Here is a 57,671-nt window from a genome sequence, read left to right on the forward strand (position 1 = left end):
CAACAACATACTATTGCCAGGAAAATCCATATTCCCAATCTCGTATACGGGCGTATTGGCCTAAAATTTATTATAATTGTAAGCGCTTTCTATAGCCAAATACCTTTATTAACAATTACAAAATTCTCCAATATGTTAACGGACAATTATTTCAAGACCTATCCTGACGAAAATGGTTTTTTTAAAGAATACGGTGGATCCTTTATTCCACCAGTTCTGGAAGAGGAAATGAAAAAAATTACTGAGGCTTATTATGCCATAAGTAAATCGCATAACTTTATTACTGAACTCCGGAGTATTCGCAAACACTATCAAGGCAGACCAACGCCAGTTTATTATTGCAACAGGCTATCCGAAAAATACGGAGGAAGAATATATCTGAAACGAGAAGATTTAAACCATACAGGTGCACACAAACTCAACCATTGTATGGGTGAGGCGCTTTTGGCAAAACATTTGGGCAAAAAGAAACTCATTGCCGAGACAGGGGCCGGACAACACGGGGTTGCCTTGGCAACTGCAGCCGCCTATTTTGGATTGGAATGTGAGATACATATGGGCGAAGTGGATATTGCCAAAGAGCATCCCAATGTAGTTCGGATGAAAATTCTTGGAGCAAAGGTAGTACCTGTTTCCCATGGTTTAAAAACCTTAAAAGAAGCTGTGGATTCTGCTTTTGAGGCATATTTAAAGGATCCTATATCCACCATATACTGTATAGGTTCGGTAGTTGGCCCACACCCCTTCCCCATGATGGTGCGGGATTTTCAGCGGGTGGTAGGCATAGAGGCCAAAGAGCAGTTTTTTGAAATGACAGGGGAATTACCTGATAAGGTGGTAGCCTGTGTTGGTGGGGGAAGCAATGCCATGGGGATATTCTCCTCATTTCTTGAAGAAACGGAATGTGCCTTATACGGTGTGGAACCAGGTGGGCGCTCCATGGAATACGGCGAACACGCCGCTACAATGACCTTGGGCAGTCCAGGAATCATCCATGGATTTAAATGTTATATGCTTAAGGACGATAAAGGTGAACCAGGCGCGGTACATTCCGTTGCCAGTGGTTTGGATTACCCAGGAGTTGGTCCCGAACACAGCATGCTAAAGGATCTTAAAAAAGTAACCTATGATGTTGTTTCGGATCAGGAAACCATAGAGGCCTTTTATGAATTGAGTCGCTTGGAAGGTATCATCCCTGCGTTGGAAAGTGCCCATGCCGTGGCATATGCCATAAAATTGGCACAACAAAATCCACGATCCTCCATTTTAGTCAATTTAAGTGGTAGGGGCGATAAGGACTTGGACTATGTGGTAGATACCTACGGGCTACCTGAAGATGCAAAATAATTTTTTAAATATACAGGAAAGGGCGCCCAAAGGCTAAATACAAAGGCTATTTGGACGCCTTTTTAAATGACTTCCCATCCCTTGATAAACCTCCAATAGGTAATCAATATATAAGCTTTTGATTACAAACCACTATTTGGCCGGCTAGGTGCCAATTACTCCAAAGAGATGGCTACAACAAAGGTTTACAAACCAAATAGAGGGCTATTTATTGGGAAAAGGAAAATTGCCCAGATAAGATTGATAAAATTAAAGATTCACTTTTTTTTGTGTAACTTTAAAAAAAGTTGCCGTAGGTTATGCTAAAAATAAAAAAGGAATCGGGCACATCATACACCTTTAGTCTGCAGTCTGAAAGTGGACAGACTCTTCTGAACAGTATTCCCTTTAGCTCCAGGGATGAGATGGACAAGACCATTGCCAATCTTAAGGTCTTGATTGGGCAATCTTCGGTTTTTGAACGCAAAACCGACTATAATGGTAAATTTCTTTTCACCCTTAAGAATAGTGAAGGCAAAATTTTGGGCAACTCCATGCTTTATAGTTCCGAAGCGGGAATGGAAAACGGCATAAAGAATCTTAAAACCAGCATTTCCTTATTACCCGATACCATTGATCTATAATTTTGCAAGAACATCCATAAAAGCCTCGTGCATTTCATCGGTATAATCCAAATGGGTAACGATACGCAGTTTATTTTGGCCCATCCCGATGATGTGGATATCCCTTTTGTTCAGTTTGTCCAAAAAAACATTAGGTGACATATGCCTTTCATCAATTTCGAAAATGACAATATTGGTTTCCGTGGACTCTACCTTTTTAATATAGGGCAATCCGTTTAGCAACACACTTATTTCCTTGGCCTTCCTATGGTCTTCCGCCAATCTTTCCCTATTGTTTTCCAAGGCGTAAATTCCGGCTGCCGCAAGGTAACCTGCCTGCCGCATCCCACCTCCGAGCACCTTTCTTACCCTTAGGGCTTTATCGATATGCTCCTTATTTCCCAACAAAACGGAACCCACAGGACATCCCAATCCCTTGCTTAAACATACACTTATGGTATGGAACAATGCCCCATACTCCAAAGTCGATTGATTTTTGGCAATCAGTGCATTCCACAGTCGCGCTCCATCCAAATGATATTTCAGATGATGCTCGTCACAAACCTTTCTTATGGACTTCAATTCTTCAAGATCCCAACAAGCCCCTCCTCCCTTATTGGTTGTGTTTTCTATACAAACCAAAGAAGTTAATGGGCTATGATAAAAATCTGGTGGGTTTATAACTTCCTTTACTTGGGCTGCGGTCATCATTCCCCTATGACCGTCCACTAACCTACAGGATACACCACTATTGAAACTTACCCCTCCCCCTTCATAATTATAAACATGTGCGTATTTATCACAAATTAATTGTTCCCCCGGCTGGGTATGTAATTTAATGGCGGTTTGATTTGCCATGGTGCCACTTGGAAAAAATAAGGCCGCTTCCATTCCAAACAACTCTGCCATTATTTCTTCCAACTTGTTAACAGTGGGATCATTTTTAAAAACATCATCGCCAACCTTGGCCTGCATCATCGCATCCAACATTCCCGAAGTAGGTTTTGTGACGGTATCGCTAATAAGGTTTATCTGCATGTAGAAATATAATTACATTAAAATATAGACGGTACTATTTAACCCAGTTGTCAAATTTATACAAATGGATAACAACATTCCCAAGTAGAAAAATTTTCACTCGGAATAAATAATTTTCAATAATATTTCCCTTTAATTTTTCAACTATAGATAATTCTCTTGGCAATTTAAATTTAATATTTCAAAAGTTTCATAAATACGTTATCTTCAAAGAAAATAGGCGTATGAACTCGGACGTAAAAACTATATTTTCATCCTACCACAACAATGCCCAACTTTTTGATGAAGTTTTTGATTCCAATGGGGTTGCCAAAAATGTATATCAAAAATTATTGGATTTGTACGGCAATCATTCCATTCAGGAATATGTGCAATTGAACAATAAGGCAAAGGCCTCATTTTTTAACCAAGGAATAACTTTTCAGGTCTATGACAATAAAGTGACCCAGGAAAAGATATTTCCATTTGATCTTTTTCCTAGAATTATAGACGAAGATGAATGGGAAATCATTGAAAAGGGGGCCATACAGCGCAGTAAGGCCTTGAACCTATTTCTATGGGACATATATCACGACAAAAAGATTATCAAGGATGGGATAGTCCCATTAGACCTTATAAGTTCCTCTGCCAACTACTTGCATCAAATGATTGGAGTAGATCCACCAGGAGGCATATACAACCATATTTCAGGCACAGATATCATCAAACACTCGGACGGCCATTATTATGTGCTTGAAGACAATATTAGATGCCCCTCCGGTGTAAGCTATGTTATTTGCAATCGCACAGCATTAAAGAGAGCCCTTTTCGGAGTTTTTAACCACTATAAAACCCATTCGGTAACCAATTACGCCGAAAACCTCTTAGAGATTCTGGAAAGTGTAAAACCGAAAGGGGTGGATGTTCCAAATTGCGTGGTCCTTACCCCTGGGATGTACAACTCTGCCTTTTATGAACACTCCTATCTTGCCAAAGCCATGGGTGTGGAATTGGTTGAAGGCCGGGATCTGTTCGTTGAGAACGACTTTGTCTATATGAAGACGATTCGTGGCCCCATAAAAGTTGATGTCATTTATCGCCGTGTTGATGACCTATACATGGATCCCTTGGAGTTCAAACCTGAGTCGGCACTCGGGGTACCCGGGCTGTTCGCAGCCTATAGAAAGGGCAACGTTTGTTTGGCAAATGCACCAGGAACCGGTGTGGCAGATGATAAGGCCATATATACCTATATGCCGCAGATCATTAAATACTATTTGGACGAGACACCTATACTAAACAATGTCCACACCTATCACTGTAGTAGGCCCGATGAGCTTAAATATGTATTGGAACACATTCATGAACTAGTGATAAAACCCGTAGACGAAGCTGGCGGATATGGCATTTCCATTGGCAACCGACTCACTAAGGATGAAATTAAGGTAGTCCAGGAAGAGATAAAACAAAACCCAAGGAAATATATTGCACAACCCATCATGTCCTTGTCCGTGCATCCTACCTATATAGATGAGAGCGAATCCTTTGAACAGCGACACGTGGATTTAAGAACGTTTACACTATTGGGTCATGAAAAGGAATTTGTACTTAAGGGAGGACTCTCAAGAGTAGCCTTAAAAAGAGGCAACCTCATTGTAAATTCCTCACAGGGAGGAGGTTCCAAAGACACTTGGGTATTAAAAAAATAAAACAAGCTTATGTTAGCAAGAGTTGCCAATAACCTTTTTTGGATGGGGCGTTATATAGAGCGCGCCGAGCATGTTGCCAGATATCTGAACGTCAATTATTTTTCGTCTCTGGATGCGCCTAACGAACTTTCACAATCCAGGCAATTTGTACTGCGCTCCATGATGTTCTTTGTTGGGGAACCTATAGTGGACGAATCCGTAATTCTCAAGGAAGAGGATATTCTTTACAATATTGGCCTAAACCCGGCCCTACCCTATTCGGTGATCAACAATGTAAAATTTGCGCGTGAAAATGCCAATAGTGCCAGAGACCTTATATCTACGGAACTATACGAATCCATAAACAAATTCTATCATTTTGTAATCAATTATTCAGTTGAGGATTTCACTAAAAAGGGGTTGTATGATTTTACCGTAAACATCACTGAGATGACCGCCATTTTAAGAGGCAAGATCCGGGGCACCCTTTTGCACGATGAAGTGTATGCCATTATCATGCTCGGCATAAATTTGGAAAGGGCCACACAGGTAATTCGGATCATTAACGCCAAATACAATGATGCAGTAAGGGCCAAAGGCAGTTATGGCGACAAAATAGGCCATAGTTTTGAATGGATCACTTTACTTAAATGTGTAGAATCCTATGATATGATGCGCAGGTATTATAAAAAGACCCCTACGAGCATCTCTACCTTGGAATTTTTAATCTTAAACCCGGATTGTCCAAGATCGGTCATCAACAGCATCAACCAGGTCCATAAACATATTAGGGTATTGGATGAATCCAAATCTCCCAACAAAAACTCCACCGCCTTTTTAATAAGCAAAGTTAAAGGGGAGTATGAATTTAAGTATGCCGAGGAAATTGAAGAGGACATCCAAGGTTTTATTGAAAAAATTCTTGATAATCTAGTGCAGATTAGCCTTAAAATGGAAAACGAGTTTTTTAACTATTGATTTTAAACCATTGACCTACATTTGCATTAAGAACCACATGAAATGTCTTTGGAATATTCAATTACCTATAATGCCGAAAATGAATACGAAAATCCAGTAGAAAATGCCTCTTGGCAATTTCTAATCGTACCCGAAAATAATGACACGCAAGAATTATTGCATGTAGACATTAAGAATTCATTGGGTGCCAAAAATGAGTTTTCGGAAAATGGTTATGGTTTTCGGACTGTACGCATCAATACCTGGGAGAAATTCCAAAAATTAAATATTAGGGCTACTTTTAAACTAAAGAAAAAAAGCTTCAATCCTTTTGGACAAGTTCCTATCTTTGATATCGTAAGCAATTATGAACTTGTTCAAAGTTTGGATTTCAAGGTAGATTTTGAGCCTTTTTTAGGACAGACAAAATTTACAACCTTACCCCAAGGTTCAATAAATCTTTTTGTTTTTGATACTGCCTTAAGTATATTCGATAATCTTCTAACATTAAATACCTGGATCTATCAGTTCATTAAATTCAACACCGGTGTAACCCACGTAAATACACTCTTGGAAGAAGTACTTGAAAACCCAGAAGGTGTATGTCAGGATTTTGCACATTTATTTTGTGCCTTGGCCCGGGCCAATAAGATACCCACCCGCTATGTTTGCGGATATTTACATCAGGGAAATGGATACTTTGGGGACTCGCAGATGCACGCTTGGGTAGAGACCTACGTGCCTCAGGTGGGCTGGGTAGGCTTTGACCCTACCAACAATTTATTGGTAGACGACAACCACATTAAAGTAGCCCACGGTAAGGACTTTAATGATTGCTCTCCTTTAAAAGGGGTAGTTTACTCCTATGGAGCCAACAAAACCTCCCATAACGTAGAGATACAGGCGCAACAGTAAATAACATTCCCCGTTTGGTCCAAAATCAAAAAAAAGAATCCTATTTTTGGCTGAAAATAATTAGGATATGATAACCACGGACCATTATAAGAGTCTCATTGATCGCCTTGGTGCGTTAAGGAGGTATCTTTGACATAGATGCCAAGCTTATAGAAATAGAAAACGAGGAAGAGAAAACCTTGGCCCCAGACTTTTGGAACCACCCTCAGGAAGCACAGGAGCAAATGAAGTTAATCCAGTCCAAAAAGCAATGGGTAGATGACTTTAATGCCGCTAAAAGTTTAGTGGCAGATCTTGAGATTTTTTTGGAATTTCAGAAAGAGGGTGAAATGTCGGAAGCCGATGTTGAAGACCATTACGACAAGACCATAGAGGCCCTGGAAAAATTGGAATTCAAAAACATGCTCTCTGCAGAGGGGGATGAACTTACGGCCATACTCCAAATAACGGCAGGTGCCGGAGGTACCGAAAGCTGTGATTGGGCATCCATGCTCATGAGGATGTACATGATGTGGAGTGAAAAAAATGGATACAAGGTAAAAGAGCTCAATTATCAGGAAGGAGATGTTGCAGGTATAAAAACCGTAACCTTGGAAATTGAGGGCGATTATAGCTTTGGATGGCTAAAAGGAGAAAACGGAGTACACCGGTTGGTACGCATTTCCCCTTTTGACAGTAATGCCAAGCGCCATACCTCCTTTGCATCCGTTTACGTATACCCTTTGGTAGACGACAGTATAGAAATTGATATTAATCCGGCCGACGTGGAGATTACCACTGCCAGATCTAGTGGAGCTGGGGGACAGAATGTCAATAAAGTAGAAACCAAGGTGCAACTGACCCACAAACCTTCTGGAATCCAGATTTCCTGTTCGGATTCAAGATCACAGCATGACAATAGGGCTACTGCTTTAAAAATGTTGAAATCCCAATTGTACGAAATAGAATTGCGCAAGAAAATGGAAGCCAGACAGGAAATTGAGTCCTCCAAAATGAAAATTGAATGGGGCTCACAGATCAGGAATTATGTAATGCACCCCTACAAACTGGTAAAGGATGTGCGTACCGGGGAGGAAACGGGCAACGTAGAAGCGGTCATGGACGGTAGTATAGATCAGTTCTTAAAAGCCTATCTAATGATGATGGGGCAAAAGGAAGAAAGTTGATCATTGAATTCCTAACAGAAGCTGTTAAATTGATAAGGACCTAGGGCAAAAAGTTTTGGGTATCCAGTCTAAAGGTTTTCATCATGACCCATAAATATCCAACCACTTTTGGCGGCAAAACTTAAAACTAAATAAATTATGATCAAAATATATCACAACCCCAGATGTGGAAAGTCCAGGGAAGGATTGGCCATTCTTGAGAATTCGGAAAACGATTTTGAGATAATAAAATATCTTGAAAATGTGCCTAGCAAAAATGAACTTGCAGCTATTATAAAAATTTTAGGCATATCACCTATGCAATTGGTGCGAACCAATGAAGCCATTTGGAAAGAAAAATTCAAGGGAAAATCCATGACGGACGATGAAGTGATTGCGGCCATGGTAGCTTTTCCCAAACTCATAGAACGGCCCATTGTCATCAAGGACAAGAAAGGTGTGGTTGGACGGCCTCCTGAAAAAATAAAGGACCTTTTTAATTAGTATCCATGTTAAAATGCTTGGTAAGGGAAGCAATTATCATTACATTAATTACTTCACAGTAAATTAGACTACTAAGCGCCAAGGAACGGCACAGTTCTTGAAACACTCAATTTAACAAACATTTAACCATTGAGGGTTAAACCATCTATTAATTTTGGAATCCCATTAACCATTGAAGTTATGAAAACTGACAAGAAATTATTTTTTAGTGTTTTATTTATCGTATTATCCTTTCCCTTTTTAAATGCCCAATATGGCTACGGAAATGGTTATGGATATGGATACGGAGGATATGGAGGGTATGGCAGACAAAGAAACAGTATTCCGCAAGTACAGGAAACTCCGAAGGAGCCGGAAAAATTAACGGCAGATCAAATTGTAGATCAGGAAATGCCCGGAATAACCGAGAAATTAGGTTTAAATCCGTTTGAAGAAGCTGTTTTGAGTACCACCTTAAAAAAGTACCTGCAAGAAAGAATTGAATTGCAGATTCTGGACTTGCCTCCAGATAAAATGAGGGAGAGTTATGAAAAAATTACCCAAAAGCAAGACGAAGAACTTATGGCAGGACTACCTGCCGAGAAATATGAGGCCTTTGTAGAACTGCAGAAAAACGGTTTTAAAAAGGTTAAGGAAAAAAAGAAGAAAAAGAAGAAAAACAAATCCAAAACATAGCACATGAACAAAGTACTCCCAGTTACACTATTTCTACTTTCTTTAGTAGGTTACGCTCAAGGAGCCCAAGGCCCACAAGAACCAATAAAAATAACTGGGACCGTTTTGGACCAAGAAACAAATCAACCCTTGGAATATGCCACTTTGGTACTCCAAAGTGTTAGAAATCCTGAAAAAATAACGGGTGGCATCACCGATGCCTCCGGAAAATTTGAAGTTGAAACAGCTCCGGGCAACTACAATGTTAGTGTAGAGTACATCTCCTATAAATCCTATAAATTAAATAATCAAAGTTTAAGATCTTCCACGGATCTTGGTTTAATTCGCCTTTCCTTGGACGTTGCCCAATTGGCAGAAGTAGAAGTGGTCGGTGAGCGCACAACAGTGGAATTGCGACTGGATAAAAAGGTATATAACGTTGGTTCGGATCTAACCGTTAAAGGTGGTTCGGTAACCGATGTACTAAGCAACGTACCCTCGGTCTCCGTGGATGTGGAAGGCAATATTAGCCTTAGGGGAAACGAAAGTGTCAGAATCCTTATTAACGGCAAACCATCGGCCTTGTCAGGCCTGAGTCCGGAGGCCCTGCAACAGTTGCCCGCGGATGCCATAGAAAAGGTAGAGGTAATTACCAACCCTTCCGCCAGGTATGATGCCGAAGGTACAGCAGGTATTTTGAATATTATATTAAAGCAGAGCAAGACGGCAGGAGTAAATGGATCCGTCAATGTTTATACAGGGCATCCAGAAACTTATGGAGGTTCCTTAAGTCTAAATTTAAGACGCGATAACTTCAATATCTTCACCAATACTACCTACCGTTATCGTAGCGGCCCGGGGAATGCGTTGTTCAACCAAGAGAACTTTGATAGTAATGGCAATACCTTAAGTTATCAAAATGAAATAAGGGATTACCAAAGAAAGGACAAAAGCTTCAATACCAATGTTGGTTTTGAACTGTTTTTTGATGAGAGTAGCAGCATTACCAATTCTTTTGTGTTTAGCAAATCCAATGGGGACAACAGTGTTGATGTGGATTTTTCCAATTTTGATGCCAATAGAACCCCAACCATCCAAAGAAACCGATTTACCATGGAGGATGAATTTGAGGAGGAGGTTCAATACTCTTTGAATTACCAGAAGAAATTTGAAAGGGAAGGACATACCCTTACGTTCGACTACCAGTACTCAAAGGGAATCGACAATGAAAATTCTATCATCGAAGAAGTTATATTAGGGGATAATATTGCTTTGGATACCGAAAGGACCATAGACGACCAAACACAGGTATCCCAATTGGTGCAAATGGATTATGTACTTCCCTTTGGAAAGGATAACCAGTCCCAATTTGAACTTGGGTATCGCGGTACCTTCAATAATAACAATACCGATTTTGATTTTGGCATACAGCAGCCTAATGGGGATTTCAATAGTGATACCAACTTCAGCAATGAATTAAACTACAAGGAATACGTTAATGCGGCCTATGCGCAGTTGGGATCCAAATTTAACAAATTCAGTATTCTGGGTGGGTTAAGAATGGAAGCTTCGGATATCGGGATAGAGCTGGTGAATTCCAACGAACTTACCAATAAGGATTATGTAAATTGGTTTCCATCTATATTCTTGGGTTATGAGTTCTCCGAGAAGGAACAAATTACCTTGAGCTACAGTAAAAGACTTAGAAGACCCCGGTCTAGATTTATCAACCCATTCCCTTCCAGATCCAGTAACACCAATCTATTTCAAGGAAATGCGGATTTAGACCCTACTTTTACCGATTCATACGACTTGGGATATTTGAAAAGATGGGATAAGTTTACTTTTACTACCTCTGGATACTTTAACAGATCTACCGGAGTATTTCAATTTGTTTCAAGGGAAACTGGCGACTTTGTAACCATTGAAAATCCAGACGACCCACAAAATCCCATTGTAGTACCCGTACAGGTGCGAAGCCCTATAAATCTTGCTACCGAAGAGCGTTTAGGTATGGAGTTCACTACTACCTATACCCCAAAAAGAAATTGGAGATTGACATGGAACCTCAATGCTTTCTACAGGGATTTACAAGGGGACTACACCTACACCAACAGTCAGGATGAAGTAATTGTTCAAAATTTTGATGCCGACAACTTCTCCTGGTTTACCCGCTTTAGTGCTAAAATACCTTTGCCGGGGAAAATCGATTTTCAGACCAACTTCTTTTATATGGGCCCTTCCGAAGATGCACAAAACACCAATAAGGGCATGTTGAGTTCAGATCTTGGCTTAAGCAAGGATATTTTAAAGGACAAAGGTTCCCTGACTTTAAACGTAGGGGACATATTCAATTCCAGAAAACGTAGAAGCGATACCAGAACCGAGAATGTTGCCACCTATAGCGAATTTCAATTTAGGCAAAGGCAAATTACCCTGTCCTTTCAATACAGGTTCAACCAACCTCAAAACAAGAATGATAGAAACAGGCAAGGCAGAAGTGGCGGCGGGGAAGATATGGACTTTGAAGGGTAATAGAATTAGACTCTTAAACACAAAAAGGGAGCCGATGGGCTCCCTTTTTTATTTACTATATATTATCGACGTATCCCTATTGGTTACGTTTGGCTTTTTTAGCTTCGCGCTTTTCTTTCAATATTTCCAAGATAGAACCTCCTATCCAGTAGGGAATAACAAAAGTCAACAAAAAAATCATCAACCAAAACCCGATGGTTAAGATGGTCAAAAATGCTAAAAACCCTAAATATTGGTCAAAATCGAACATGATTGCTATGTTTTTTTAATGGTGGTACAAAGATATCAAAATCTAAGTTATTATTCCAAGGGCTATTTAAAATAATTTAACTTAAGTACACAAACTTCATCAATTAATCCTTCCTCACTACCACACTAGCTTACATTTGCTAACAAAAGGAAAAGAAAGTTACAAATCACTTATTTGAGGTTATCCAATATAAAATCCAAGGTACTGTTCTTATTGTAATTCTTTTCAAAAGCCACATTGGTGTGCGTTAAATCATTGGCCAAGCCCAAGTCCTTAAATCGGTTTATGGTAGCCTCAGATTCCATGGTAACCTTACCGGTTAGCAAAGTATCCATGGACAAGCCGTTTTTATGCCTTTTATAGATCTTTTTTAATCCGCTTAGATACAGGCGGTCCTTGGTAAATCCGCCTCCCCTGTGGACCCGCATGGTAATGGTAAAGGCCTTGTTCCTGTCCAGTTTGTACTGGCCGTGTAGCATGTCGAATGTATCCGAAAAACTATATCCTTTAATTAAACTGTCCGAGGCCAAAACCCTGTAGGCCAACTCCTTTAACCTTCTTAGGGTTAGGGCCCCGCTCATGTATTCACTAAAAACCGCCAAGCCCTCTTGGGTTTCCACATTCTTCGGAAAACCATTGGAAAAAACTTTTAAGGGCTGTAACATGCCATTGTAGGTAGTTACCAAATGCACTCCAATCTCATGATTGGCCAAGGTAAGCAGTTGGTTTCTGCTAAAAACGGTATTCTTCTTGATAAGAAGGGATTGGGTGTTATTGCTCACCATGGCATCTGCGGCAATGCTATTGGAAAAGGAAATATTTAAAGGAAAATCATATTGCCGTACAAACTCTTCAAAATAAACCTTTGCGTCCTCCGGGGTATATTTTTTTTCCATATCCTCGGTATCCGGTTCATCGGCCACATGTAGAATAAACCTGGCATTCTGAACATCTTTCTCCGTGGGTGTCCCATAAACCCTAAGGGAGTTGTAATAGAACTTTTTGTTCTGACCAATAGTCTCTATACACTGAATCATGTTGGCATAGTAATACACCACTTCCTGATAGAACTTCATGATCTGTTCATCCTTTATGCGCTCCAAGCGCTGGGAAAAGAACAAACGGTTTAACTTGTATGGATCAAATTGTAACTTTTTATATTTAAATACGGGTTCATTTACAAATTTGGATGAAAAGAAACGGTGCTTCTCCTTTTCAATATTTAATGGATTTAAATAGGTAAGCAATTCAATTTTTTTTACCAACCTGTCCAAGTTGGCATCTATTGCAAATACATTGGGAAACTGCTCAATAATTTCCTGGCTCACTTTTTGTTTTAACATCACAACTACTATTTAATATACCTCGTTGAGGCCCTACTTATTTAGGGATATCATTTAACTTCCCTACCGATTTTGCAACTACCACGGACACCATGGCATCGCCCGTTACGTTTATTACTGTTCTGGCCATATCCAAAGGGCGGTCTACCGCAAAGATCAACGCCAAGCCTACCGCCAACTTATCACTTGGAAAGCCAATGGACTCCAAAACAATTACCAACATTACCATTCCGGCCCCCGGAACTGCCGCAGAACCAATGGAAGCCAAAAGTGCGGTCAATATTATCATTAATTGGTCTGTAATTTCCAAATGATGACCCAAGGCTTACGAAATAAAAACTGCCGCTACGCCCTGATAAAGACTGGTTCCGTCCATATTTATAGTAGCTCCTACTGGAAGTACAAAACTCGCCACCTCCTTATCCACACCCAATTGATTCTCTACCCTTTCCATGGTTACGGGAAGGGTGGCGGCGCTTGAGCTCGTGGAAAATGCCAAAAGCTGTGCCGGACTAATGGCCTTTAAGAACCAAATTGGATTTTTCCCAGTAACCAATGTCAATACCGTACAATAAAAGACAATCATTAGAAAAAGCCCTAAAATAACAACACCAGCATATTTAACCAATGCCAATAATAAATCCGGATCTCCTGAGCTGGCCACTACATTGGCCAAAAGGGCAAATACGGCAAAGGGAGCCGTTACCATAATTATATCGACCATTTTTAATACCGCATCGTTAAGGGAATCAAAAAGGGACTTTAAAGGTTTTGCCTTGGCTTCCCCAATTAGCAACATGGACACCCCTAGAAACACAGAGAAAAATATTACCTGGAGCATTAGTTTGTTGTCGCTCATTGCGCTAAAAACATTCTCCGGTACCATATCCAACAAAAACTGCAAAGGCGGGGATTCCTTTTGCACAGAAGCCTCCGCAAGTTTGGACTGCACGCCTTGCCGACCAACAAATTCATTGGTAATCCGCGACACGGTTTCCTCAGAAATTCCTTTACCCGGGGTAAAAACATTGACCAGCAGCAAACCTATACAAATTGCCGCTATAGTGGTGGTGATAAATAGGGTAACAGAACGGACACCTATGGTTTTAAACTGGGCAATATCCTTTAAATCTGAAATCCCTTTAATTATCGAAGCCAAAATTAACGGAATGGCTATAAGCTTCAAGAGATTGATAAAGATAATGCCAAATGGATTGATCCAATTTTGAATAAAGAGCTTACCTCCCGATATATACAACATTAACACCCCAAAAAGCACCCCTAAAAGCATACCAATTAGGATTCGCCAGTGCAAGGCAAGTTTTTTCATAATTTCAAATAAGATTGTGCTAAATTATGGGAACAATCAATTGAATTTACAAACGGACAAAAATAATTTTCGTCATCTTCTTATGCGTTGGATTCGGTAATAATGAGGTTGTTCGTTATTTTGAAGTTTTATAATGATCGCTCCATTCCTTTACCTTGGGCTCCCCTAATTTGTCCACAGACTTTGCCACCATCATGGATACTGCGGCATCCCCCGTGACATTCACTACTGTCCTACACATATCCAAAGGCCTATCCACAGCAAAGATCAGTGCCAGTCCGGCTTCAGGGATCCCGGCCTGCGCCAAAACAATGACCAGCATCACCATTCCTGCCCCAGGTACGGCGGCACTCCCAATGGAAGCCAAGGTTGCGGTAACAATAATCCCCAATTGGGCTCCAAAACTAAGATCCATTCCAAAGGCTTGGGCAATAAATACCGCTGCTACGGCTTGATAAAGACTGGTACCGTCCATATTTATAGTGGCCCCAATGGGCAATACAAAACTGGCAACCTCCTCCTCTACCCCTAAATGCTCCTCTACCCTTTCCATGGTCACAGGTAGCGTGGCCGCACTGGAGCTGGTAGAAAATGCCAATAGTTGTGCAGGGGAAATTCCATTTATAAAAAATGAAGGTTTGCGTTTGGTAAATATCCATACCAACGAAATATACACGCCTATCATCAAGATCAATCCCAAAACAACACTGACGGAATACCATCCTAGCGCCTTAAATAGATCCAAACTGGGAGATTCTACCACCAAAGCGGCCAATAAGGCAAAGACACCGTAAGGAGCCGCTAGCATAATCAAATCTATCAACTTAAGAATAACTTCATTGAACCCATCAAAAAATTTCTTTACCGGATCGGCCTGCTCCGCAGGTATCAATATTAATCCCACTCCGAAAAAGATGGCAAAAAATATAACCTGCAACATATTGCCATTGTCACTTGCAGCACTAAAAATATTGCTGGGCACCAAATCTTCCAAGGCCTTTAATGGCCCGGATTCCTTTTGTTCGTTGGCTTGGGATATTTTGGAATCGGCATCACCTTTGTAATTTTCCACCAATTCGTTCCTCGTCTCTTCAGAAATAGAGGATCCAGGTTTTACAATATTCACTATGGTAAGTCCGATGGATACTGCTATTATGGTCGTTATAAGGTAAATACCAATAGTCCTCCCCCCCATCTTCGAAAGCTTGGATATATCTTTTAGGTCGGAAACCCCTTTGATAAGAGAAGCCAAAATTAATGGAACTGCAATAAGCTTAAGAGAATTTATAAATATATTCCCAAAGGGCTTTATCCAATCGGAAACAATTTTCGGCCCCCAATCGAACTGAACCATGGCCAAAGCAAAAAGAACTCCGCCCACCATTCCCAAAATAATTTGCCAATGCAATTCCAACTTCCTCATAAAACAATGGTTTAGATTGGAAAGATAGTATTTTGTGGTTTAAAGCACCAAAAAATATAAGGCTATAATTTAATGGTCCTATTCAATAAAGTATAATCTGCCATAACCAAGGCGGCCATTGCCTCCACAATTGGCACCGCCCTGGGCACTACACATGGGTCGTGCCTGCCCTTGCCCTGAGTAGTTACCTTATTCCCTTCCTTATCTATGGTATCATAGGCCTGAATAACGGTTGCGACAGGCTTAAAGGCAATATTGAAGTAAATATCCATGCCATTGGTTATACCTCCTTGTATACCCCCACTATGATTGGTTTTGGTAGTACCGTCGGTATTAAACTGATCGTTATGGGCACTCCCCTTCATCTTTACCCCTTCAAAACCGCTGCCGTACTCAAAGCCTTTTACGGCATTGATGGAAAGCATCGCTTTACCCAATTCCGCATGCAACTTATCAAAAACGGGTTCTCCCAAGCCTATGGGAACATTTTGGATTACACAGGTAATTACCCCTCCAATAGTATCGCCTTCCTTTTTTATTTTCTTAATATACTCTTCCATTTTAGCTGCAGTAGCAGTATCCGGACATCTTACCGGGTTGGATTCAATAAGGGAAAAATCGAGTTCCTGGTAACTTTTGTCCAAGGATAGCTCACCTACTTGGGAAACGTAGGCGTTTATTTTCATATCTCCCAAGAATTGTTTGGCAATGGCACCGGCAACTACCCTACTGGCCGTTTCCCTGGCCGAACTTCTTCCTCCTCCCCGATAATCCCTGAAACCATATTTTTGGTCGTACACATAATCGGCATGAGAAGGCCTATAAGAGTCCTTTATATGCGAATAGTCATGTGATTTCTGATTAGTATTGTGTATGGCAAATCCTATTGGCGTTCCTGTCGTCTTCCCTTCAAAAATACCGGAATAAAACTCTACGGTATCCGGCTCCTTGCGCTGGGTAACGATGGCGGACTGACCAGGTTTACGCCTGTCCAGATCTTGTTGAATGGCATCCAGATTCAATTCAATTCCTGCCGGACAGCCATCCAGTACGCCACCAATGGCCACACCGTGAGATTCTCCAAACGTAGATAGTTTAAAAAGGGTTCCAAAAGTATTTCCTGCCATGTTTGTAGTTAAAATTTGTAGTTATGAAATGGTATTAAGGACCACTTTAAGTCAAAGACCCAAAGGTAAATCTTAAAACAGAGATACAAAAATAGAAACCTTGCTTATTGCAAATAAAAACAGAATTGGACCAACTTAATATAAACTTAACTATTTCCTTATCCTAAATTGATTTTGCCTTCACTTTTAATTTAAATCCAAAGGTTTAATTTGAGAAAATTCCACCTCCGTGAAAAAGCGACAAATAGAATTGGTAGTTATTTCAGACGTGCATTTAGGAACTTTTAGTTGCCATGCCGATGAACTATTGGCCTATTTGAACAGCATAAACCCTAAAACACTTATACTCAACGGCGATATAGTTGACATCTGGCAGTTTAGCAAGAAATATTTTCCTGCTACGCACCTAAAAGTGCTAAGAAAAATTATGGGAATGGCCACAAATGGTACCGAAGTATATTACATTGTAGGGAACCACGACGAAAGGCTCAGGAGATTCTGCGGTACCTCTTTGGGGAATATCCATTTTGTAGATCAATTGACCTTAGAATTAAATGGTAAAAGGGCCTGGTTCTTTCACGGTGATGTTTTTGATATATCCATTCAGAATGCAAAATGGGTGGCCAAACTGGGAAGGCATGGATATAGTCTTTTAATTCTAATCAACAGCAGCATTAATTGGATCTTGGGCAAATTTGGACGCGAGAAATATTCCCTTTCCAAAAGAATAAAAAACAGTGTAAAGGGTGCGGTTGGTTTTATTCAAAATTTTGAATATACAGCAAAGGAATTGGCCGTAGACAGGAACTACGAGTATGTTATCTGCGGCCATATACATCAACCCAAGAAAGAAATATTTGAAAGTGAACAAGGCAAATGCACTTATTTAAATTCCGGGGATTGGGTAGAAAACCTTACCGCCTTGGAATACACCTTTAAACGTTGGAAAATATATAGATATAGTGCGGACAAACTGTCCCCCTTCTTTGCTGATGAAGAACTTAAGGGCATGGACATCCACGAATTACTGGCCGCCACATCCACAACCGTTATGGCCCCTAAAAAAACATCCAAAAAAGCAAAAATCTAAATCTTTCGCTAACCAACTAAGATAGAACTAGGCAATAAGCGCCTCCTTCAGAACGGTAATAGGGTGCAATGCCTTCCTTTGGGTACCATCATATATCTGATGCCTACAGCTTGTTCCATTGGCAGCGATGATCACATCCTCTTCAGACTTCCTAACGGCCGGAAACAATTTTAGCTCCCCTACCTGCATACTTACCTCATAATGCTCCTTTTCATACCCAAAAGACCCTGCCATACCACAACATCCGGAACTAATAATAGAAACCGTATAATTCTTTGGAAGATTCAAGATATCAAAGGTTACCTTTTGGTTGGATATAGACTTCTGATGGCAATGAGTATGAATCTTCACAGTCTTAGGTTCGTTTGTAAATAGATCGGATGTTATAACCCCCAATTGAATTTCCTTGGCCAAAAATTCTTCTATCAAAAATGAATTGGCAGCAACAGCATCGATCTTCTTTTTATCAAAGCCAAAGCGTTTGTATTCATCCCTAAACGTAAGTATTGCGGAAGGTTCCAACCCAATAATTGGAAGCCCTTTATTCGTTAGCTGCGAAAGTTTATCCACATTTTTAATCGCCAATTGTTTGGCCTGTTTTAAGAATCCTTTGGAAATATAGGTCCTTCCACTTTCTGCATAAAAAAGTTCCACCTCATAGCCCAGTCGCGTTAGTACTTCAATAGCATCCCTACCCAGTTCAACATCCAAGTAGTTGGTAAATTCATCGATATACAACACAACTTTGGACTTGGTAGCAACAACCTGACCCTTAACCCTTTGAAGCTCCTTATCAAAATCGAACTTATAGACTTTTGGCAAACTTCGTTGCTCGGCAACGCCGACCGACTTTTTAAGCAATCCGCCCAATATTTTGGAATCGTACATGGCATTGGTAATTCCTGCCATATTGCTCCCCAATTTATTCAACTTGGTATTATAGGCGAAAAGTTTTGCCCTCAAGGGATATCCGTTCTCTTCCTGATATTGATATAAAAACTCTGCTTTAAGTGTGGCCACATCCACATTACTGGGGCATTCGCTGGAGCAGGCCTTACAGCTTAAGCACAGGTCAAAAACTTCTTTAAGCTCCTTATTGTTAAACTTATTCGTCTTTTCCGAAGAGGTTAAAAATTCTCGCAGGGTATTGGCACGGCCCCTTGTGGTATCCTTTTCATTCTTTGTGGCATGGTAACTTGGGCACATAGCTCCAGATACCAAATGCGTTTTTCTACAATCCCCGCTACCATTACATTTTTCGGCCGCCTTTAGAATTCCTTCACTATCGGAGAAATCCATCAAGGTTTCAATTTCCGGTTCTTCGCGGTCAATTTCATACCTCAGGGATTCATCCATGGGATAGGCATCCACAATTTTACCTGGGTTAAAAATATTAAGGGGATCAAAATACGTCTTTACCCGCTTTAGCAGTTCATAATTCTTATCGCCTATCATTAAGGGGATAAACTCTGCCCTTACAATTCCATCCCCGTGTTCCCCGCTAAAGGATCCCTGATACTTTTTGGTAAGCTTGGCCACATCTGTAGTAATGGACCTGAACAAGGCCACATCTGCAGATTTCTTTAAATTTAGGATTGGCCGTAGATGCAACTCTCCTGCCCCTGCATGGGCATAATAGACCGCATCTTGCTTATAATCTTTCATTATTTGGCTGAATTCCCCTATAAAGTCCTTTAAATCCTCCAACGCCACTGCCGTATCCTCAATGCAGGCAACCGCTTTACGGTCACCAACAATATTTCCAAGAAGACCCAGTCCGGCCTTTCTGAGTTCAATGGCCTTATTCACGTCGGCCAACTTCAATATTGGGCTGGCATAGCTCAAACCAGACTTTTTAACGGTCTCCAATAAATGCTGAAGCTGTTTGTCCAAGTCCTCTTCGGTATCCGCCTTAACCTCCAACATTAACAATGCGGCAGGATCGCCTTCCACAAAAAATCTGTTCTCCAATTGGGTCCGGTTATTTTTGGTACAATCCAAAATTACCTTGTCCATCATTTCGCAGGTATGTAGATTGTGGGTCATAAGGGGAGCCACATCCAACAAGCAATCTTCCAAAGTTTTATAATGTGTTACCACCATTCCAGAAAGTTTGGGAGGCAACTCGGTCAATTGCAGTACTATTTCCGTGGTAAAGGCCAAGGTGCCTTCACTACCACTCAATAATTTACATAAGTTAATGTTTTGGGGACTATCCCCAAAAATATTGTTCTTGAGCAACTCATCCACAGCGTAACCGGTATTGCGCCTATGGATCTGTGGTTTTGGAAATTCCTTTAAAATTTCCGCCTGTATTTCCTTATTGCTTAATTCCTTATGTATGTTGTTGTAAATTTTTCCTTCAAACGTATCCAAAGACATTTTGCCCAGAAATTCGTTCAAGGACAGATCCCGGAATTCTACCTTGCTCCCATCGGATAAATACGTCTTTAAGGAAACCACCTGATCTCGGGTTACCCCATACTGTATGGAGGTGGTTCCTGAGGAATTGTTCCCGACCATACCACCTATCATACAACGGTTGGAGGTAGAGGTATTTGGCCCAAAAAATAGGCCATAAGGTTCCAAATAAAGGTTTAACTCGTCACGGATGACCCCTGGTTGAACGGTTACCTGCTTTTTATCTACATCAACGGAAAGAATCTTGGTAAAATTTTTAGAGACATCCACCACTATACCTTCCCCAACGCATTGCCCGGCAAGGGAGGTTCCCGCAGTTCTAGGTATTAAACCTATTTTATGTTCCCCGGCAAATAGAATTAGTTTTTTAATATCCTCCTCACTCTTCGGGTAAGCCACTGCCATTGGCATTTTTCTATACACGGAAGCATCGGTGGCATATAGGGTGGTCATTAATTTGTCTACAAACAAATCGCCCTCTAAATCCTCCTTTAATTTATTTAGCATATTTTTATCCAACTCAAAACAATTTTGGGCACTAAATTAAGTTTTATTGTTTCAGATTAATAATGAATTTTTAATTTTTACATTAATTAACTTTAGAACACTTATGAAAATTTTAAAACTATTTACCCTATTTACGTTCTGTTCCTGGTTCTCTATGAATGCCCAGGAAATATCCGATCACGCCATAGGTCTTCGCTTAGGGGACAGTGATGGTTTTGGCGCTGAAATTTCCTATCAGAAATCTTTGGACCGTGACAACAGGTTGGAAGCCAACCTTGGATGGCGCGATAGCAGATATTTCGATGCCTTTAAATTAACGGCACTTTACCAATGGGTTAGGCCTTTGGACGGAAATTTCAATTGGTACTACGGCGCTGGTGGTGGTTTAGGAAGTGTGGATTTCGCTTCCAGGCCCAATGGCAATGGCGGTTATTATACGCCCGATGGCGGCCTTTTTGTTTTGGCGGCAGGAGATATAGGTATTGAATATAACTTTGACATTCCTTTATTGATTTCGTTGGATTTTAGGCCTGAAATAGGCATTGTGGGCTATAAAGATTTCTCTGATAATTTTGATTTTGATATCGCCTTGGGAATTCGCTATCAGTTTTGATATAAATAACGAACTACTATTTAGTGGGCCATGAATGTTCTTGTAGCATTTATGGCTTTTTTTATTACTTATATATAAGTACATTTGCGCCAATCAAAAGAAAACAGCAATGAGAAAAATATTATTATCTGTTACCGTAATTGTAGGAGTTGTAGCATGCAACAGTAAACCCGAAGGCTTTGTATTGAACGGAACCTTAACCGGGGATGTGGAAAACGGTACCCAAATCTTTATAAGAAAGATTGATGAAAACAATCAGCCATATGATATTGACACCACCACTGTTGAAAACGGTAAGTTTACCATTAGCGGCCCTGCGGATTCACCTGACCTAATGTATGTTTTTGTTGATAAAGTACAAGGCTACACCCCGGTTGTCGCCGAGAAGGGTGAGATAGAACTTAGTGCCCAGAAGGATAGTTTAAATTTTGCCAAGGTTAAAGGTACTGAGCAAAATGATATTTTCTATAATTATCTAAATGAATCAAGAGCCTTGTCCGATCAGGCAATGTCTATCCAAAGGGATATGCAAAACGCCAATATGAGCGGAAACGAAGCTACCGTTAACTCCTTGCGAGACGAGTTTGCCGAACTTCAGGAAGAATATAAGAATTTTGAATTGGACTTCATCAAGAACAATCCCAATGGTCTTATTTCCGCTTTGTTGATAGAAAAAGGACTTAATACAAGAATGGTGGAAAGCGAAGAAGCGCAGAAAATGTACGATGCCTTAACCCCAGAGATAAAAGAAACCCTGCCCGCCAAAAACATCCTAAAAAGTTTGGAAGCAGCCAAAGCTAGGGAAGAAAAAGGCAAGAGTACCGCAATTGGGGCTACTGCACCCGACTTTTCGGGACCTACCCCAGACGGTAAGGAATTGTCCCTAAAAGAGGCTATGGGCAAAGTGACCATCATCGATTTTTGGGCCGCCTGGTGTAAGCCTTGTAGGGTAGAAAACCCCAATGTGGTTAAGATATACAACAAGTACCACTCCAAAGGACTTAATATAATTGGAGTTTCCTTGGATAGAAAGGAAGAAGATTGGAAAAAAGCCATTGCAGATGACAATCTAAGCTGGAACCATATTTCCAGTTTGGATTATTTCAATGATGCCGTGGCCAAACTTTACAATGTAGAGGCCATTCCTGCCACCTTTATCCTTGATGAAAACGGGGTCATTATTGCAAAAAACCTAAGAGGCGATGAATTGGAGTCGAAAATTTCAGAACTTTTGCAATAACAAAGTTATACCAATTCATAAAAAAGGGAGGCTGTCCAAAAAGACAGCCTCCCTTTTTTTTATCAAAAATATTAGATTGCACTGGAAATGCCACTAGAACAAAGTCCTAAATGAAACTAAGCCCATTATCCGGTGAAACAATTGCGCATTTATATTTTACCCATTTTACCAAGGATAAAAAGCAGCACAATGGGCAAAGCCAATAAAAGTACCATTAAGGTGTCCGTAACAAGTAGATCGGGCTTAAAGAACAGGGTTACTACATACCCCCCAATAGCACCCCCAAAGTGCGCAGTGTGACCAATATTTCCCAATCTAGTTTTCATTCCGTATATAGAATAAAACAAATAAAGGATTCCCAATACGTAAGCCGGCAATGGAATAGGGATGAACATAATTCCCAATCGCATCCCAGGCTCCAGTAGGATGGCCGAATACAATATACCAGTGACTGCCCCACTTGCCCCCACCGCACTGTAATAAGGCTCGTTCTTATGAAAGTACAATGCCAACAAACTACCGGCAATAAGGCTAATAAAATAAAGGACAATGAATTTACCGGGACCAAACCAATCAATGACCACATCCGCAAAAAAGTATAGGGTAAACATATTAAAGAATAGATGGGAGAGGTCTACATGTAAAAAACCCGAAGTAACCATCCTATCCTTCTGTCCTGCCTGAATAGCACCTACACCAAACTTATAGCGTTCAAAGAAGGTATGGTTATTAAATCCCTTTAGGGAGGCAAGGATATTGGCAGCCATAATGGCAATGGTAGCAAGATGAAGGTTATTCATGAAGAAAACTATTATTTTTAGGTTCAAATATAGCTATATTTGCCTTAATTATATCTGCATGCAGTTTCTGGTCTATATTCTAGTTTACCCCCTTCTATGGTTTATTTCCATATTACCTTTTAGACTTTTTTATTTTTTTTCCGACTTTGTCTTTTTTGTACTTTTCTACGTTGTTGGCTATCGCAAAAAGGTCGTATTCGAAAATCTTTCCCGTGCCTTTCCGGATAAACCGGAAGAAGAGATAAAAAAGATCCAAAAGGATTTCTACCGCCATATGTGCGATATGTTCCTAGAGATGGTGAAGACCTTGAACCTAACAAAAGAGGAATTAAAGGAACGCTATAAGATCATCAATATTGAAGTTCTTCAGGATATTGTTAAAGAGAAAAGTGTGCTTATCGTATGTTCCCATTACGCCAATTGGGAATGGAACGTAAGCATCAATAATTATGTAAACGCGAAAGGATATGCCGTGTATCAAAAAATTGGAAATTCCTATTTTGACGACCTGATAAAAAAAATAAGGGCAAAATGGAACACCACCCTAATTACCCAACAAGAGACAGTAAAGACAGTGTATAGGAATGTCCAAAACGGGGTAATTTCGGCCTATGGCATGGTGAGCGACCAATCTCCCCAAGTAAAAAGGGCACAATATTGGAGTGAATTTATGGGTGTTAAGGTGCCTATTTTTAATGGACCAGAGAGTATGGCCCGGAAATTGGATCTAGCAGTCGTCTTCCTTAAGGTCTCTAAAGTAAAAAGGGGGTATTACCAAGCAGAATTCATACCCATTACCACTGCCGGCAGTACGACCAAAAAACATCAAATTACGGACCAATTTCTAAGGTTGACCGAAGATCAGATACGTGAAAAACCCGAGTACTACCTTTGGACCCACAAACGTTGGAAACACCGAAATAAAGTCCCTGTAGAATTCCAATAGAAAATAGTAATACTTATTTACCTCCCAGCAAGCATTGACCAGCTGAAAAAAACCATCCAAACAGCAACATACCCAATTCTCGCTACCCTTGGAAGTAAATTGGTATTATCCCCTCCACAGCGCCATTAGGTCTATTGACTTGTGCACTACTGCTGTTGGTCTAAATTAGTGGTAAAATTGCCCTTTAATTTTTATATTAATACCATTGATTGACATAAAATCAGTTTTACTATGGACATTTTGGGTACCCTCTATGATGAGGTAGTTGGATTTTTGGGCATTAGTCAAGCATTGGAGCTATTGCAGACCGGGGATTATAGCGTTTTCTCTACTTACGATGGTGTAGTATCCTTAATTTACCCCATAATTCCCCTTCTACTGTTACTGGAATTTATCCTTGGTCTAGTCTATAAGAAACCTAACACCAAGGTATATAAGGTGAACTTCCTTATCTATGTATTTAATAGATTTATTGGCCGATTTATAGCCATAGCCATGGTAACCTTAATTATAGGGTGGTTACAGCCCTATGCCCTATTCCAGACGAAAATGACCTGGTACTGGTTTATATACGGGTATATTGTTTGGGAATTTGGTCATTTCCTATACCACTATTGGGGTCATAAAGTGCGACTTTTTTGGTGCCTGCATTCTACCCATCACGCACCCGAACAAATGAACCTTTCCGTTACCCATGCCCATTTTTTCCTGGAGGCCCCTTATGCGGATGCCATTAGAACCACAGTCTGTATTCTGTTGGGTGTTGAACCTGTTCTACTTTTTTTGATCATGTTTATAGATAGTACCTATGGGGCATTTATCCATATAGGTGAAAATATGATGAAAGATGGCAGAATGGGGTTTTTGAACAAAGTTATATTAACCCCCTCCCACCATAGGGTACATCATGCCAGAAATCCACTGTATATGGACACCAATTTCTGCAACTTATTGAATATTTGGGACAAGGTTTTTGGGACCTATCAAGAAGAACAACATGATATTCAAATAGAATACGGCATTACCCGAAAAATGAATAGCGGCAACTTCTTGGATGTTTATTTTGGGGAATTTGTTGCCCTTTTCAAAGATGTGGCCAAAGCACCGGGATTAAAAAATAAACTTCTTTATATTATTATGCCTCCGGGTTGGAGTCATACCGGTGAACACCAGACCTCCAAGTTGGTCCGCGGAACCTACTTAAGGGAACATCTGTCTAAGGAGTAAATACTAGGGTGGCTATCACGATACAGTGATCGCTGGCATAATTCTCACATAACACCTCATATTCCAACACCTGCCATTTTTCGGGCTGATTGTACATAATATGGTCAATGCAGATATTGGGACCGGTTGCCGGAAAAGTACCCTTCCACGCATTGGGATGTTTCGGTTTTGAGAATTTTTCGGAAATAATATTTATAGGGTTACTATTTGGGACTGCGTTAAGATCGCCCACCAACAAAGTCGGGAATTCCGTATCCCCCAAATGCGCAACGATGGCCTTGGCCTGCATCACCTTATCGGTTTCATCCTTCAAGTGATCCAAATGTGTCCCCACAAACTGAATGGTATTACCTTTTTTGGTTTTGACCCGGGTCACCAAGGCTGCCCTAGGTTCCGAATTCGGCAAGTGGGGCAGCGCCAAATTTTCACTCCCAATAAACGTAAATTTTGATAGCACCGCTTCACCGTACTCCCCTCCATCGTAATACATGGCTCTGGCAAATAACGAGGCCATTTTTGTCCGGATTCCCAATTCTGTGGGCAAATCGTAGTTTTTGGCTCTATTCGTTTTAAAATCGACCTCTTGTAAGGCCACTAAATCCGGTTGGTAATGATTAATCACACCGGCAATGGTATCCAAGTTAAAATCGTTCTTCGTAGTGGCCCCATGTAGAATGTTAAAACTCATCACCCTCAGGGTATCTGCCTGTGCAAGGCTACAATAAGATGTGCCTCCTATAAAAACGAAAAGAAGTAATTTTATGATGTGGTTTCTCATTGGTCCTATTAAAGAATTAGGGCCGAAAATAGGTGATTTTCGACCCCTGTTTAAACTATTGTCTTAGATTCCGGCCACTGCTTTTATCTCGCCTATTATTCTATCGGCCAAACCATCCGCTTCGGCCTGACTTTTGGCTTCCGTGTATATTCGGATAATGGGCTCTGTATTGGATTTACGCAGGTGTACCCAATTCTCCGGAAAATCGATCTTTACCCCGTCAATGGTAGAAATTTCTTCGTCCTTATATTTTTCGGCCATAGCTACGAGAATACCGTCTACATCCAAACCTGGTGTAAGTTCAATTTTCTTTTTGCTCATAAAATAACTGGGGTAGCTGGCTCTTAGCTCGCTTACGGTACCTCCTCTTTCGGCCATCAGCATTAAAAATAAGGCCGTTCCTACTAGGGAATCCCTACCATAATGGCTTTCAGGATAAATTATACCACCATTGCCCTCTCCCCCTATAATGGCCTTATTGGCCTTCATTTTGGTCACAACATTTACTTCACCTACGGCAGCGGCCTCATAAGTGCCGCCGTGTTTTTCGGAAATATCCCGCAAAGCCCTGGAAGACGAAAGGTTGGAAACGGTATTTCCCTTGGTCTTACCCAACACGTAATCCGCGCAGGCCACTAACGTATATTCCTCCCCAAACATTTCTCCTTCATTGGTAATAAAAGCCAAACGATCTACATCCGGATCTACAACAATTCCAAAATCGGCCTTTTCCTTAACTACCAATGCACATATATCGCCCAAATGTTCTTTTAGAGGTTCTGGGTTATGGGGAAAATGCCCTGTAGGATCGCAGTAAAGCTCCACTACCTCTACCCCCAATTCCTTTAAAAGTTTTGGGATGGCAATACCTCCGGTAGAATTTACCCCGTCTACCACTACCTTAAACTTGGCCGCCCTTATAACCTCTGCATCTACCAAAGAAAGGTCTAATACCTCGTCTATATGGATATCGATATAGGAATCGTTCCTATTAACGGTTCCCAAATCATCTACCTCCGAGAAATTAAAAGCTTCCTTTTCGGCGATTTCCAATATTTTGGCACCTTGGGCAGCATCCAAAAACTCCCCTTTCTCATTTAAAAGTTTTAGGGCGTTCCATTGCTTTGGATTATGGCTGGCGGTAAGGATTATACCCCCATCTGCCTTTTCCAAGGGAACCGCAATTTCTACGGTGGGTGTAGTTGACAGGTCCAGGTCCACTACATCTATTCCCAGGCCTACAAGGGTGGACACTACCAAATTTTGGATCATTTCTCCGGAAAGTCGGGCATCGCGCCCAATAACTACCGTTAATTTTTCCTTTTTTGAGTATTCCTTTAACCAAACACCGTAAGCGGCCGCAAATTTAACCGCATCAATAGGTGTGAGATTGTCTCCCGGCTTACCGCCAATGGTACCCCGTATTCCCGAAATAGATTTTATTAAAGTCATATTTTATTTATAAATTTTTACAAATATAAAAGGTTAGGTTTAAATCCTATGCCGCTAAGTTGTAAATTCGAACTTAATAAACTTCAACCGAGGTCAATGAATTTTTTAGCACACCTATATCTATCTTTTGAAGACGACCAGATCACTATCGGAAATTTTATAGCAGACAGTATACGTGGCAATAAATACAAGCACCTTCCAGAAAAAATTCAAAAGGGAATAGTGCTGCACCGCGCTATAGATACTTTTACGGACAAGCACCCAATTGTAAGGCAGAGCACCAAGCGCTTACATGGAAACTACAGTCATTACAGTGGTGTAATTGTAGATATTTTCTATGACCATTTTCTGGCCAAGAATTGGTCGGATTATGCCAATACCCCATTGCCCCACTTTGTGGACAATTTTTATGATCTCTTGGAAAACCATTATGATATACTACCTATAGGCGTAAAGCGCATGATGCCCTATATGATTGCTGATAATTGGATATTGAATTATGCCAAAATGGAAGGAATTTCCAGAGTTTTGAATGGCATGAATAGGCGGACCCAAAATAAATCCAAAATGAATTTTGCCATTTTGGACCTGGAGGAACATTATACCGATTTTGAGAAGGAATTCACCAATTTTTTTGAAGAACTGATCGTATTTTCCAAACAGAAATATCTCTCCTTGCGATAAATATCAAGAATTGCATAGTAAACCCAAGTCGCATAACATCCTGATATGCGTACAAATGCTGGAAAGCTAGGTTGAGATGCCTACCTGAATAAGCTTCAACTTCTTCAATAACCCGGGTCCGTTTCCCAACATCTTTTTAGCCGTTTATGTTTTGGTAAACCTGTGGTGAATAAATTTAATTATTATCGGAATTGCCCAGTGGATTAATGGTTATCCGCAATTTTAAATCGGTTTGTAGCTTAAAATTTATTTTTAATGGGAATATGACTATCTTTTTGAAAAAATTACACGCTATGATCCGCATTACTGGTTTCTTGTTTGGAATACTCCTATTTATCAATTGCAGGAACATACCCGAACCCATACCTACTGGCTTAGTTACTGAAAAGGCAATGGTTGTCTCTGCCAGAGTGGAGGCCTCCAAAATTGGATCGGACATCCTCCAAAACGGAGGGAATGCCTTTGATGCCATGATTGCTACGGAACTGGCTCTTGCCGTATCCTATCCCTATGCCGGAAATATCGGCGGTGGCGGATTTATGGTCTATAGGAAAGCCAACGGGGAAACAGGAGGTTTGGACTACCGTGAAAAAGCGCCTTTGGCAGCACATGCCGATATGTATTTGGATTCCTTAGGAAATGTTATTCCGGGAAAAAGTACATTGGGAGCAACGGCCGTAGGAGTTCCGGGCACTGTGGCCGGTGTAATAGCAGTCCACGAAAAATTTGGATCATTGCCCTTAAAAGAAATCATGGCGCCTGTTATTGCGCTGGCTTTAAAAGGTGTAGTTGTTACCGAAAAGCAAGCCAAAAGATTGGAAAACTATCGCGACATTTTTATGGAAGTGAATAGTGATACGACTTTTTTTGCAACTGTTTACAAGACAGGCGATACCATAAAATACCCCGCTTTGGCAAATACCCTTCAAAAAATTTCAGATCAGGGAAAAGATGGATTTTACAGAGGGGAAGTTGCAGAAAAATTAGCCAATTTTATTCAAGCCAAAGGCGGTTACCTTACTATTGAAGATCTTGAAAAATATGAAGCCAAATGGAGATCTCCAATCACATTCGATTATAAGGATCTAAAAATCATATCCATGAGCCCCCCCAGCAGTGGAGGCTTTACCATAAATCAAATTTTTAAGATGATGGAGCCCTATGACCTATCCGACTATGGGCACAATTCGGTTAAATCCATCCAATTGTTTACGGAGGCTGCACGTAGGGCCTATGCCGATAGAAACTACTTTCTGGGCGACCCGGATTTTGTAGAAATCCCTTTAAAGGAACTTTTGTCGGACCAATACCTACAAGAAAGAATGCAAAATTTTTCCTTTGACAAGGCTACCAAATCCTCTGAAGTATCCCATGGGGAGGTACAAGTGGTGGAAAGCGATCAAACCACCCACTACTCTATTGTAGATTCTTTCGGGAATGCCATTGCGGCCACAACCACCATTAATGGAGGTTACGGTTCCAAACTCTTCTCGGATGAACTTGGGTTCTTTCTGAATAATGAAATGGACGATTTTAGTGCCAAACCAGGGGTTCCCAATATGTTTGGTCTTGTTGGGGCCGAGGCCAATAGCATTGCTGCAGAAAAGCGCATGCTAAGCAGTATGACCCCCACCATTGTAGAAAAAAACGGGTCATTATGGATGGTGGTAGGGACTCCTGGTGGGTCCACGATAATTACTGCCGTGGCTCAGACCATTCTAAATTGCTACGAATTTAATATGAGCATGCAGGATGCGGTAAACGCTCCCCGTTTTCACCATCAATGGCTACCCGATGCCATCATTTTTGAACCGGAAGGGTTTGAGACAAGCTTACTCACCGCCCTGAAAAACAAAGGATACCTCATTAATGAGGAAAACACCCCTGTTATAGGTAAGGTAGATGCCATTAAGATATTGCCAAACGGTACACTTGAAGGGGGTGCCGATAAGCGTGGGGACGATACCGCCGTAGGATTTTAGGCAAAACCGTAGGTTGTATCCGCCCAATTTGTATATTAGGTGCACTGGATGCATTGCGAACCCCTAAAAACCGAATCTAATTGATCAAAAAAAAAGGCAAAATAGTACTTGGAATATTGCTGCTGTTATTCACTTTGGGCGCTATTCTCTATGCTATTTACAACGAACCCCTGCCTACGGGTATCAAAAGCCAAAATGCCGATGCCTTGGCCATGAAAATGCTGACCTCCCTCAATTATAAAACCTATAAGGACACCCGTTTCCTGGAATGGTCTTTTGCTAATGGCACACACCATTATCGGTGGGATAAGGAAGTAGATACCGTTCTTGTTGCTTGGAGCGATTATCAGGTGCATCTTAATCTAAAGATGCCCTCAAAGAGTTCGGTGGCCAAGGATAAGACATCCCTTGAAGGGAAAGAAAAGGAAAAGCTTATTAAGAAGGCCATCTCTTTTTTCAACAATGACTCTTTTTGGTTGGTTGCCCCATACAAGATTTTTGATTCCGGTACCGAAAGAAGTGTAGTATCCTTAAAAGATGGCTCACAAGCATTATTGGTCACCTACACCAGCGGTGGCGACACACCGGGCGATTCCTATTTATGGAAATTACAGCCGAACGGCTTCCCCATTAGCTTTAGGATGTGGGTGAGCATAATCCCAATCGGCGGTCTTGAAGCTAGTTGGGACGAATGGCAGGTTACGGAAAGCGGTGCTTTTTTACCCATTAAACATAGTATTGGCCCGATTACTTTGGATATGGGGGATGTGAGGGGATATAATTAGTGGGCAGTGGGCAGTTTCTTCAGTCATAAGCCTTTATGCAATAGGCGATAGTGGATTACCACAGTGAACAATTAGCAATAAGAAATTTTAACATAAGAAGTAAAATAGTATTGAGTGATTAGTATTGAGAATCTAGAAAATAGAATTAAGAGTCTATTTTCTAGGCTTTAGGCTCTTGGAAATATAGTTGTCAGTCCAAGCACATCCCGATAAATATCAGGTGAGAACTACATGAAAAACAAGGTCCAAAGTCGAAAAATCAAGGGCTAGTTTCAAAACCAACTGTGTGCGACTTCTCGTCGTCCCGAAAAAGGAACTCAGTAGAAGTGACTAGAATGTTCGTTAGAGCGTGCCTGCCGAAAGACGGAGTCGCTAACTACTTCATTGCAAATTGACCAAAGGCTCCCCTCTTGGAACGAAGAGAGGAATGAATTCTGCGCCATTTTGTGCGAAAGAAAGGGGAGTTGGAAGCCCTAACTTTCACTTATTCTCCGTCTTCTGTCTATTTTTCCAAGGATTGGGATTTCAAAACCCTCCGTCTTCGCTTATGGCGAAGCCACCTCCCTTCGACTGAAGGGAGGAGCTTTTCATGTTTCGTCACTTCGAGCTTGCCCAGCCCTCAAGGGGGGCCTGCCCTGCCTTCAGGCGGGTGATTTTATGAAGCGCAGCGCAATAAAATTGTATCGAGAAGTAGACGAACAACACCAAAGCAGTTCTCGATACTAAATGCCTATAGGCATTTCACTCGAACTGACGACAGAATCAAGAACATAGAAATTCAAAAGTTTTCGACTCTGGACGGTCTCTTTATTCTTTACTCTTTTTCCTATAGACTCTGTCTTTTACCTTTTGGCTATTACGTCATTGCAAGTTGACCTCTTATAGAACCATTCCCCCAAACCAAAAAGTCACCAACAGACCTTTGCAAATCTTATTGGTGACTTTTAGCTTATAAGGCTGTGGGCACCCCCCTATTTAAAATCGGGCCAATACTCCTTTACCTTCTTTCTTAAAAAGGCCACACTGCGTTCCAATTGATCCATTCCGTCCACTCCATCCTCGATACTGATCCAGCCATCAAAACCAACTCTTTTCAGTTCCTTGAAAATGGCATCATAATCGTTTAGGCCTTTCCCTATCTCACCATGGCTCAATCTTTTGGCATAGCCCATGGCACCACCCTCTTCCTTGCGCAGATCTTCGATAGTACCTTCTTTCAGATAACGGTCGCTGGCATGCATGGTCACCACCCGATCGGAAACCCGATATAGGAGTTCCAAGGGATCTTCCCCTGCCAAAAAGGTATTGCTGGGATCGTAATTGACCCCAAAATTAGGATGGTGGATACGATCGACCAACATACAAAAAATGTCCATTTGCTGGGCAAATTCGGGATACTCCCAGAAATCATCCTTATAGTGGTTTTCCAATATTAGGGTTACCCCCAACCTTTCCGCATGGGGAAGGCATTCTTTAATGCAATCCGCAGCAAATCCAACACCTTCCTCTATGGTCAGTTCTGGACGACGCTGTCCGGACAATACCCTACAATAGGATCCGCCCAGGGCATGGGTCATTTCTATCCATCCTATTTGCTTTTTAATTTCCTTTTCCCGAAAAGCGGCATCAGGATGCGTAAAATCTGGGGAACAGCACAGCATGGGTATTGTTTTTCCATGACGCTCCACCTGTTCCCTAAAAATGGGCCAGTTGGATTTGTCGGCCATCTCCAAAAAACCGGCATACCATTCCAATCCGTCTACCTCTAGCTCAACGGCCAAGTCGATCCATTCGGAAACCTTCATGGTTCCATCCTTACAAAGTTCATGCATAAATGCTTTGGGAAATACTGCTAATTGTGGCAAATCTTTATTCTTTTATTGTTATTAAATTATTTCTCTTTGTGGGAACCTTCCCAGTTCTTGGGGAGGTTACGCCCTATTATTGGAAACTGTTCCAAGTCCATTACCTGGGAACTTACAGGACCGCATTCATCGGAGAGCCAATAGAGGCAGGCCGCTGCTATTTCCTCCGGGGTAAAAATTCGTTGCGCAGGCGCAAAAATGTCCGGTATATCCTTGTACCAATCCGCTTTCATTCCCTGCTCCTTCTTGTTCAATATTTCTTTTTCCGTGAGTACCCAACCTGGATTGATCTGGTTTACGCGTACCCCATTCTCCCTAAACAAACTGTCGCCCAGATTCCTCGTCATGGTCATCAAGGCCCCTTTGGACATGCTATAGGCCAAGAGATCGGGTTCCCCGCCCCAGGCATTGATAGAGCCAATATTGAGTACACAGCCACGAACCGTTGACAAATGTGGTAAGGCCGCTTGAATGATCATCAGCGGAGCAATGGAATTCACGGCCAACATCCGCTTAATAAAAGGGACCTCGGTGCTCGTTATATTGGAGGAAGCAATATAGGCGGCATTGTTTACAACAGCGTTCAATTTTCCAAACTTGGAAATGGCTTTTTTTACCAATAACTGCGGTGCACCTTCCTCCGTAATATCTGTGGTAATGTGAGCTGCGGCATCAGCCCCCAATTCCTGAACGAGTGCCAAGCCTATTTCCTCATCCAATCCGTTGACGACTACTTTCGCCCCTTCCTGTACGCAACGCTTGGCTACGGCCTTACCAATACCCGTATAGCCACCTGTTATTAATACTACTTTATCTTTTAAACGCATAGACCCTAACTTGGTTTTAATACACTTTTCACCACCTTACCGGAATGCATTTGATCGAAAGCCTCGTGCCAATCCTTCAATTCCCAGACCCCACCAATTATTGGCTTTACGTCCAAAGTACCCGAAGCCAAAAGCGATAGCACTTTTTCCCATATAGGCCAGTTATGGCTAAAGCTACCTTGTAGGGTAACATTTTTTTGTACCAAAGGATCCAAGGAAAAGTTTAAGGGTTGAGGGCCCCACCCAACCTTGGTAATATGTCCGTTGGGACGTACCAATTGCAAGGCAATCTTCAAGGTGGCACTGGCTCCTGCGGCATCAATCACACAATCTACCCCCAATCCGTCCTGCTTATTGGCCCATGCACTGGCATCGCCCACTATGCCTTCACAGCCGTATTGCTGTGCAATATTCAATCTTTCCCTATCGGCCTCCAATCCAACTATGGCCACCTCAGCGCCACATAAACGAGCCACGGCGGCACAAAGGATACCAATGGTACCAGGTCCAAGTACAATGACCCTATCCCCTGGCTTAATCTTTGAATTCATTACCACAGCATTATAGGCTACGGAACAGGGTTCGGTTAGACAGGCCTGTTCAAAAGGCAAGTTTTCCGGTACCGCGTGCAGACATCTGGCAGGCACCTTAACAAAACGGGTCATGGCACCATTTACCCCATACCCAAATCCTTTTCTTGTGGGATCCAGGTTGTATAGGCCCTGTCTTGTAAGCGGACTGTTCAGATCTATTATTGCAGCGGTCTCGCTAACTACCCTATCGCCTTCCTTCCAGCCGCTTACCTTTTGCCCCAATGCCGCAATATGACCGCCAAACTCGTGCCCAAGGACCACGGGATAATTCACGGGCCAACTATGGTCTGAAGTCCATTGGTGAAGATCACTTCCGCACACCCCAACGTTGGCCACTTCCAACAACACATCATCTTCGCCAATGATCGGCTTTTCTATTTCCCTAATTTCAACACTTCCTGGCTCGGAAGAGAAATTTACTACTCCTATTGAACTCATTTAATTGATTATTTTTATTTCGTATTTATTAATTAGCGTGTTACTTCCCCGTAGGCATGAATCTTTTCACAGATAAGTCGCAACGAACTTTCCAGGTCGCCATCGGCAGTCTTAAAAGAATCCGCATCAATGGTCAAGGGTGCTCCCAAAACTACCATTGGCGCTCCATATTCCGGGCAGCGTATGGCCTGTTCCAAGGTAAGGCCGCCCACGGCCTGTACGGGTACCTTTACAGCATTGACCACCTCGCGAAGTTGATCCATCGGACTTGGCATTTTTAAGCCTTGGGCTGCAATTCCACGACGTTCGTCATAACCTATATGATGTATTATATAATCGCAGCCAAGGTCTTCCAACCATTTGGCCCCTGCCACCATATCCGGGCATCCTAAATTATCGCCCATAACCTTAACCCCGTAATCTTTTCCGGCCTGTACCACCACTTTTATAGTTTCTGCATGTGCCCTGGCCATTACCACTACATGGGTCGCTCCTGCCTTCGCCATCATTTCGGCCTCCAAATATCCCCCATCCATTGTCTTAAGGTCTGCTACTATAGGTATCATGGGAAACGCCTCCCTTAATTTCCGAACCCCGTGCAAACCTTCCGCCAAAATAAGGGGGGTGCCTGCCTCAAGCCAGTCTACCCCTGCTCGCAATGCCATGGCGGCCGTTTCCAAAGCTTCATCAATATTGGTAAGGTCAAGTGAAATTTGTACAATTGGTTTCATAAATGGTCAATAAATATTTAATTATTATAAGGTTGTTTTATTTCATTTAAGGCAAGCTGAAATTGATTAAAAACACCAGAAAAAGGTTTATAAAAAGCAGTGATTTTTTTGGGCTTCAGCGTCAATCCAAAGATAAAGAATCGCAATACATAAAATTTATCAATTATAAATCCAATATTACCCTTTTATCATTATTCATGGCTTCTATTGCCCTTATTAGCAATAAACACAACCTATGATTACCATTCCTATTATTGTCTTTCAAATTCTTGGAAGAACTATTATTATTGCAAAAGATAAATATTAATTAATACCAATTTAGGAACCGTAACATTTTCTACTGTTATTTGGACGGGAATACCCCCAACCACCCAACAAATTATAAGTGCAACATTCCAATAACCATGATTTACAGATTAGCCATAAAATGACCTTATTAAGAAATAGACCATCCAACTTACTTATTACCTTCTTTTTCTATAGTTTCACGGGATTCCTATTTGCCCAGGAAAATTCCCGGTCCCCAATAGACTCCTTACCCTTGAACACCTTGGAGGAGGTAGTGGTTACAGCAAACAGATATGGAACCTTACAACAGAAGACCCCGGAAGCCATTGAGGTTGTCCACAACCATTCCATCGAAAAATATCAATTGCGTACCGCTCCGGAGGCATTGTTATTGGCTCCTGGGGTTTTTGTACAGAAAACCAACCATGGCGGGGGTTCTCCCTTTATAAGGGGATTAACGGGGAACCAAACCCTCTTGCTATATGACGGTATCCGCCTAAATAATGCCACAGTTAGATCGGGACCCAACCAGTACTTTAATACTATTGATGTGTTCAGCCTGGGTAAAATGGAGGTTTTACGCGGAAGTGGGTCTGTACAATATGGTTCCGATGCTGTTGGGGGCACCATCCAGGCCTTGAGCAAAGAGGTGGAAACCGCGGAAAAGTCGGTTTGGGGTACGGATCTTTATACTCGATTTGTAACACAGGACATGGAACAGACGGCCAATGCGGCCTTAAAATATGGCGATAAAAGAATGGCTTTCAGGGCCAATGCCACATGGCGTAATTTTGGAGACCTTGTGGGAGGTGATACCACAGGACAACAAACCCCAACCGGCTACCGGGAATTGGATTTCGACCTCAAGGGAAAAATACTGCTATCGGACCGGTCCAACCTTACTACAGTATACCAACGTGTGCATCAAAAAGACGTTCCCGTTTACCATAAGGTAGCCTTGGAGGATTATGCCATAAATAAGATGGATCCCCAAAAAAGGGAACTGGCCTATGTGAGGCTCCACCAAGCTCTGGAGAACAATATCTTTAAGACTGCGGTGGTCACCGCTTCCTACCAGCATCATGAAGAAGGGCGGATGTTGCAAAAAAATGGTTCAACAATTCTACGTACCGAAAATGACAAGGTGAGGACCTATGGATTTTCGGCCGAAACCTTTTCCAGTCATGGAAAAGTATGGTCGGCCAATAGTGGATTTGAAATCTATAACGACATGGTAAAAAGTAGTCGCACAGACAAGGATCTGACCACCGATTCCGAAACGGCACAACGCGGATTATATCCCGATGGGGCCACCATGACCAGTATTGCCGCTTTCAGCATGCACACCCTAAGTAAGGAGCAATGGGAAATTACGGCAGGTTTACGGTACAACACCTTCATTAACAAGGTGTCCGATTCGGTTTTGGGAGCCACCAAACTTACTCCCACGGCATTGGTCGGAAATTTGGCCGTGCTGCGAAAATTGAATGGGACCTCCAATGTCTTTGCTTCCATCAATACAGGTTTTAGGGCTCCCAACATTAATGATCTTGGATCCTTGGGCATTGTTGATTTCAGGTACGAAACACCCAATTTCGATTTAAAACCGGAACATTCCCTGCAATATCAGCTGGGCTACAAATTTCGTAATCGCGTCGTGAAGGCCGAAATATTTTTATATCGCAATGAATTGTACGATTTAATTGTGCGCAACAGAATAGCTGGCGACAGCATTGAAGGTTATCCCGTTTATCAAAAGAAAAATGTGGAACGCGGCTTTATACAAGGAGCCGAAATGGGATTGGACCTAAACTTGAATCCGAATTGGAACCTGGCCGGAAACTTAACCTACACCTATGGCCAAAATAAAACCAGTGATGAACCGGCACGTCGGATCCCGCCCTTATTCGGCCGATTGGCCACATCTTACGCCATAAAAAATTGGAACCTCAATGCAGATTGGCTCTTGGCCGGCAAACAGGATCGTTTGGCGTCCGGGGATATAGATGACAATAGAATCCCTGATGGGGGTACGCCCGGTTGGAACGTTCTTAATGTTCATGGCAGTTATTCCTTTAATTGCATCACTATTGCCGTTGGACTTCAGAACGTATTCAATAAAGATTACAGATACCATGGCTCTGGCGTTAATGGTTATGGCAGGTCTGGGGTGCTGTCGGTTTCTGCGAGGTTGTAGTGGCCATCAATCATGTAATATGAGTGTTACTTTTTTTAAGACGCCCTAAAAGTCCTCCCCCTAACCCCCTCCCAAGGAGGGGGAATAAATATTGTACCGCCAAAAACGGATTGCCGTGTTACGACTGCCTAGCCGTCAGGAAGGCTTGAAGTGACTGTTGGAGTGCTGGATTTATCTAGCATCGTCAGTTCGAAGACTTCTCGATACAATTTTGCTCTACTTCGTTTTGCAAAACCACCCGCCTTACGGCCGGGCGGGCTCGAAGTGACAGCTGTAGTCCTAGATTTGACAATTAGAGATTCGCAGGCAGAATTTTAAAAGAGATTTGTCATTGCGAGGAGTGATAGCGAAGAAGCAATCTCTGCAAGGTAATGAACAGATTGCCGCGCTCCGCCCGCCTGACGGCAAGGCAGGCTCGCAATGACGTCAGTTAATAATATTGAACTAACAAACTTTTGCCTTTTGGCTAATGCCCTCTAGCTGAAAAGCACTAAAATCTATTAACTGATTAATGCCTACTCCGCATCCGCCTTGTTCTCATAATGGTTTACCCTGGCATCGTCCTCGTCATCCATAGGGGGTCCTTGTTCTATTTTGCGCCAATCAATTGTTTTATTGTACTTCTTCATGGAGAGTTCGGCATTGTACATACGTTCATCATGGCGTTCCAAAGTATAGGGTGTGAAGTCGGGCTCGGAGGTGAAAAAATCCTGTAACAAAGAAGCCGTAACATCAAACTGATTCACATAGGGTACATTCAATATGTTGTACATGGTCTTTAACAGTGCCCCAAAATTGGCATGGGTGTGGGAAACATATCCCTTTTTTACATAAGGGCCTGCCATCATAAGAATGGACCTATGGGCGTCTACATGATCTACACCTCCTTGGGGATCGTCCTCGGTGATGATGACCAACATATTCTTCCAATATTTGGTCCTGGATAGAAAATGCAATACCCTGCCTACCGCCAGGTCATTATCTACCATAAAGGATTGTGGGTAAGGATAACCGTCCTCCGGACGTATTCTTGCCCCGTGATCGTTGGGCAACATCATGGTCACCAATTGTGGCATTTCTTCCTCCCCTTCAATCCATTTTTCTGTAAACTCCCTTTCAAATTGATCCATTCTATATTGATCGGGAATATTCATATTGTACCCGGCATAATCATGACTGGTCCTTGTAAAAAGTGCCTTTTGCATAGGCACCATCACCCCATGGGCAGCGCCCGTATTGGTATCATACCATTCTTCGCGTACATGTGCCGTTTCGTTGGCCTGTCCAAAATTGTAAAAAGATACCTTTTCCCTATCCAGGGCTTCCCAAAGTCCGCCAATCTCCGCATAATCCTCGGGGTCTACACTCCCGATCGTTCCAGGATGACGACGTCCCGGAGCGTCCGAGAATATTTTCGCGGTCTTGCTTACACTGGCGTTGGCCTCTACCCACTCGTTAGGAATAACACCTACCAACCAATGATGGCCATGAACCGAAGCATCGCTATCGCAATAGTAGTTATCCGAATAGGCAAATTGTTTTGCTGCCTTATGGTGGTTGGGAGAAATACGCAGTTGGGGAAATTGTGCCTGAAGCGAATCGGGCAAGGTATAGGTATTATTAACCCCATAACGGGCCAAGGTACTATCTCCCCTTCCATTTTTGAGCTGTCCAAAAACCTCATCGTAGGTCCTGTTCTCCTTGGTAATATACACCACATGTTTAATAGGGCTCTGACGCAATTTTGGCAAGGGAGGCAAGGGATTGGTACCGTCATCGGTCATGGTGCTTTCCCTAAAGGTATTGTCAATAGACATTTTAGTGTACTCGGCAAGCCTTTCATCGGTTGGCATGGCTACCCTTTGAAAACTCCCCAATTGAATATCCCCTATGTAATCGCCCTGTGGGGGTTCTACAAAGTCCTTTCCTCCATTGGGTCCGGCCCCAAGGCCTCTACAGGTAATGATATAAATGTTCTTTTCATCTTTGGACAATTCCACCCTTGTAGGTCCCCAACCACTGGGAATAAGCCCTTTGGTAGTTTGGGAAGGAATATCTATTACGGCCACCGCATTGAACCCTAACAAGGCCACGTACAATGTTTTCTCGGCTTTATCCATGGTGATACCAAAGGGTAAAAGTCCACGGTATTTGTCTATTCGCGGATCTACTTTAATGGGTATATGACCAACAATCTCTTGGCTTAAATGATCAATGATGGTGATATTATCGTTGGTGGCATTGGTAATATAGGCGAATTGTTTTCCTACGGCAATGGAATTTGGACTAGCTCCCCCAACCACTTCCGCATCTTCCACGGTCTGTCCTATTTGGTGCCCTGTCTTAAATTTTTTGATCACCTTGTTCATGTCCAGATCTATAGTAAAGACACTCATGGCATCCGGATGCAACGGACTCCCCACACCAGGGATTTTACGACCTTCTACTACGGTACCTTCTATGGACTCTTTGGTGTTGTCCCCATAGGGGTGATGGGAAATCATTAAGGAATCGTAATTGGCAGGTGTGGCGCCCTCTATTAAGGGATAGGAATACACGCCAACATTGGCCACAAAGGCCTGCTTTTTATCCGGACTAATGGCCAAGCCAAAAGGTTGTCTCCCTACATTGACGCTCCCCTTTATTTTTTTGGTTTCCAAATCGATACGTACCAGTCTAAAATTGCCGCGATCCAACACCAACAATTCGTTCTCGGCTTCATTGATCCGTAGATCTGAAGTAAAACTATCCTGATAATCCTCCCCATCAACAATCCCATTTAAGGAAATGGAATCCACTTTTGCAAGGTTCTCCACATCGTATTGTATCACTGCTCCCGTATCTCCCCCACTTAAATATACCGTTTTGGAATCCTGGGCAAATTCAACCCCCAAAAAAGAACCTTTGGCCAAAGGTGACGGTATGCTGCCATCATAACTTGGAATTCTGACCGACTCCAGGGAGGCAACATCTATAACCGTAAAAACCCCATTGTGCAGCGTAACCGCCTTGCTCCCATCCGGTGAAACGGCCATCCCAAAAGGATCATGGGTAATCCGCAATTTATCCCCTACTGGAGTTACATACCTCCCACTGGCCAAAATGGATATTCCATTTTCATCAATTACACTGTACTGATCTTTACCAGGAACCTGTAAAATTGAAATGCTGTTTTGACGCGAATTACAAGAAATAAAAACTGAAATTAATAGGAAGGGAATTAGCCGATTCATTGTGATGGATTTATGAATTGAATGGATACAATTATTATTAAAAACTAATATTACGCATTTTCGTCCAAAGGAAAATGGTCTTAACCATAATTTTACACAATGTTAAAATAATTTAATTGAAGTCAATTACCCAAGGTCAAGTCATAAGGCATCGGAAGCTAACCAATAATTACTTTTCTATGCCCTCCTGACCGCCAGAAAAGGACAGCCCGTTCAGTTTAGACTAGAAAATGTACGAGCCTTCCAATCCCGCCTGATGACTAAAATTCATAAGAAGCCAAAAAAGTATCCTAATCCAATTACCGCTTAATCAATGTAACCATAAATTGGCGCTATAAAATTTCCGTTCAAAAAAGGCTTTGGATCTATCTGACTTTGTAGAATAACGCCTTTGTGTTTGGACTCCATTAACATAAAAGCGGCCTGTACCATGGGTGCCGCAGTGGTGGTCTGTATAGCCCTAAGCCTATGTATCCCCACATTCTGCGGGTAAATTAGCTTGGAAACCTCGCTCCTTCTAAGTACCCCATGCCTATCCTTACCCTCCACTGCGGCATACAGTACAATTTGATCGTTCTCTACATGGGGAATTTCACTTTCCATTTTCTCCTGAAGGTTCTTTATGGGGGCATCGGTATTTTTGAAACCTGCAATCTGTTGTTGCACCCAGGCGTAGTGTCCAGGATATCTAAGGGTCTTATAATCCAATTGGCGCACCTTGCCTGCCAAGGCGTCCGGTAGATCGGCGGCCCCACCTGAAGTAAGGTCCTCCTCATAGGTCCTACCATCTATTATGATGGTTGCCCTTTCAGACAGGGATTTAAGGGGTACTTTTTTATAATCGCGGACTGCCTCCGCGTCTTTTAGGTATTCTGTGGCCACCCCCACCGGACTCCAGGTAAATCCGTAGTAATGTGGCGCCACGGCATGGTCCGTTAGGGCTCCTACCTTAAACTTCAGCTTATCTACCTTGTCTACCTTATGTTTACTGCAAAATTCCTGAAAGAGATGGTGTGCCAAAAGATTGATATACCCTGGTGCCAGACCGGATTGGAGCACAAAACCGGTTTCGGCATTTTTGGCCAATGCCATTATTTCATAGGTCTCCGCCACATATTCGGTGAGGTTTACATAGTGCATTTTAAAATCTTTTGCATACCTCGCCATTTTGGGCGCCAAACTACCGGGAAGACAATCCAGCAGCACATCGCCCTGGGTAAAAATTCCCTCCATTTCATTGGTCAGGCCCGTTTCTGAAAGGCAAAATGCCTGGGCCACTCCCGGGTTGGTAGTGCCCTTCCCTATCCAATGGGCTACTTTTTCTGCCTTTTCCAGGGTACGATTTCCAATAAATATGTTTAGCGGAACATTGCCCCAATCCGCCATTATTAATCCAACGGCCTGGGCTATTCCCCCAGCACCGGCAATAACCATGTTGTAGGACATAAATATGTAGCTTAATATGTTATAAGAAAGATAGCATTTTTTATCCAGATTTCTACTGATACTGCGATATAGTATCATGCCATTTAAGGCCCTTCCCAAGCCTGCCTGTCAATAGGCAAACTCGTTGTAATGGGTCATTTTCATTTTCTTTGCTCGCCCAAAGAAAACGAAACAGGGCCGAAAAGACAAGGTACAGTGTACCTTGAATTAGAGGAGACAGCAGTAGCGAGGGTGAAGGCGCCTTAACAGAGGTATTTTTTCGACACCGAGGTCGAAAAACCGTGTGCGAAACTCCGCGTCGTCCCTCACGGGACTCCTGCGCTCGGAGCTTTTCCATCGCGCCAGCTGGCCCCTTGCAGTAAATGCAAATCGTTGCATTTACTTATCGGTCCTCTGCGGTTAAGGGTTTTTGGCTCCGCCGATTTATACTGTTTACTATTTTTTCAATCGTAATTAACCGACTACTACATATTGTTTACTTCATGCGGTGACTGAGCCTGCCTGTATCGGCATACAGGCGTAGCCAAAACCACAAGTTCCTGGAATTTGGACCTTGAACATCAACATTGTTTATTACTAATTGTTAGTTGTACACTGTAAGGAGCAGATTGCCGCGCTTCACTCGCAATGACGACAGCAAGGGCTCTTCCCTTCAGACGAAGGGAGAACTCGAAGTGACAACTTTCAACTTTCAACTTTTAAACATTAAACTATTGCCTATTGGCTATTGGCTGAAGAAAACTGATTACTGCCCACCAGCTACTTCGATTTCGACTACGCCTTCCTGCCTTTAGGTAGGCTCAATCTCCATGTACTTCATCCAGTGGCTTCGACTACGCTCAGCCACCAGTTTTTGAATGTTCCTCAAAACTTACCACCAACAACCAACTTTTGCCTATTGCCTATTGCCTTTTGGCTAAAGAACACTACTCACTGAACACTCTTCAAATAGCCACCATACTTTCGCAAACCCTCGTTCAACATGGAAACGGCACCCTTGCTTGTCATGGTTGCACTGGAAATCCCGTCAATATAATGTCCGTCGTCATTGGCTTTTTCAATGGCTTTCTGCAATGTAAAGGTGTCTTCCTCCAAATTGATTTTCACACCTAAGAACTGATCTTCGAATGTTTTTTCGCTAACTGCCGCCCCATAACCTTCAGATTCTGCTTTGTGTTCAAAGGCTATGTTTTTTATTTTCAACGTCTTTTTATCCAACAGCACCTTTGCCCAAATGGCCCCACCAAAACCAACACCCTGTACAGGTAGAACAACTAGGTCCGTTTCCTTGACTTCAAATATGGGAAGGGAAGTGGCTTGCCCGCGCGTCGCCAACTTTTTATACAGGTCGTTTGCCCTTTCCAAAGCTGTGGTAGAAATAATACCGCTTGTAGTATTAAGCTCTTTAAAGATTATTAGATCCTGGATGTTGGTCGTATCCGTAAAAGTCGGCGAGGCAAATAATGCAATTTCTTTAATAGCTTCCGGTAAGTCAGTTGTGGTTTGGATTTCCTGTTCAGGTTCAATTATTGGTTCCGTCTGTTTTGGATTTTCCTTGCAGTTCCATCCCAAGACAACCATGATTATCAAAAGTATTTTTATTTTCTTCATATTCATGTTTTATTTAAAAAGTTCCAAATTTTCCAAATCCTATTTTTTCGAAGGTAATGCCAAGGCCTGATTCCTGAAATGATATTGGTCAGGCATATAAAACAAGATTCGAGACAGCATCTTCAGTTCGAGGGCTTCTCGATACCATTTTATTGCGCTGCACTACATAAAATCACCCGCCTAAAGTCGGGCAAGCCCGCCTTACGGCCGGGCAGGCTCGCAATGACGACATTGAACTTTCAACATTGAACATTCAACACAAGACTTAAGTCTCGACTCTAACATCTAGGTTCTAGATTCTTCCAACGCTCCATCACCGTGAGGACTTTCAACTTTTTAACATTTAACAATTGCTTTTGCCTATTGCCTAATGCCCAATGCCTTCTAACTAAAGGGTACTGCCCACACAACAATGTTCACTGCAATCTCTTTTCTCTTTTCTCTTTTCTCTTTTCTCTTTTCTTTCAATTCTCAATTCTCTTCAATCTATACTAATTTTCCACTTCCCAATACACATTTAACCCTTCCCAACTTTTAACATTGAACATTCAACATTGAACTTGAGGCTTTCAACAATTTTTAAATCTTTTTGGCTAAATTACACCCTTAAACCACATTGGCATTTTAGCTCTTGTAATTTCAGGCAACAGCTATAAAATGGTAATGACCAATCACATCAACCATAAAAACCAAAGAATTATACACATGAAATACATTGTTTGTGAGGAACCTGGAGACTTTCAGTTAAAGGAAAAAGAAGCCCCGATCAGAAAAAAAGGGGAAGCCCTGCTAAAAGTGAACAAGGTGGGCATCTGTGGTACCGACCTACACGCCTATACCGGTAATCAAGCCTTTTTTACCTACCCCAGGATCCTTGGCCATGAGCTGGCCACCTCTGTGCTGGAAATAGACGAAAATGATAAGGGCATCAAGCCAGGAGACAATGTAGTGATCATGCCCTACCTAAGCTGTGGCCATTGTGTGGCCTGCAGAAACGGAAAGACCAATTGCTGTACCCAGATCCAGGTTTTGGGCATACACACGGACGGCGGCATGCAAGAGCAGATTACTGTTCCTGTAGATATATTGTTGCCGGCCAAGCACCTGACCAACGAACAGATGGCCATCGTAGAGCCCTTGGCCATAGCGGCACATTCCATCCGAAGGGCGCAGATAGTTCCTGGGGAGACCATAGTGGTCGTAGGCTGCGGCCCTATCGGTATCGGCATTATGAAATTGGCCCAGATAGAAGGAGCCAAAGTCATTGCCCTGGACATGAACCAGGACCGACTACAATACGCCAAGGAAAAGATTGGGGTGGACCATATTGTAAATGTCACCGAAGACCCCGTTAAACAGATTTCGGAAATTACCAATGGCGATATGGCCACGGCCGTATTCGACGCCTCTGGCCATAAAGGAGCCCTGGAACAGGGACCAACCTATATGTCGCACGGCGGGAAGTATATTTTGGTGGGACTCTCCAAAGGGGAACTCACCTTTACCCACCCTGCCATCCACGCTAAGGAAACCACCTTATTGTGCAGCAGAAATGCCACGGTAACCGATTTTGAAAGGGTCATTGCCATTCTGGACCAGTTCCCAACAGAATCGTTCATCACCCACAACGTGCATTTCACACAGATGAAAGAAAATTTCGATAGCTGGTTAAAACCTGCAACAGGAGTAATAAAAGCCACGGTAGAATTTTAACATCAAGCGCATTCCATTATGTCCAAGAATTTTTTACAGATACATCCCAACGACAATATCCTTGCTGCTTTGCAGGATATGAAAAAAGATTATGTGGTACATTTTGAGGGAAAATCCTTCCCGCTCAAAAACGATGTTACCGCCAAGCATAAATTCGCTCTTCAGGATTTTAAGGTGGGCGACCCCATCCTAATGTACGGTGCCCTGATAGGAAAAGCTATTAGGCCCATTGCCCAAGGAGAAAGTATTACCATAGACAATGTGGTGCATGCCTCCTCCGACTACAATGTGGGGGAACAACAATCCACCTGGGTGGCGCCGGACATTTCCAAGTGGAAGAACAGCACTTTTAATGGGTACCACCGTGCCGACGGCAGTGTAGGAACCGCCAACCATTGGCTGGTCATCCCTATGGTATTCTGTGAAAACAGAAATGTAAACGTCCTTCGCACTACCCTTCTCAACGCCCTGGGCTATGAGACCGCACAGGACTATATTATAGATACCGAAGTTTTGGTATCCCAATACAAAAAAGGGGCCAGTGCAGAGGACCTGATGGCTGCCCCAATTATTAAAACAGCCGAGGATATTAAACAGAACCGCACCTTCCCGAATGTGGACGGCATTAAGTTCCTTACCCATGACGGAGGCTGCGGTTGTGACCGCGGGGATTCGGACACGCTTTGCAACCTTTTGGCTGGATATATTACCAATCCCAATGTTGCCGGAGCTACCATTCTTAGTCTGGGCTGCCAGAACGCAGAGGTGAAAATTTTGGAGGCTGCCATAGCCAAACGCGACCCCAACTTTTCCAAACCGCTACATATTTTGGAACAACAAAAAAGCAAAAGCGAGCGTCATTTTATAGAGGAAGCGGTCAAAAAGACCTTTTTGGGCCTTATTGAAGCCAATAAGGTAACACGTAAACCAGCGCCGCTAAGTAAATTGGTACTGGGCTTGGAATGTGGTGGCTCGGACGGATTTTCAGGAATTTCGGCCAATCCGGCCCTCGGCTATGCTTCCGATCTTATTGTAGCTTTGGGAGGGGCCACCGTGCTTTCCGAATTTCCGGAGCTCAATGGGGTGGAACAAGAGCTTATCAACCGTTGCGAATCTCCGGAAAATGCAGAGAAATTTGCCAGTATTATGCGGGCCTATTCCGCCAAAGCGGTCTCTATAGGCTCCGGCTTTGAAAACAATCCATCGCCAGGAAATATTAAGGACGGACTCATAACCGACGCTATGAAATCGGCCGGAGCGGCCAAAAAAGGCGGAACTTCCTTGGTAAAGGATGTGCTGGACTATACGGAAAGGGTCACCAAAAATGGCTTGAACCTCCTCTGTACCCCAGGCAACGATGTGGAAAGCACCACTGGTCTGGCAGGATCTGGCTGCAATGTGATCGCCTTTACTACCGGCCTCGGCACCCCTACCGGCAACCCTGTGGCCCCGGTCATCAAAATGTCGAGCAACAACGCCCTAACGGAACGCATGAAGGACATCATTGATTTTAACACCGGTACCATTATTACCGGGGAAGATACCATTCAGACCAAAGGGGAAGAACTGCTGGACTATATCATAGAAGTGGCCAGTGGAAACAAGATTCCCGCAGCGGTGAGATTGGAGCAGAACGACTTTATTCCATGGAAAAGAGGTATCTCGCTATAAAAGGACCTCACCCAGAAAACTTTCAACTTTCAATAACCTCACCCAGAACTGCCAAAAAGCAGTTCTGACCTCTCCCAAGGAGAGGTAAAAAAAGGACCTATTAACAAACTAAAAATATTAATATCATGATTATAGATTCCCACCAACATTTCTGGAAGTACAATCCTGTAAAACACTCTTGGATCAACGAGCAGATGAGCGTTATCCGCAGGGATTTTTTGCCCTCGGACCTTAAACCGGTCTATGTAAAAAATGGAGTGGACGGCTGTGTGGCGGTCCAAGCAGATCAGACTTTGGCGGAAACCGATTTTTTGTTGGAACATGCCCATAACAACGCTTTTGTTAAAGGTGTGGTAGGTTGGGTAGACCTAAGAAGTGCCGATGTAGATAAAGATCTGGAGAAATACGCCAAAGACAAGCATTTAAAGGGGTACCGACATATTGTTCAAGAAGAGGCCGACCATAATTTTATGTTGCGGCCCGACTTCTTAAGGGGCATCTCCAAATTGGAACAATACGGGGCCGTCTATGACATTCTTATCTTTCCACATCAGTTGGGGGCTACCTTGGAATTGGTGAAAAAATTCCCCAATCAGAAATTCGTCATCGATCATATTGCCAAACCCTATATTAAAGACGGTTTCTATGACGGCTGGGCTACCATGATGAAAGAAGTTGCCAAACACGAAAACGTATTCTGTAAAATCTCAGGGATGATCACAGAGGCCGATTTCAAAAGTTGGACTCCGGAACAGATACACCCTTATATGCTCTTGGCCCTAGAGGCTTTTGGCCCAGAACGATGCATGTACGGTTCCGATTGGCCCGTTTGCCTGGTTGCCGGAACTTACACCCAGGTAATGGAGCTGACTACCAATTTCATTTCCAGCCTTAGCACCACGGAGCAGGCCGCCATTATGGGGCTGAATGCGGTGGAGTTTTATGGACTGGAGTGAGTCATTTGTAAAGTTGAAAGTTATAACGTTGAATGTTCAAGGTTTAAGGTCTAATGCCCGTCACTTCGAGCCCGCCTTACGGTCGGGCAGGCCTGCCCGACTTTAGGCGGGTGATCCGACAAAGGAGGATGGTATCGAGAAGGGATAACAGGGACCAGTGCTATTTAGCCAAAAGCCATTAGCCAATAGGCAATAGTTAAATGCTAAATGTTCAAAAGTTGAAAGTACGCTCTGTAATGGAGCGTTGGAAGAATCTAGATGCTGGAGCCTAGACTAAAGATTTGTGTTGAAAGTTCAATGTTGAAAGTTGAAAGTTCAATGCCGTCATTGCGAGCCTGCCCGGCCGTAAGGCGGGCTTGCCAAGCCTTTAGGCAGGCATAGCGCAGTAAGCTGCTTCTTACAGTGTACTATTAGCAATAAACAAAGTAAAAAGTCCTCCCCCTAGCCCCCTCCTACTGCAAAAAAGCTGCACAAGCAAGGAGGGGGAATAATTCTTACATAAATATAATATTAGTACCTGATCAATTCCCATTTCCAAATCACCAAATCACCTCATTTTCAAATTGTTCCATTAGTACATTTTCACATTATCAATTTCCACATTATTCAATTTCCAAATCAACCAATCATCAAATCTTCAAATCAACCCATTGCTACATTAATCCATTGGTAAATTTTCTCATTATCTCATTAACCATTTATCCTTTCTCTTTTCTCCCTTCTCTTCACTTTTGCCTTATGGCTTATGGCTTTTGGCTATTCCGCCATTGCTACATTAATCCATGGGTAAATTCTCACATTATCTCATTAACCCATATATCTTTTCTCTCTTCTCTTCACTTTTGCCTTCTGGCTTTTGGCTATTCCGCCATTGCTACATTAATCCATTGGTAAATTCTCACATTATCTCATTAACCCATTCATCTTTTCTCTCTTCTCTTCACTTTTGCCTTATGGCTTATGGCTATCCCATCATTTCCACATTAATCCATTTCCAAATCAACCAATCATCAAATCTTCAAATTAATCCATTTTACAGTTTATAGAAGAATTGTGCATTTCATCGATTATAACCTTGATATAAATTAAAATAAATCTCTTATAAATTATTAAATGTTAAATTTACCCATCCAACAGTATTGAATGTATTCAATACTGGTAGGTCCCTAAATTTTATTTTTTGTTCCTTTAGAATTCCCCCTATAAAGTGTTACAAAATAGTGCATGGATTAGCTAATATTATTAAAACCCTTATGTGCTAAACACTAACTATGGCATATTTTTATGAATTATTTTCCAATCTCTATTTTTTAGGGGTTGTATCAATATGTATTCCGCTACTCCTATGTTATAGGATGTATCCGGTAATTATTTTTGCGGTACGCTCTAAAAACCTTATGGATGAGCCCGGAGATCGCAGTATGCACACCTCAAAAACACCAACTTTGGGCGGGGTTGGACTCTTTATCGCCTTTTCCCTATCCATTGCCTTTCTAGGTTTAATGGTAGGCCTTTCCCAACCAGATCTCATTAAGCTTGTATCCCTTTTATTGGCCACCATAATGTTGATGTTTTTAGGGGTTAAGGACGATCTTTTTGGTTTGGCACCAAAAAAGAAATTTATGGTGCAGTTAGTGGCCTCCCTTATGGTGATTGTTTTGGCCGATCTCAGGATTATCAGTTTTGAAGGTATTTTTGGATTGGGGGAACTCCCCTATTATATTTCAGTAGTCTTTACGCTTTTTGTATTTCTGTTGATCATCAACGCCTTTAATCTTATAGACGGCTTGGATGGTTTGGCAGGATCTGTGGCCCTGCTATCCAGCTTGTCTTTTGGCACCTTCTTTTTTATGAATGAAAGGTATCTATTTGTCCTTATTTCCTTTGTACTTATTGGGGCATTATTAGGGTTCCTTAGGTACAACCTCTCTCCCCACCGTAAAATATTTATGGGAGATTCCGGATCCATGTTTATAGGTTTTCTATTGGCTTTTCAGGCCGTTGGGTTTTTATCCTACAACGCTACCATAGACACCCCTGTTACGAACATAAAAGCACCTATCATGGCCATGGCCATATTATCTTATCCTCTTTTGGACACCTTAAGGGTATTTGCCATTCGCATAAGCCAAAAAAGAAGTCCCTTTAGTGCGGACAGGAACCATATTCACCATCGGCTAATAGACCTGGGCATTACCCATAAACAGGCCTCCTTATTTGTGGTGGTATTGAACAGTATTATAATAGAACTGACCTTCTTGATCCGTGAATTATATATAAATGTTCAGCTCTATATTATCATTATAGCAGTTCCTTTACTATATGTATCACCCTGGTTGTTTGTACGTAAGCAGGGGAAATTAAAATTGATCAAGCCCAAACCTATAAAATGGTCCAACATTAGATCTAGGATAAACAATTTCCTTGGCTAACTAAATGCTAATAATTATCCAACAGTCAATTCCAATGTTTTTGGATATAATGGATTATGATACGGATAACTATCAGCGCATCCCAATTTTGGAAAAAAGTATTTATATATAAAAAGTTTTAAGAACATATAATATGTCAGAATTTAAAATAGGAATAATAGGATTAGGCTATGTAGGTTTGCCCTTGGCCCGGCTATTTGCTACCAAATATTCCGTAGTAGGCTTCGATATTAATGACGAAAGAATAGCACAGTTAAATATTGGGCATGACAGCACCTTGGAGGTTTCCGATGAGATTCTAAAAAAAGTCCTTGTTTCATCTCCAAAACGCGCACTGGAAAGTGCCATGGCGGAAGTTTCCTCCGTAGGTTCAGATGAAGAATATTCTGAAAAAAGATTAGGCTTATTTTGTTCCTCACAGCTGGAAGATTTAGCGGACTGCAATATATTTATTGTTACCGTTCCCACTCCGGTAGACAAAAATAACCGCCCTAATTTAACGCCATTGTATCAAGCAAGTAAAACGGTGGGGCAAGTCTTAAAAAAGGACGATATAGTTATTTACGAATCCACAGTGTACCCCGGAGCAACGGAAGAAGAATGTATTCCTGTTCTGGAACAAATCTCAGGATTAAAATTTAATGAGGATTTCTATGCCGGATATTCCCCGGAAAGAATAAATCCCGGAGATAAGGAACATACCGTAGAAAAAATCTTAAAGGTAACTTCTGGGTCTACCCCGGAAATTGGCAAGCGGGTAGACGACTTGTACAAATCGGTAATTGTGGCGGGCACCCATTTAGCCCCAAGTATAAAAGTTGCGGAAGCATCAAAGGTAATCGAAAATTCGCAACGGGACATTAATATTGCTTTTGTTAATGAACTGGCCAAAATATTCAACCTGATGGATTTGGATACCCAGGCCGTTTTGGAGGCCGCAGGGACAAAGTGGAATTTCCTGCCTTTTAGGCCCGGTTTGGTAGGCGGACATTGCATTGGCGTAGATCCTTACTATTTGGCCCAAAAGGCTCAAGAGTTGGGTTATCATCCCGAAATTATTTTAGCGGGTAGAAGAATAAATGACTCCATGGGAGAACATGTGGCCAATGAGGTAATAAAACTATTGGTAAAGGCAGATAAAAAAGTAAAAGGTTCCAAAATATTGGTCCTAGGTATTACCTTTAAAGAGAATTGTCCGGACGTAAGGAATACGAAAGTAGTGGATATTGTGGAGCAATTACAGGATTTTGGCACTGTGCTGACCATTTATGATCCATGGGCCAAGCCCGAAGAAGTTATGCATGAATACGGATTAACTACCACTCAAAATTTGCCGGTTGGCCAATTCGATGCTATTGTCCTTGCCGTAGCGCACCAGCAATTTTTAAACCTGGATTTGGAGGCTCTAAAAAATGGAAATACTGTAGTTTATGATGTAAAAGGTATTTTAGGGGATAAGGCAGATGGTAAGTTATAAGGTTACCAATGAACTTATGAAAAAAAACAAAAAATAAATGAATTTCCCTAGTAATTTCTAGGAACTATAACCCTACAGATATGATTAAATCCAAAAAAGAATATTTGTATTACCTAGAAGTCGATCGAGTTGCAAAGTCCCTTCCATACAAAATTAATCTTGCGCAAAGGGTCAAAAATATTTTGTTCCCTGACTATATTTGGGAATTTCAAAAGACCTTAAGAAAATTAGAGTATTTTATTAACTGCAAAAAAGGGATTCCTGCATTATTAAACAGATATTTTATAACTAAAAAGTTTAGAAAATTATCCTTTAAACTTGGTTTCACAATCCCTCCTAATGTTTTCGGCCCAGGCTTATCCATAGCTCACTACGGAACTATTATTATAAATGGAAAAACTAAAATTGGGGCAAATTGCAGGTTACATGCTTGTGTAAATATTGGAACAAAAGCAGGGTATAGTGGAAAAGCGCCTACCATTGGAGATAATTGTTACATAGGACCAGGGGCAAAAATTTATGGTGATATAAATATAGCAAACGGTACGGCAATAGGAGCAAATTCTGTGGTAACCAAATCCTTTATTGAGCAAAATATTGCTATTGCTGGTGTTCCAGGAAAAAAAATTGCCGAGGTGGATACACTAGATTTTCTTATACCAGCAACCCAAATTGTAGAAAAAGGTTTGCATAAAAAGAGTGATTTAAGTGGTATTCCTGCAACAGAATTAAAAAAAATATTAAAAGATAATGGCCTTTTGGACAAATGAATTCTATAGTTACAGATTGGACCATAAAGTTGGGAAAAAAAATCAAGGAATAGGTGTTTTTATTAATATTGAAAAAGAAATCATTATTATAGTATGGCCCTAAAGGACAAAGTTAAAAAAGGAGTTAAATGGACTCTGGCAAGTACTATAGTTTTGGGAGTATCTGCAATAATAAAAGTATCCATTTTAACTCGGTTTTTAGATAAATCAGACTTTGGGCTAATGGCTTTAGTCACTTTTGTCATGGGAATCATGGAACTGTTTCTCGATATGGGTCTAACTTCTGCTATCTTGCATAAGCAAGATATTACTAAAAAACAATATGCTAGCCTATACTGGATTAATTGGGTGGCATGTATAATTATGTATGTTGTATTATTTTTAATCACTCCATTTGTAGCATCATTTTATGACCAACCACTATTAAATACTCTTATTCCATTAATTGGTCTAAATTTATTGTTTACCGGGTTAGGAAGTCAATTTAAAACAATCCAACAAAAGCATCTACTTTTTAATAAAATAAGCGTTATTGACATCACTGGAGCCATACTTTCATTGGCTTTATCTATTATCCTTGCTGTAAATGGTTTTGGAGTATTTGCACTTGTATATTCTCTTATATTGCAATCCCTATTTTCTAATGTAGTTTATTTTATTATCGGATTAAAAAACCAAGGACTACTGTTTCATTTTAAATTAAGTGACACAAGAAACTTTTTAAAAATAGGTGTCTATCAAGTGGGTGGCCAAACCATTAACTATTTTAATACTAATTTGGACGTTTTAATTATAGGGAAGTTTTTTTCAGCAGATATTCTCGGTGGTTATAGTTTAGCGAAGCAATTAGTATTACGCCCAGTCCAATTAATAAACCCTATTATAGTGAAGGTTGCTACTCCTACCCTTGCCTTATTTCAAAACGACAGAAATCAATTAAAACGCAATTATTTAAACTTAATAAATGTAATCGGTTCTATAAATATTCCTGTTTATATAGGCATATGCATTTTTGCCCCTTGGATTGTTCAGATACTTTATGGTTCTGAATTTGATGATATTTTTATTTTGGTTAGAATTCTTTCCGTTTATATGATTTTTAGAGCAATAAACAATCCTATTGGAAGTCTTGTTGTAGCAACTGGGAGAACAGATTTAGAATTCGTGTGGTATATTTTTGTGTTATTGCTTAACCCGCTTTTTATTTATTTTGGCACGAAATTCGGTATAGTGGGTGTAACTATTGGAATAACTTTATCTTCACTCTGCATGTATTATCCGGCATGGAAATTCCTAATTTACAAATTAACCAAAGCTAGTTTAAGCGAATATTTTAAAGCGTGTTTTATTGTAAATTGGAGAATAATTTATTTAATAAAAAAATAAACTAATCTTAATTAATTATGTTTTTAAAGTTGTGCTATTTGCATATTTTTTCTTTACACATCAACAATTTGAATTTAGATAATGTAACGCCGTGGTTTTTAGAGTTATATCAAATTAAAACAGTTGAAGGTAAATCTTTAAATTTAAAGCGAATCTCACAACCTTATAAAAGCAGGGCTTCATTTAGTTGTAATTACATTACAAGTTCCTTTAAATCAACAAATACAACTAATGGCTGATCCATTTACCTATTTTATTTATTTGTCCGCACTTTTTTTAGGCGTTTTCCTAGTAAAAAGAGGATTCGACTCAAAAACCACCCATATAGGTGTCAAAAAGGCAAATCTAATTTTGGCTGGTCTTAGCTTATTGGTTTTGGTTTTGGTGGCCGGCCTACGCTATAATACGGGTAAAGATTATGAGGCCTATGCCTATCTTTATGAGGAAGTGGCCAATTTAACAGACATTGAGGAATTTGATATGGAAATAGGATATATTGTGTTGGTCCAAGTCCTTAACCAACTAAGTCTTGAAGTATGGTCTTTTTTTACCATTTCCGCCTTTTTGACTTACTTTCTGTTTTTCTACAGCTTCAAGAATTATAAGTCAATTTTGTATTTGGGGGTTTTCTTCTTTATTACTTTTGGGTTTTATTTATACTCTTTCAATGGGATACGCCAGGCCATTGCCATGAGTGCCTTGGCTGTTGCCGTTATGTATGCCCAAGAGCGAAAAATATATCATTATTTCATAATAATTATTTTGGGTGGTTTAATGCACAAGAGCATGTTCCTGTTTTTACCCATGTACTTTGTCATCCATCGGATTAAATTATCGAGCTTTTTTTGGTATATCGCCTTTGGAATCAGCTTGGTATTACATTTTATTCCCTTCGAAAATATTATAGATTTAGATTCTATTTCCAACCTACTTTCTGGCACACAGGTGGATTATGGGAATTTTGCCTCCAAATTGGCCGACAATGCCGATGAAGCTGGTGGTTTAACATTAGGTTATTTGGTAAGGGTAGGCATCGGTTTTTTTATATTAACCTTTTATTCCAAAATTATAAAATTATACCCTGGCAGTCTACCCTATTATACCCTTGCCTTAACGGGAATAATAATATACAATTCGTTTTCGCACCTTCTTTTTATGACTAGGATAAATTATTATTTTCTACTCTTCACCACCTTTAGTCTAGCCTTTATATTGCATTACCTATATAAGTCCAAACAAAGCCTTATTGCCAATGCTGTTTTAATGTTTTTTGTATTACTATTTTGCTACGGTATTCATCTAGGTGAAAACGGAGCCTCACCCTATCAATTTTTAAAGTTTTAATAATGATCAACCATAGTATATCATTCATTGTCATCGGCAGAAACGAGGGATTTAAAATTACCAAATGCATGGAGAGCATTTTATATACCGTAGACATAAATCAAATTTCTGATTATGAAATTCTTTATATCGACTCTAAATCTACGGATGATACCTTAACCAGGGTCCAAGAATTTGAATCTGTCAAAGTCTTTAATATAAGTGGAACCACCAACGCTGCAATAGCCCGTAATATAGGCGCATTGGAATCCAAAAAAGACATCCTTTTCTTCATAGATGGAGACATGGAGATCATACCCGAAACTTTACAATTACTATATACCCCAGCGAAAGGTTTAATAAATGATTTCGTTTCAGGAGATTTTGAAGATTATTTTTACGATAACACGGATAACTTAATTGGATTTAAAAAAAGACACAACTTAAAGCATGATACTTATCAAATAACTACAGGCGGGTTATTTTTGATTACCAAAAATTTGTGGAATGGCATAGGTGGGATGAAAAATAAATTCAAAAAATCCCAAGATTTTGATTTAGGGCTTCGTTTGAGCAAAAAAGGTCACAAATTGCTAAGGATAAAGGAGGTTTTGGCAAAGCATCATACCATATCATACAATAGAAATGATAGATTATGGTCCGATGTTCTAAAAGGTAATTTTTTATATACTAAACCTTTGCTGTACAGAGAAAATATCTTCAATAGGTTTATTTTCCAATATTTAGCCAGAGAAGTGACCATGTTCTTTTTTATTTTATCATTATTTGTATCAATTAATCTAAAAAACCCAATGTATTTAGTTCTTTACCTATTATTGGTACTGATAAAACTATTATACAAAAGAAAAAAAGTTAAAGGAAATTTTTGGTCATTATATGCCAGATACATCATTTTTGATGTTGGCACCTTTTTAGGTTTTTTTCTGTTCTGGCCTAAATCCAACAAAGAGCTTGATTATGTTCAACTTAAGGTAGCTGAAAAACAGAAATAATTGTTATGACAAAAAAAGATGTAGTTGAAGTAAATATTAGAGTATGGGCGTAAGAATTGGGGTAATGATTAAGAATTTGGAGGAGCTATCCAATTGGGAACTAAGGATTATCCAAGGTATTATTAATGACTCGAAATTAAAACTTGCCCTGTTTATTAAGGACGGGAGAACCAAAAACAAAGAAACCTTTAAAGAGCAGTTTACTAAGTTTATTTCCACTAAGAATAGTATTGGACAATTAGTACTTAATTTACAGTTACTTATAGAACGAAAATTATTCTTTAAAGCTTTTCAAACCATAGATAAGTCAATTTTACTGCAACACTTAAGTACTATAGA

General features: G+C 41.2%; 43 protein-coding genes and 1 pseudogene (1 of these 44 only partly in view). 28 read left to right on the forward strand and 16 right to left on the reverse strand.

What is annotated here, in order from left to right; all coding sequences use genetic code 11:
• Nucleotides 1-132 precede the first annotated feature (132 nt).
• Both trpB and B9Y87_RS08880 read left to right on the forward strand, forming a co-directional pair.
• Complete coding sequence (trpB, locus tag B9Y87_RS08875; RefSeq protein ID WP_085498491.1) at nt 133-1,347, forward strand: tryptophan synthase subunit beta; 1,215 nt, start codon at nt 133-135, stop codon at nt 1,345-1,347.
• A 299-nt stretch (nt 1,348-1,646) separates the two neighbouring features.
• Nucleotides 1,647-1,970 carry a YegP family protein gene (locus B9Y87_RS08880; protein ID WP_085498199.1) on the forward strand — a complete coding sequence of 108 codons (324 nt, stop codon included), beginning with the start codon at nt 1,647-1,649 and terminating at the stop codon, nt 1,968-1,970.
• Here the strand turns inward: B9Y87_RS08880 and B9Y87_RS08885 are convergent.
• Complete coding sequence (locus tag B9Y87_RS08885) at nt 1,965-2,987, reverse strand: threonine aldolase family protein (protein ID WP_085498201.1); 1,023 nt, start codon at nt 2,985-2,987, stop codon at nt 1,965-1,967. The two genes, B9Y87_RS08880 and B9Y87_RS08885, sit on opposite strands and share 6 nt — an antisense overlap.
• Before the next feature lie 224 nt (nt 2,988-3,211).
• Between B9Y87_RS08885 and B9Y87_RS08890 the strand changes: the two genes are divergently transcribed.
• The 7 genes from B9Y87_RS08890 to B9Y87_RS08920 all read left to right on the forward strand — a co-directional run bounded on the left by B9Y87_RS08890 (nt 3,212) and on the right by B9Y87_RS08920 (nt 11,364).
• Nucleotides 3,212-4,675, forward strand: coding sequence for a circularly permuted type 2 ATP-grasp protein (locus B9Y87_RS08890; RefSeq protein WP_085498203.1), 1,464 nt, complete (start codon nt 3,212-3,214; stop codon nt 4,673-4,675).
• A gap of 9 nt (nt 4,676-4,684) precedes the next feature.
• Nucleotides 4,685-5,632, forward strand: a complete 948-nt coding sequence (locus tag B9Y87_RS08895; protein WP_085498205.1) for an alpha-E domain-containing protein — start codon at nt 4,685-4,687, stop codon at nt 5,630-5,632.
• A gap of 42 nt (nt 5,633-5,674) precedes the next feature.
• A complete protein-coding gene (locus B9Y87_RS08900; RefSeq protein ID WP_085498207.1) occupies nt 5,675-6,526 on the forward strand; it encodes a transglutaminase-like domain-containing protein in 852 nt (283 codons plus the stop codon).
• 67 nt (nt 6,527-6,593) lie between these two features.
• Nucleotides 6,594-7,692, forward strand: a protein-coding gene (gene prfB, locus B9Y87_RS08905; RefSeq protein ID WP_139827194.1) for a peptide chain release factor 2 whose coding sequence is annotated in 2 segments (ribosomal slippage) — nt 6,594-6,656 and nt 6,658-7,692 — 1,098 coding nt in all. Because the reading frame shifts where the segments join, the coding sequence is not laid out codon by codon here.
• A 138-nt stretch (nt 7,693-7,830) separates the two neighbouring features.
• Nucleotides 7,831-8,175, forward strand: coding sequence for an arsenate reductase (glutaredoxin) (arsC, locus tag B9Y87_RS08910; protein WP_085498210.1), 345 nt, complete (start codon nt 7,831-7,833; stop codon nt 8,173-8,175).
• A gap of 180 nt (nt 8,176-8,355) precedes the next feature.
• On the forward strand, nt 8,356-8,850 hold the full coding sequence (locus B9Y87_RS08915; RefSeq protein ID WP_085498212.1) for a hypothetical protein: 495 nt from the start codon (nt 8,356-8,358) through the stop codon (nt 8,848-8,850).
• 3 nt (nt 8,851-8,853) lie between these two features.
• Nucleotides 8,854-11,364: a TonB-dependent receptor gene (locus B9Y87_RS08920; protein WP_085498214.1), complete on the forward strand. Its 2,511-nt coding sequence runs from the start codon at nt 8,854-8,856 to the stop codon at nt 11,362-11,364.
• A gap of 420 nt (nt 11,365-11,784) precedes the next feature.
• Here the strand turns inward: B9Y87_RS08920 and B9Y87_RS08925 are convergent, their stop codons facing one another.
• The 4 genes and pseudogenes from B9Y87_RS08925 to aroC all read right to left on the reverse strand — a co-directional run bounded on the left by B9Y87_RS08925 (nt 11,785) and on the right by aroC (nt 16,837).
• On the reverse strand, nt 11,785-12,957 hold the full coding sequence (locus B9Y87_RS08925; RefSeq protein WP_085498216.1) for a peptidase MATCAP family protein: 1,173 nt from the start codon (nt 12,955-12,957) through the stop codon (nt 11,785-11,787).
• Nucleotides 12,958-12,994: 37 nt separating this feature from the next.
• Nucleotides 12,995-14,287, reverse strand: a pseudogene (locus tag B9Y87_RS08930) (dicarboxylate/amino acid:cation symporter).
• Nucleotides 14,288-14,402: 115 nt separating this feature from the next.
• Nucleotides 14,403-15,710 carry a dicarboxylate/amino acid:cation symporter gene (locus tag B9Y87_RS08935; protein WP_085498218.1) on the reverse strand — a complete coding sequence of 436 codons (1,308 nt, stop codon included), beginning with the start codon at nt 15,708-15,710 and terminating at the stop codon, nt 14,403-14,405.
• 62 nt (nt 15,711-15,772) lie between these two features.
• Nucleotides 15,773-16,837, reverse strand: coding sequence for a chorismate synthase (aroC, locus tag B9Y87_RS08940; RefSeq protein WP_085498221.1), 1,065 nt, complete (start codon nt 16,835-16,837; stop codon nt 15,773-15,775).
• Nucleotides 16,838-17,066: 229 nt separating this feature from the next.
• Here aroC and B9Y87_RS08945 point away from each other — a divergent pair, with 229 nt between their 5' ends.
• The gene (locus B9Y87_RS08945; protein WP_085498223.1) at nt 17,067-17,927 is read left to right on the forward strand and encodes a UDP-2,3-diacylglucosamine diphosphatase; all 861 of its coding nucleotides are present in this window, start codon (nt 17,067-17,069) and stop codon (nt 17,925-17,927) included.
• 27 nt (nt 17,928-17,954) lie between these two features.
• Here the strand turns inward: B9Y87_RS08945 and B9Y87_RS08950 are convergent, their stop codons facing one another.
• The gene (locus B9Y87_RS08950) at nt 17,955-20,855 is read right to left on the reverse strand and encodes an FAD-binding and (Fe-S)-binding domain-containing protein (protein WP_245808684.1); all 2,901 of its coding nucleotides are present in this window, start codon (nt 20,853-20,855) and stop codon (nt 17,955-17,957) included.
• 103 nt (nt 20,856-20,958) lie between these two features.
• Between B9Y87_RS08950 and B9Y87_RS08955 the strand changes: the two genes are divergently transcribed.
• Nucleotides 20,959-21,468 (forward strand): hypothetical protein, encoded by a 510-nt coding sequence (locus B9Y87_RS08955; protein WP_085498227.1) that lies wholly within the window; start codon nt 20,959-20,961, stop codon nt 21,466-21,468.
• A gap of 109 nt (nt 21,469-21,577) precedes the next feature.
• A complete protein-coding gene (locus B9Y87_RS08960; RefSeq protein WP_085498228.1) occupies nt 21,578-22,708 on the forward strand; it encodes a TlpA disulfide reductase family protein in 1,131 nt (376 codons plus the stop codon).
• A 149-nt stretch (nt 22,709-22,857) separates the two neighbouring features.
• Here the strand turns inward: B9Y87_RS08960 and B9Y87_RS08965 are convergent, their stop codons facing one another.
• Nucleotides 22,858-23,508, reverse strand: coding sequence for a rhomboid family intramembrane serine protease (locus B9Y87_RS08965; RefSeq protein WP_085498230.1), 651 nt, complete (start codon nt 23,506-23,508; stop codon nt 22,858-22,860).
• 58 nt (nt 23,509-23,566) lie between these two features.
• Here B9Y87_RS08965 and B9Y87_RS08970 point away from each other — a divergent pair, with 58 nt between their 5' ends.
• Nucleotides 23,567-24,454 (forward strand): lysophospholipid acyltransferase family protein, encoded by an 888-nt coding sequence (locus B9Y87_RS08970; protein ID WP_085498232.1) that lies wholly within the window; start codon nt 23,567-23,569, stop codon nt 24,452-24,454.
• A gap of 231 nt (nt 24,455-24,685) precedes the next feature.
• The gene (locus B9Y87_RS08975; protein ID WP_085498234.1) at nt 24,686-25,681 is read left to right on the forward strand and encodes a sterol desaturase family protein; all 996 of its coding nucleotides are present in this window, start codon (nt 24,686-24,688) and stop codon (nt 25,679-25,681) included.
• Here the strand turns inward: B9Y87_RS08975 and B9Y87_RS08980 are convergent.
• Together B9Y87_RS08980 and glmM are read right to left on the reverse strand one after the other, a co-directional pair.
• A complete protein-coding gene (locus B9Y87_RS08980) occupies nt 25,671-26,459 on the reverse strand; it encodes an endonuclease/exonuclease/phosphatase family protein (RefSeq protein ID WP_245808685.1) in 789 nt (262 codons plus the stop codon). The genes B9Y87_RS08975 and B9Y87_RS08980 overlap by 11 nt on opposite strands.
• A 63-nt stretch (nt 26,460-26,522) precedes the next feature.
• Nucleotides 26,523-27,911, reverse strand: coding sequence for a phosphoglucosamine mutase (gene glmM, locus B9Y87_RS08985; protein WP_072865028.1), 1,389 nt, complete (start codon nt 27,909-27,911; stop codon nt 26,523-26,525).
• Nucleotides 27,912-28,007: 96 nt separating this feature from the next.
• Between glmM and B9Y87_RS08990 the strand changes: the two genes are divergently transcribed.
• The 3 genes from B9Y87_RS08990 to B9Y87_RS09000 all read left to right on the forward strand — a co-directional run bounded on the left by B9Y87_RS08990 (nt 28,008) and on the right by B9Y87_RS09000 (nt 31,362).
• Nucleotides 28,008-28,595 carry an acyl carrier protein phosphodiesterase gene (locus B9Y87_RS08990; protein ID WP_085498235.1) on the forward strand — a complete coding sequence of 196 codons (588 nt, stop codon included), beginning with the start codon at nt 28,008-28,010 and terminating at the stop codon, nt 28,593-28,595.
• A gap of 293 nt (nt 28,596-28,888) precedes the next feature.
• Nucleotides 28,889-30,577, forward strand: a complete 1,689-nt coding sequence (ggt, locus tag B9Y87_RS08995; protein WP_139827195.1) for a gamma-glutamyltransferase — start codon at nt 28,889-28,891, stop codon at nt 30,575-30,577.
• A gap of 80 nt (nt 30,578-30,657) precedes the next feature.
• Entirely contained in the window at nt 30,658-31,362 is a 705-nt protein-coding gene (locus B9Y87_RS09000) for a hypothetical protein (RefSeq protein ID WP_139827196.1), read from the forward strand.
• Between the two features lie 971 nt (nt 31,363-32,333).
• On the opposite strand, the gene B9Y87_RS09005 is transcribed toward B9Y87_RS09000, so the two are convergent.
• Genes B9Y87_RS09005 through B9Y87_RS09020 form a run of 4 tightly spaced genes read right to left on the reverse strand, consistent with a single transcriptional unit; the run spans nt 32,334 to nt 35,816 of the window.
• Complete coding sequence (locus tag B9Y87_RS09005) at nt 32,334-33,227, reverse strand: sugar phosphate isomerase/epimerase family protein (protein ID WP_085498237.1); 894 nt, start codon at nt 33,225-33,227, stop codon at nt 32,334-32,336.
• 26 nt (nt 33,228-33,253) lie between these two features.
• On the reverse strand, nt 33,254-34,054 hold the full coding sequence (locus B9Y87_RS09010; protein WP_085498239.1) for an SDR family NAD(P)-dependent oxidoreductase: 801 nt from the start codon (nt 34,052-34,054) through the stop codon (nt 33,254-33,256).
• A 5-nt stretch (nt 34,055-34,059) separates the two neighbouring features.
• Nucleotides 34,060-35,085, reverse strand: a complete 1,026-nt coding sequence (locus tag B9Y87_RS09015) for a zinc-binding dehydrogenase (RefSeq protein ID WP_085498240.1) — start codon at nt 35,083-35,085, stop codon at nt 34,060-34,062.
• A 32-nt stretch (nt 35,086-35,117) separates the two neighbouring features.
• Complete coding sequence (locus B9Y87_RS09020; RefSeq protein WP_085498242.1) at nt 35,118-35,816, reverse strand: orotidine 5'-phosphate decarboxylase / HUMPS family protein; 699 nt, start codon at nt 35,814-35,816, stop codon at nt 35,118-35,120.
• A gap of 427 nt (nt 35,817-36,243) precedes the next feature.
• On the opposite strand from B9Y87_RS09020, the gene B9Y87_RS09025 reads away from it, so the two are divergent.
• Complete coding sequence (locus B9Y87_RS09025) at nt 36,244-38,301, forward strand: TonB-dependent receptor plug domain-containing protein (protein WP_085498243.1); 2,058 nt, start codon at nt 36,244-36,246, stop codon at nt 38,299-38,301.
• A gap of 515 nt (nt 38,302-38,816) precedes the next feature.
• On the opposite strand, the gene B9Y87_RS09030 is transcribed toward B9Y87_RS09025, so the two are convergent.
• The 3 genes from B9Y87_RS09030 to B9Y87_RS09045 all read right to left on the reverse strand — a co-directional run bounded on the left by B9Y87_RS09030 (nt 38,817) and on the right by B9Y87_RS09045 (nt 44,591).
• Nucleotides 38,817-41,534, reverse strand: a complete 2,718-nt coding sequence (locus B9Y87_RS09030; RefSeq protein WP_085498245.1) for a bifunctional YncE family protein/alkaline phosphatase family protein — start codon at nt 41,532-41,534, stop codon at nt 38,817-38,819.
• 306 nt (nt 41,535-41,840) lie between these two features.
• Nucleotides 41,841-42,980 carry a saccharopine dehydrogenase family protein gene (locus B9Y87_RS09035; protein ID WP_085498247.1) on the reverse strand — a complete coding sequence of 380 codons (1,140 nt, stop codon included), beginning with the start codon at nt 42,978-42,980 and terminating at the stop codon, nt 41,841-41,843.
• 930 nt (nt 42,981-43,910) lie between these two features.
• Nucleotides 43,911-44,591, reverse strand: a complete 681-nt coding sequence (locus B9Y87_RS09045; protein ID WP_176225615.1) for an FMN-binding protein — start codon at nt 44,589-44,591, stop codon at nt 43,911-43,913.
• Nucleotides 44,592-45,296: 705 nt separating this feature from the next.
• On the opposite strand from B9Y87_RS09045, the gene B9Y87_RS09050 reads away from it, so the two are divergent.
• The 10 genes from B9Y87_RS09050 to B9Y87_RS09095 form a co-directional block, all read left to right on the forward strand.
• A complete protein-coding gene (locus B9Y87_RS09050; protein WP_085498499.1) occupies nt 45,297-46,304 on the forward strand; it encodes a zinc-binding alcohol dehydrogenase family protein in 1,008 nt (335 codons plus the stop codon).
• An 18-nt stretch (nt 46,305-46,322) separates the two neighbouring features.
• On the forward strand, nt 46,323-47,975 hold the full coding sequence (locus B9Y87_RS09055; RefSeq protein ID WP_085498253.1) for a UxaA family hydrolase: 1,653 nt from the start codon (nt 46,323-46,325) through the stop codon (nt 47,973-47,975).
• Nucleotides 47,976-48,100: 125 nt separating this feature from the next.
• Nucleotides 48,101-48,931: an amidohydrolase family protein gene (locus B9Y87_RS09060; RefSeq protein ID WP_085498256.1), complete on the forward strand. Its 831-nt coding sequence runs from the start codon at nt 48,101-48,103 to the stop codon at nt 48,929-48,931.
• 1,271 nt (nt 48,932-50,202) lie between these two features.
• Nucleotides 50,203-51,363, forward strand: a complete 1,161-nt coding sequence (locus tag B9Y87_RS09065) for an MraY family glycosyltransferase (RefSeq protein WP_085498258.1) — start codon at nt 50,203-50,205, stop codon at nt 51,361-51,363.
• A gap of 133 nt (nt 51,364-51,496) precedes the next feature.
• On the forward strand, nt 51,497-52,840 hold the full coding sequence (locus B9Y87_RS09070; RefSeq protein ID WP_085498260.1) for a nucleotide sugar dehydrogenase: 1,344 nt from the start codon (nt 51,497-51,499) through the stop codon (nt 52,838-52,840).
• Between the two features lie 80 nt (nt 52,841-52,920).
• Nucleotides 52,921-53,610 (forward strand): serine O-acetyltransferase, encoded by a 690-nt coding sequence (locus tag B9Y87_RS09075; protein ID WP_085498262.1) that lies wholly within the window; start codon nt 52,921-52,923, stop codon nt 53,608-53,610.
• Nucleotides 53,611-53,703: 93 nt separating this feature from the next.
• Nucleotides 53,704-54,996 (forward strand): MOP flippase family protein, encoded by a 1,293-nt coding sequence (locus B9Y87_RS09080; RefSeq protein WP_085498264.1) that lies wholly within the window; start codon nt 53,704-53,706, stop codon nt 54,994-54,996.
• A 231-nt stretch (nt 54,997-55,227) separates the two neighbouring features.
• On the forward strand, nt 55,228-56,340 hold the full coding sequence (locus B9Y87_RS09085) for an EpsG family protein (protein WP_085498267.1): 1,113 nt from the start codon (nt 55,228-55,230) through the stop codon (nt 56,338-56,340).
• 2 nt (nt 56,341-56,342) lie between these two features.
• Nucleotides 56,343-57,332 (forward strand): glycosyltransferase family 2 protein, encoded by a 990-nt coding sequence (locus B9Y87_RS09090; RefSeq protein ID WP_085498269.1) that lies wholly within the window; start codon nt 56,343-56,345, stop codon nt 57,330-57,332.
• Between the two features lie 43 nt (nt 57,333-57,375).
• Nucleotides 57,376-57,671 carry the start of a glucosamine inositolphosphorylceramide transferase family protein gene (locus tag B9Y87_RS09095; protein WP_085498271.1) on the forward strand. 1,363 nt of this gene lie beyond the right edge of the window, so 296 of the gene's 1,659 nt are visible here — the first part of the coding sequence; the start codon lies at nt 57,376-57,378; the stop codon falls past the right edge of the window.

Origin of the sequence: Arenibacter troitsensis (assembly GCF_900177645.1) — a bacterium.
GTDB lineage: Bacteria > Bacteroidota > Bacteroidia > Flavobacteriales > Flavobacteriaceae > Arenibacter > Arenibacter troitsensis.

Bases quoted from the DNA above. Each gene is read 5' to 3' on its own strand.
- ggt (WP_139827195.1), top strand. From the start codon at position 28,889: ATGATCCGCATTACTGGTTTCTTGTTTGGAATACTCCTATTTATCAAT.
- B9Y87_RS09020 (WP_085498242.1), bottom strand. From the start codon at position 35,816: ATGAAACCAATTGTACAAATTTCACTTGACCTTACCAATATTGATGAA.
- B9Y87_RS08970 (WP_085498232.1), top strand. From the start codon at position 23,567: ATGCAGTTTCTGGTCTATATTCTAGTTTACCCCCTTCTATGGTTTATT.
- B9Y87_RS09045 (WP_176225615.1), bottom strand. From the start codon at position 44,591: ATGAAGAAAATAAAAATACTTTTGATAATCATGGTTGTCTTGGGATGG.
- aroC (WP_085498221.1), bottom strand. From the start codon at position 16,837: ATGGCAGGAAATACTTTTGGAACCCTTTTTAAACTATCTACGTTTGGA.
- B9Y87_RS08990 (WP_085498235.1), top strand. From the start codon at position 28,008: ATGAATTTTTTAGCACACCTATATCTATCTTTTGAAGACGACCAGATC.
- B9Y87_RS09080 (WP_085498264.1), top strand. From the start codon at position 53,704: ATGGCCCTAAAGGACAAAGTTAAAAAAGGAGTTAAATGGACTCTGGCA.
- B9Y87_RS08965 (WP_085498230.1), bottom strand. From the start codon at position 23,508: ATGAATAACCTTCATCTTGCTACCATTGCCATTATGGCTGCCAATATC.
- trpB (WP_085498491.1), top strand. From the start codon at position 133: ATGTTAACGGACAATTATTTCAAGACCTATCCTGACGAAAATGGTTTT.
- B9Y87_RS09010 (WP_085498239.1), bottom strand. From the start codon at position 34,054: ATGCGTTTAAAAGATAAAGTAGTATTAATAACAGGTGGCTATACGGGT.
- B9Y87_RS09055 (WP_085498253.1), top strand. From the start codon at position 46,323: ATGTCCAAGAATTTTTTACAGATACATCCCAACGACAATATCCTTGCT.
- B9Y87_RS09030 (WP_085498245.1), bottom strand. From the start codon at position 41,534: ATGAATCGGCTAATTCCCTTCCTATTAATTTCAGTTTTTATTTCTTGT.
- B9Y87_RS08915 (WP_085498212.1), top strand. From the start codon at position 8,356: ATGAAAACTGACAAGAAATTATTTTTTAGTGTTTTATTTATCGTATTA.
- B9Y87_RS08925 (WP_085498216.1), bottom strand. From the start codon at position 12,957: ATGTTAAAACAAAAAGTGAGCCAGGAAATTATTGAGCAGTTTCCCAAT.
- arsC (WP_085498210.1), top strand. From the start codon at position 7,831: ATGATCAAAATATATCACAACCCCAGATGTGGAAAGTCCAGGGAAGGA.
- B9Y87_RS08975 (WP_085498234.1), top strand. From the start codon at position 24,686: ATGGACATTTTGGGTACCCTCTATGATGAGGTAGTTGGATTTTTGGGC.
- glmM (WP_072865028.1), bottom strand. From the start codon at position 27,911: ATGACTTTAATAAAATCTATTTCGGGAATACGGGGTACCATTGGCGGT.
- B9Y87_RS09060 (WP_085498256.1), top strand. From the start codon at position 48,101: ATGATTATAGATTCCCACCAACATTTCTGGAAGTACAATCCTGTAAAA.
- B9Y87_RS08895 (WP_085498205.1), top strand. From the start codon at position 4,685: ATGTTAGCAAGAGTTGCCAATAACCTTTTTTGGATGGGGCGTTATATA.
- B9Y87_RS08885 (WP_085498201.1), bottom strand. From the start codon at position 2,987: ATGCAGATAAACCTTATTAGCGATACCGTCACAAAACCTACTTCGGGA.
- B9Y87_RS09050 (WP_085498499.1), top strand. From the start codon at position 45,297: ATGAAATACATTGTTTGTGAGGAACCTGGAGACTTTCAGTTAAAGGAA.
- B9Y87_RS09035 (WP_085498247.1), bottom strand. From the start codon at position 42,980: ATGTCCTACAACATGGTTATTGCCGGTGCTGGGGGAATAGCCCAGGCC.
- B9Y87_RS09015 (WP_085498240.1), bottom strand. From the start codon at position 35,085: ATGAGTTCAATAGGAGTAGTAAATTTCTCTTCCGAGCCAGGAAGTGTT.
- B9Y87_RS08920 (WP_085498214.1), top strand. From the start codon at position 8,854: ATGAACAAAGTACTCCCAGTTACACTATTTCTACTTTCTTTAGTAGGT.
- B9Y87_RS08950 (WP_245808684.1), bottom strand. From the start codon at position 20,855: ATGCTAAATAAATTAAAGGAGGATTTAGAGGGCGATTTGTTTGTAGAC.
- B9Y87_RS09025 (WP_085498243.1), top strand. From the start codon at position 36,244: ATGACCTTATTAAGAAATAGACCATCCAACTTACTTATTACCTTCTTT.
- B9Y87_RS08900 (WP_085498207.1), top strand. From the start codon at position 5,675: ATGTCTTTGGAATATTCAATTACCTATAATGCCGAAAATGAATACGAA.
- B9Y87_RS09070 (WP_085498260.1), top strand. From the start codon at position 51,497: ATGTCAGAATTTAAAATAGGAATAATAGGATTAGGCTATGTAGGTTTG.
- B9Y87_RS09085 (WP_085498267.1), top strand. From the start codon at position 55,228: ATGGCTGATCCATTTACCTATTTTATTTATTTGTCCGCACTTTTTTTA.
- B9Y87_RS09065 (WP_085498258.1), top strand. From the start codon at position 50,203: ATGGCATATTTTTATGAATTATTTTCCAATCTCTATTTTTTAGGGGTT.
- B9Y87_RS08980 (WP_245808685.1), bottom strand. From the start codon at position 26,459: ATGAGAAACCACATCATAAAATTACTTCTTTTCGTTTTTATAGGAGGC.
- B9Y87_RS08960 (WP_085498228.1), top strand. From the start codon at position 21,578: ATGAGAAAAATATTATTATCTGTTACCGTAATTGTAGGAGTTGTAGCA.
- B9Y87_RS08880 (WP_085498199.1), top strand. From the start codon at position 1,647: ATGCTAAAAATAAAAAAGGAATCGGGCACATCATACACCTTTAGTCTG.
- B9Y87_RS09090 (WP_085498269.1), top strand. From the start codon at position 56,343: ATGATCAACCATAGTATATCATTCATTGTCATCGGCAGAAACGAGGGA.
- B9Y87_RS08955 (WP_085498227.1), top strand. From the start codon at position 20,959: ATGAAAATTTTAAAACTATTTACCCTATTTACGTTCTGTTCCTGGTTC.
- B9Y87_RS08935 (WP_085498218.1), bottom strand. From the start codon at position 15,710: ATGAGGAAGTTGGAATTGCATTGGCAAATTATTTTGGGAATGGTGGGC.
- B9Y87_RS09075 (WP_085498262.1), top strand. From the start codon at position 52,921: ATGATTAAATCCAAAAAAGAATATTTGTATTACCTAGAAGTCGATCGA.
- B9Y87_RS08890 (WP_085498203.1), top strand. From the start codon at position 3,212: ATGAACTCGGACGTAAAAACTATATTTTCATCCTACCACAACAATGCC.